Source organism: Flavobacterium sp. YO12 (genome assembly GCF_004119495.1).
Lineage (GTDB): Bacteria > Bacteroidota > Bacteroidia > Flavobacteriales > Flavobacteriaceae > Flavobacterium.
The window spans coordinates 1-57671 of sequence record NZ_NRQU01000014.1 but is presented as its reverse complement, the minus strand read 5'-3'; the positions used below and the strand labels follow the sequence as shown (position 1 = coordinate 57671).

Sequence of the window (57671 nt, the reverse complement as noted above, 5' to 3'; positions counted from 1 at the left end):
GGGATAAGACTGCAGTCAGACTTTTTTTGGTCAGATGATGCAATAGGCAGTGATTATGATGCTTGGCGCGTTAATTTATCGGCAATAGGTTATTATCCTTTAACTAAAAAATTAATTGGCGGGCTTAGGATAGAAGGAGAGCAGGCGTTTGGAAGTCCGCCTTTTTATCTTCGTCCCGGTATTAATTTAAGAGGAATTCCTGCCGCTCGATATCAAGGCAAAACCAGTATTGTAACCGAAGGAGAATTACGATGGGATTTGTACCGAAGATGGAGTTTAATGGGATTTGGCGGCGTAGCCAGCGCATTTAATGATTGGGATAAAGCTTTTGCTAAACCAGTAGTGTATAGTTACGGAACAGGATTTAGATATTTGATAGCCAGAAAGTTTAAGCTCAGAATGGGAGTTGATGTGGCAAGAGGTCCAGAAGATTGGGCCTACTATATTGTTTTTGGCAGTAATTGGTTAAGATAAAAATATATGTAAGAAGTTACTTTTTAAAAATTTAAGACAAAAGCCTCTATAGACATCTCTATAGAGGCTTTTTGTAATAAATACTTTGATAATAAGAGATATTAAGAAAAAATTAACAGTTGTGTTTCGCACAAATACTTTAATATTTAATTGTTTTGTAACAAAAATATAATACAGGCTACTAATTAGTCAACTATTTAAATCATTGATTATGTATAAAATTACGATGAAATCAGTTTTCGTTGCATCAGCATTTTTGGTTGGTGTGAGCAGCTGTTTTGCACAAGACATTTTGGTAAATTCATTAAAGCTGAATGCAAGTGATAAAAGTAAAGAGAACTTTAAATTCACTGAAGTAATTAACTTAGGTACAACTTCTGTAAAATCTCAAGGATCATCTGGAACTTGCTGGAGTTACTCAACAAACTCATTCTTAGAATCAGAAATGATTCGTTTAGGAAAACAACCAGTAGAGTTGTCACAAATTTTTTCTGCAAGAAATGTTTACGTAGAAAAAGGAGTGAATTATGTTCGTATGCATGGAGCGATTTCTTTAGGTGATGGTGGTGCTTTGCACGATGTAATCAATATGTACAAAAAATACGGAACTGTTCCTAGAGAAGTTTATACAGGATTAAACTACGGTACAGACAAAAATAAATTTGGTGAAATGGGAGCTTTAATCGAAGCAGTTCTTGCAGCGGTAGTTAAAAACCCAAATGGTGAATTAACACCAAACTGGCAAAAAGCGTATGCAGCTGTTATTGATTCTTATTTAGGAAAAGTGCCAGATAATTTTAATTATAAAGGAAAAAATTATACACCACAATCTTTCGCTAAAGAAGTAGTTGGAATTAATCCAGATGAATATATCGAAATGTCATCATTTACAACATCTCCATATTACCAAAAAACTACTATGATGGTGCCAGACAACTGGTCATTAGATCAGGTTTACAACGTAAAAGTAAATGATATGACAGATGTAATTGATAATGCCTTGAAAAAAGGATATACAGTTGCATGGGCGACAGATGTGAGCGAGAAAAGTTTCAGCTGGAAAAATGGTGTAGCTTACGTTGCAACAAAGAAATTTGATGACATGACAGCCGAAGAGAAAGCAGATATGTTTAACGGACCAAAAGCAGAACCGGAAATCACTCCAGAAATGCGTCAAACAGCGTTTGATAACTACACAACTACAGACGACCACGGAATGCACATTATTGGTCTTGCAAAAGATCAAACAGGAAAAGAATATTATATCGTAAAAAATTCTTGGGGAGAAACAAACGACTACAAAGGTTTCTTGTTTGTAACTAAGAATTTCGTAAAATATAAAACTACTGCCTTAATGGTAAATAAAGGTGGAATCCCAACTGACATTGCTAAGAAATTAGGGGTGTAAGTTTAATTCAAACTTTTGAAAAATAAGAAAGCGCTGCAATAGAATTTGCAGCGCTTTTTTTGTACTATTTTGTTGCTGCTTTTGGGCGTAATTCTGCATTTGAACGTTTTTTGACGTAGTTTGTAGTTATAATAAAGTAAAAAGATTGTAATGCGGTACCTTTATATAGTATTACGACCCTTTTAATCAAAATCAATTCATCATGAAAACAAATACAGTACTTTTTAGAGTAATTGTATGCGTTTTTTCTTTTAGTTGTTACGCTCAGTCTATAGAGCAGACTATTGCTCATGCTGGAACTGGAAAAACGCAGTCAAAAGTTGATAGCAAATCAAATGAAGATCTTGTTATTGATTCTTATTTGGTTGTCGAAGTAATAAATATGCCGTTTGGAAAAAGAACAACTAAATATGAAGTCTCAAAGCTTGATATGGTATATACAAACGATCTAGGGCCAAATAACACAAGAACTGTTACTCCAATATACAAAAAGGCAAAAGTTAGAAAAACAGAGATGATTTTGCCTTCGAAAGCTATTGTTGATACGATGTCGCAAAAAATTAAACCAATAAAAGTTGAGGTAATTACGCCAGCGTACACAGAGAACTCGGCAAACATAAATATTTTAAACACTTATGCCCATGTTTTAGATAAAGGATACAAATCTGTAGATATGCTTAAAAAAGTGGCTGATAAGTTTTATTTTGAAGATAATTACGAAGAAGCAGCTAAGTACTATTCTAAGCTCATTGATCTTGAGGCAAATTTAGAGGCAGTATTTTATTTTAGATATGCCCAGTCTTTAAAAGCAATAAGTGAAATAGAAAAAGCTGAAGAAATGATGAAGTTGTTTGAAAGCAAAAACGGAAACAGTGAACTAGCTAAAAAATAAAGCATAAAGTATTAAAACAAAAAAAAGACGATCAATTTGATCGTCTTTTTTTTAAGCTCCCCCTCTTGGGCTCGAACCAAGGACCCTCTGATTAACAGTCAGATGCTCTAACCAACTGAGCTAAGGAGGAATCACCTTAAAGGTAAATATGTTTGCTAAAAAAAGTTGCTCCCCCTCTTGGGCTCGAACCAAGGACCCTCTGATTAACAGTCAGATGCTCTAACCAACTGAGCTAAGGAGGAAGTTGTTGCTCTTTTTAGCGAGTGCAAATATAATCGATTTTTTAGTTTCTCAAAAATATTTTAACTCTTTTTCTCAATTTTTTTTTCTACTTCATAATTGCCTTGTAAATATCGTTTCCGTTTGCGAACAAAAGCAACGCTATAAGTAGTACGAAGCCAACCATTTGGGCGTTTTCAAGGAATTTATCACTCGGTTTTTTACCACTAATCATTTCGTATAATAAAAACATCACATGACCGCCATCAAGTGCCGGAATTGGCAATAAATTCATTACTCCAAGCATAATTGACAATAAAGCTGTGATTGACCAGAACGTTTCCCAGCTCCAATAACTTGGAAAAATGTTATAAATAGCCGCAAAACCACCTACTTGTTTGTAAGCTTTTGTTTCAGGATTAAAAATCATCTTCAATTGTTTTCCGTAACCTACTAATTGATCTTTTCCTTTTTCAATCCCTACAGGAATAGATTCTAAGAAACCATATTCTTTTGTACTTACTTTATAATATCCAAGTTTTTCCAATGATTTCATGTCTAAACCGCCAACCAATACGTCTAATGTTCCTTTGTCTGAAACTTTAACACTAATAGGTGTTTCTTTTAAATCTCTTAAAACAACAGCAGGAATTGTTTTTCCTTTATTTACTTCTAAAATTGCTTTTACTTCATCAAAATATTTAATTTTTTGTCCGTTAAGAGAAAGAAATAAATCTTTTGGTTTTAAATTTTGGTTAGCAGAATCCTCAGTTACTTTTCCTACTGCAAAAGGTCTTCTTATATCAACAAGGAATCCTTTTTCTGTTTTAGAAAGCTGATCTACAAAATCAGTAGGCATTGTAATTGTTTGTTGTTTTCCGTCTCTTTCAATCAAGATATGTTTTGCCATGATAATATTCATGTTCATATCCTTGTCAAAATTCTCAACAGTTTTTCCATCAATAGAAATAATTTTGTCACCAGTTTTAAAACCAGCTTTAATCATTGCAGGATTTTCAACTGCCACACCATCTTTTAAGTCTGCATTAGCAATATAAGTATCCCCATAAGCAAAAGCCATTCCTATATAGATGATAAATGCCAAGATAAAGTTTACGGTAACACCGCCAAGCATAATAATCAAACGCTGCCAAGCCGGTTTAGAACGAAATTCCCAAGGCTGTGGAGGCAAAGCCATTTGTTCCTTGTCCATACTTTCGTCGATCATACCAGAGATTTTTACGTAACCTCCAAGCGGTAACCATCCGATTCCGTATTCAGTTTCGCCAATTTTCTTTTTTAAAAGCGAATATTTAACATCAAAAAATAAGTAAAATTTTTCGACTCTTGTTTTAAACAATTTTGCAGGGATAAAATGCCCTAATTCATGAAGAATAATAAGTAAAGATAAACTCAATAGAAATTGAGAGAGTTTGATAACTATATCCATTTTTTATTTTTAGTTCGTATTTAACGCACAAAAGTAGCGTTTTCTATTTTAATTTAAGACCGCAAGATAACGTTTAAGGTTTTAAATGTTTGTTAATAAATGTTCTTCTTTTAAATTAACCAGAACTTATATGATGTCTTTATAATTAGTATATCATTCGACAACAATGTTACAAATGTCTTATTATGATACTTAAAAAACTTTTACTGGCTAGATATTGTTTTTTTTCAACATATCTTCATTTTTCTTTAAGAATTGAGTTGATTGATGTTGTATGATAAAAAAGAATCTCATATTCTTATGAAAATAGTTGATTTATTATTTTTTACACAGAGCATTATGAATTTTATTAAACAAATTGAAAGGATTAAAAAGATACATCGATTAATTTGTTCTGAAAAAACAGGTACTCCAAGTGTTTTTGCCAGAAAGTTAAGTTTAAGCAGGAGCCAGCTTTATAATGAACTAGATGTAATAAAAGAACTGGATGGTCCCATAAGATATTGTAAAAAACGACAGAGTTTTTATTATGAAACGTCTTTCGAGTTATTATTAAACTACTCGCTTAAAATCATTACAAATGATGAATCAAGAGAGATTTTTGGAGGTTCTAACTTCCGTCCAATTTTATTAGACGGAACTATGATAAGTTTGCTATAACGAAAACGTTCTCGAGAAAATGATTTTGTTAAAATTATTTACTAACATTTTAAATTTTATAATTTATGGAACTAACATTAACAAGTTTAGAGAATTATGGTTTAGTTGAACTAAACGCTAGGGAAATGCAAGATATAGAGGGAGGAATTGCTCCTTTATTAGTTTATGGTGCAGCATGGTGTGTAGGTTTTGCTGTAGGTTGTGCAATTGTGTATTGTTACTCTTAATAACTAAAAAAAATGAAAATGATAAATTTAATAGAACTAAATGTTACTCCATTATCATTCGAAGAAATGATTGATATTGATGGAGGTATCTTGATTGGGCTTGTTATTGTATGTTTTGCGGCAGGCATGGCATGCGCCTTATTGCTTTAATTAAGTAGGTGGTATCTTTTGATGCCACCTTAAAATAACTTTTATATTTATGTACTACTTACAATTTAGTTTAAGGTTTGGGGAAAATAATATTTTGCAAAAAATAATATTTAATGATTCCATTGTGCTCATATTTTTAGAAAATAAAAAGAGTATTTACATAAAAAAGTTTGATAAAATTTATTCAATAAATTCAGAAACATTTCATTTATCACCAATGGATTTTTCTCAATTACAAAAACAAAATGAAATTATTTCAAAAAAAATTGGTTTTTTTCACAAAGATGAAGAGATAAATCCTGAAAATATTTTTGAATTTAAGTCAATTCTTTATAATTACTTTAATGAAGATAATACGTTTAATTGCAAAATAAAAACGATCTACAATACAGATTTTAGCCATACAGCTTATATTGACTATTTTAATTTTAATATGAAGAATCAGTAATGAATATCTCATTAGGCGAAAATGAAATTTTAGCCTATAATAAAACGGAAATATATTTTAACTTGACGCATCAAACTGTTGAAACAGAACTAATATCCATTGAAAAAATTGAAATTCCACAAGAGTTGTTAGAAATTGAGAATTATAAAATAATTGAAAATGGATGAAATCTCTATTGATTCAAAAAAAGTACAATTTTTAGGAGTAATAATAAGCATTCCTATTATTGTAGTCTTTTTATTGATTTTGTATTTTTCATGGAATGAGAATTTTGGTGAGAATTTTAAAAATATAAAAGCATTATTTCAGATTTCTGACAACAAAAAAATCAATACTTTTTTAGTTCTAATAATACCTAATGTAATTATTTTCATTGCGATAATTTTGCATGAGCTTATACACGGTTTTTTCATGGCACTTTTTTCAAAAAAAGGATGGGAATCGGTAAAATTTGGGTTTATAAAAAAGTATTTAATGCCTTTTGCAAATTGCATAGAACCTTTGTCGTCAAAAAAAATGCTGATTGTTGCACTTGCCCCTTTTTTTATATTAGGTTTATTGCCTTCAATCTATGGGTTTCTTTATAATAATTTATTTTTTCTATTTATTGGGTTTTCAATGACTTTAGGCGCTATTGGAGATTTTATTTATTCCTATCTAATATTTAAAGTAGGTTTAAATCATAATCTTTTAGATCACAAAAGTAAAGTAGGTTTTATAATTGTTGATCAAAACATATAAAATGATAAAGCAACAAAATAGAATATCTATTCATCAGGGAAGTAAAGAACAAGCAATGATTCTAAAAGCTTTACTTGAAAGTTTCTCTATAATGGTTTTTGAAGATTCATCATTAATGTCTGTTTTTAATCCTTGGGGAGTTTTGGTTGGAGATGTTAATTCCGTAAAACTAAGGGTCAAAGAAGAAGATTATAATGAAGCAAAAAAAATAATCGATGATTTTAATATTGGTCTTTACTCTTTATCTAAATGAACGCTTAGCTCAAATTAAAAGACATCAAAATAATTCAATCTCTTTATGGATTCTAAATCATTAAAAGTTATAAGATTAATAATGTTCATAGCTATAATGTTTTATTTATTGGGCTATTTAGTTGGTTATCTTCTTAAATAATTACATTTTATCTTAAATAATGAATTTCAGCTCAGACCCCATAAACACACTCGAAAATCTTATTACAAAAAACAAAACAAAAAGTTTTTCAATCTATTTGATTATAATTATTGGCATTCTAATTTTTTTTGGATTATTGCCTATAATTAAAGTTGACATCAGCAGTCAAAGTCGTGGCATAATTCGCAGTAAAGCGGATAATGTTCCTGTTACAACAATTGTAAACGGAAGAGTAAATTGGATAACTTTAAAAAATAATGTTTTTGTAAAAAAGGGCGACACACTTTTAAGAATATCCAAAGAAAATTTAGAAAGCGACAAAAGAACCCAGGATATATTATCAAATTCTACTTCTTCCTTGCTAGAGGATATTTCAAATCTTTTACAAAATAAAACTTCGCAATTGCAGACTTCTACAGCACGTGAAGATTTATTCAAATTTCAATCGGGAAAAAACGAACTGAAAAGTAAAATTTCGCAAGCGCAAATCAATTATGATCGCAATAAAATTCTTTATGATAAAGATATTATTGCTAAGGCAGATTTTGAAAAACTTGAATATGAGTTACGCTTAACTAAACAAGCGTTACAAAGTTTTATAAGTCAACAAAAATCAACATGGGAAAATCAAAAAAGAGATTTAGAAGATCGTTTGAAGAACCTTAACGGTACAGTTGCTAAAATAAATGTAGAATCCAATAATTATGTTGTTCTGGCTCCAATTTCTGGAACTATAGAAAACTTTTCAGGAATTCAAAAAGGCTCTTTTATAAATGCTTCGCAATCTATCGCAAACATTTCTTCGGCAGATCATCTTATTGTTGAAAGTAATGTCTCTCCAAATGATATTGGTTTGATAAAGAAAAACCAAAAAGTAAAATTTCAGTTAGATGCTTTCAATTATAATCAATGGGGATTGCTAGAAGGAAAAGTTATCGATATTGATCATAATATTACGATGCAGGGTGATCAGGCATTTTTTAAAGTCCGTTGCACTCTGGATTCACAAACTTTACAATTAAAATCAGGTTATAAAACTGATGTTTCAAAAGGCATGACCTTGACAACAAGATATATAATTACCCATAGAAGTTTATTCGATTTGTTATTTGATAAAATCGATAATTGGTTGAACCCAAAACAAATATCAAATACAAAATAATATGGCTTCAATAAAAATTAAACAACATGATATTCAAGATTGTGGTGCTGCTTGTCTGGCATCTATTGGAAACCATTACAAAGTTAATCTGCCTATAGCCAGAATACGTCAATATGCTAACACAGATAAACGAGGTACAAATGTGCTGGGGATAATTGAAGCAGCAGAGAAAATGGGTTTTACAGCAAAAGGAGTGAAAGGCGGTTTAGATTCATTAGGTAAAATTCCGCTTCCTGCTATTGCTCATATTATTACAAAAGAACAATTGCATCATTATGTAGTTATTTATAAAGTAGATAAATCTAAAATCACGGTCATGGATCCGGGTTTTGGCAAAATAGAAGTTTATAGTTTTGAAGAGTTTCAGAAAATATGGTCAGGCGTATTAATTCTGTTTGCTCCAAATGATGATTTTAAAGCAGTAAATGAAAAAACTTCGTCTATAAAACGGTTTTGGAATTTAATTCAGCCGCATAAAACTATTTTAATTCAGGCTTTAGTTGGAGCCATAGTATTTACAGTTTTAGGGTTGGCAATGTCTATTTATATTCAAAAAATTACAGATTACGTATTGGTTGACGGCAATAGAAAATTACTTAATTTACTAAGTATTTCTATGATCGTAATTATCCTGCTGCAAGCTTATATTGGTTCAAAGAAAAGCATTTTTGTAATGAAAACGGGACAGTTAATCGATGCCAGATTAATCTTGGGTTATTATAAACATTTACTGCATTTGCCTCAGCGATTTTTTGATACTATGCAAATAGGAGAAATCACATCTCGAATAAATGATGCTGTAAAAATTCGATCCTTTATAAATGAAACTGCAATTGAAATGATTGTAAATGTCTTTATTGTAATTTTTTCATTTGCATTGATGTTTACGTATTATTGGAAATTAGCTTTGGTCATTATTCTTGTCATTCCATTTTATGCTATAATTTATTTTTTCCTAAATAAATTCAACAAAAAAGTCGAGCGAAACATTATGGAAAACGCTGCTGAATTGCAAACTCAGTTAGTCGAAAGTATTACACATGTTCGAACTGTAAAGGAATTTGGAATAGAAGGATTTTCCAATCTAAAAACTGAAAATAAATTTGTAAAACTTTTGTTTACAACATATAAATCAGGTTTGAATGTTGTTTTTGCTACAAGTTCAACACAATTTTTGGCTTCTGCATTTACAATAGTTTTAATGTGGATAGGTTCTGGTTATGTAATTGACAGGGCTATTACTCCGGGGGAATTATTTTCATTTTATGCTTTAATAGGATATTTTACCTCGCCGGTGGCTTCATTAATTGGGATGAATAAAACGGCACAAAATGCATTAATTGCAGCAGACAGGCTTTTTGAAATTATGGACTTGGAAAGGGAGGAAACCGAAAATAAAATAGAACTGCAAAAGGAGAGTTTGGGAGATATAAAATTTGAAAACGTTTCTTTTCGTTATGGTTCCCGTGCAGAGGTTTTTAAAAATTTCAATGCAGTATTCAAAAAGAATGAAACAACCGCTATAGTTGGCGAAAGCGGTAGTGGTAAAACAACATTAATTTCATTACTTCAAAATCTTTATCCGATAAAAGAAGGGAAAATCTGCATTGGAAGTTTTGATACACAATTTATTCATTATCAAAGTTTACGAAAAATGGTTGGCGTTATTCCGCAACAACTGAATTTATTTTCGGGAAATATTATTGAAAATATTGCTTTAGGAGATTCTTTTCCAAATGTTCAAAGGATTTTAGAATTATCGAAACAATTAGGCATTACCGATTTTGTTGAAAAACTGCCAAATGGTTTTGAAACACAAATTGGTGAAAATGGCGCAATGCTTTCTGGAGGACAAAAACAACGAATTGCAATTGCTAGAGCATTGTATAAAAATCCAGAAATTTTATTAATGGATGAAGCAACATCATCATTAGACACTAACTCAGAAAAAATTGTAAAAGATACAATTGACAGCTTCAAAGAACAAGGGAAAACTATAATTGTTATCGCACATCGTTTAAGTACAATTGCAAATGCTGATACAATACTAGTAATGAAAGAAGGGACTATAGTTGAATCTGGAAATCATTTAGATTTATTAGAAAAAAAATCGGAATATTATAATCTTTGGAGAAAACAGAATCTGCTTTAAATGTTTGTTAATAAACAAACATTTCAATTTCTCATTTTAACAAGATGCCGTAACTTTACGTTTTATGATGCTGTCATTTTAATTGGTAGCACAAAACCATTAAAAGTTACAAATATGGCATCACAATTATTTTCTCCTTTAACTATTAAAAGTATAACCTTAAAAAACAGAATTGCGATTTCGCCAATGTGCCAGTATTCTGCTGTTGATGGGTTTGCAAACGATTGGCATTTGGTTCATTTAGGAAGTCGTGCCAGCGGAGGCGCCGGATTAATTATTCAGGAAGCTACAGCAGTTTCGCCAGAAGCTAGAATTTCTCCTGCCGATCTTGGAATTTGGAAAGAGGAACATATTGGCAAACTAAAGCAAATTACCGAATTTATTACTTCTCAAAATTCGGTTCCAGGAATTCAATTGGCGCATGCAGGACGAAAAGCAAGTGTTTCGGCTCCGTGGCTTGGGAATAAAAAATTAAATTTAGATCAAGACGGATGGCAGACTGTTGCACCAAGTGCAATTCCGTATCATGATAACGAACCATTTCTTCCAGAAGCTTTAGACCAAAACGGAATTCAAAAAATAATTACCGATTTTAAGACAGCAACAAGAAGAGTAGTTGAAGCTGGATATAAAGTTTTAGAAATTCATGCAGCACACGGATATTTACTGCATCAGTTTTTATCGCCTTTAACAAATAGTAGAACTGATGAATATGGTGGAAGTTTTGAAAATAGAATCCGTTTTACGCTTGAAATTTTAGAAGCTGTTCAAACTGAATGGCCAAAAGATTTTCCTTTAATCGTTAGAATTTCAGCAACAGATTGGGCAGGTGGAGGTTGGAATGTTGAAGAGTCTATAAAACTTTCAAAAATTTTAAAAGAGAAAGGAGTAGATTTAATCGATGTTTCATCGGGAGGATTGGTTTCACATCAAAAAATTCCAGTTGGTCCAGGTTATCAAGTTCATTTTGCTGAAAAAGTTAAAAAAGAAGCAAGCATCCTTACAGGTGCTGTAGGCTTAATTACTGAAGCAAAACAAGCCGAAGAAATTCTTAATAAAAATCAAGCCGATTTAATTTTGTTTGCCAGAGCATCATTAAGAAATCCTAACTTGCCTTTAGATTTCGCTGCAGCATTAAACGACGATATTCATTGGCCAAAACAATACGAACGAGCTAAACTATAAATTTATTTAGCCACAGATTGAAAGGATTTTTTTGAGTTTTTTTGCAACGACTCGAGCAATAGCGAACAGGCGAAGCAATTTCACGAATTTGCACAAATCGGTGCGTTTAAAAGCTTAAAATAATTCGTTTAAATTCGCGAAATTAGTGGCAAAAGAAAAATCCTTTTAATCACATTAATCGGTGACAAAAAACTAAAACAACATGCAAAAAATTAAAACAGCACTATTATCATACGGAATGTCAGGGAAGGTTTTTCACGCCCCATTTTTAGATATTCACCCCGGTTTTGAATTATTGGGATCTTGGGAAAGAAGTAAAAAACTCATTCAGGCAGATTATTCTGAAGTAAAAAGTTATCCTTCAATCGAGGATTTGTTAGCAGATGATGTCGATTTGGTAATTGTAAACACACCTGTTGGAACTCATTACGAGTATGCAAAAAAAGTACTTTTAGCGGGCAAACATGCAGTCGTAGAAAAAGCATTTACGACAACTGTAGCCGAAGCCGAAGAACTTGCTGCACTTGCAAAAGAAAAAGGATTAAAACTAGCCGTTTTTCAAAACAGAAGATGGGACAGCGATTTTAAAACCGTTCAAAAAATAATCCATGACGGTGTTTTAGGAGATTTGGTAGAAGCCGAAATTCATTTTGATAGATACAATCCTTTATTAAGCCCCAAAGCGCATAAAGAAACTGCCAATGGCGGTGCTGGAGTTCTAAAAGATTTAGGCCCTCATATTATAGATCAAGCTGTTTGTTTATTTGGTTCTCCAAAGTCGGTTTTTGGAGATATTAGAATTACAAGAGAGAATTCTTTAGTAGACGACTGGATTGATTTATTATTGATTTATGAAGATTTTAGAGTGCGTTTAAAAGCAGGATTTTTTGTTAGAGAAGCTAATCCAGCATATACAATTCATGGCAAAAAAGGGAGTTTTTTAAAACCTCGCGGCGATGTTCAGGAAGATGAATTAAAAATTGGCAAGAAGCCGAATTTAGAAACATGGGGAACTGAATCTGAAGATTTACAAGGAATACTTCATACTGAAATTAACGGAAAAGTAATTCGAGAAAAAGTATCCACTCTTCAAGGAAATTATTTCTCTTTTTTCGATGGTGTTTTTAATTCAATATCAAATGATACAATAGAGCCTGTTACAGCACAAGACGGTGTAAAAGTAATGCAGATTATCGAAGCAGCAATTGCAAGTAATGCCGAGAGAAAAGCGATTAACTTATAAGATTTGATGCATTCAATATGGTTCTTTGAGTTTAGTAAAAATGAATGTTTTTATGTGTTAAAAACAATTTATGGCTTCAACTTATAAAACTACAACGTTATAACTTGTAGAACTAGTAGGGTTTGGCGGTCAATAAAATCTCTTTTTTGTACTTTTATACTGTCAAACCTAAAAAAGTATCCATTTTGATAAATTTCAATCCATTACAATTATTCCAGACAAAAGGAAAAATCAAGAAAGTTTTTAGAGAAGCAAAAGCTTCTTACCTGAACCGAATTCGTTTTGCTGTTGGAATGTTTTATTTTGGAATGGGATTAAGTTTTGCAACTTGGGCAAGCAGAATTCCAGATATTAAAACCGCTTTGCACTTAACCGAAGGTGATTTAGGATCTATTCTTTTTGCCTTACCAATGGGGCAGTTAATAATCATGCCGTTTTCTGGTAAGATGGTTACTAAATTTGGAAGCCACCGTGTTTTGGTATTCTCTTTAATTATGTATGTTTTATGTTTGGCTAATTTAGGGCTGGCGACATCAGCGCTGCAATTGTCGTTAGGTTTATTTTTGTTTGGACTATTCGGAAACTTAGCAAACATTGCTGTTAATACTCAAGGTGTTTATACCGAAGTTCTTTTTAAAAAAACAATCATGTCGTCGTTTCATGGTATGTGGAGTTTTGCGGGATTTACCGGAGCATTAGTAGGTTTAGGAATGTTAGCCTTAAATTTAACGCCTTTACATCATTTTCTTATTGTGGGAGTCGTAGTACTTTTAATGGTCGCTTTCAATTTTAAATTTTTGGTAAAAGCCAAAGAAAAAATTAAACATACTGCCGAAAAGAAAAAGCTGTTTACAAAACCAGACAGCGCATTAATTTGGCTTGGCGTAATTGGATTTTGCAGTATGGCAAGTGAAGGAGTAATGTTTGATTGGAGTGGTGTTTACTTTAAAGATATAGTAAAAGCGCCCGGACCATTAGTTATTTTAGGATATACTTCATTTATGATTATGATGGCAGGAGGAAGATTTTTAGGCGACGGATTAATCAATAAATTTGGTCGTGAACGTGTAATGCAAATTAGCGGAATCTTAATTTCTGCGGGACTTTTTACAGCAGTTTTTCTTCCTTATATTATTCCGTGTACAATTGCCTTTATGGCAGTTGGTTTAGGTGTAGCAACTATTGTTCCTACAGTTTATAGTATGGCTGGAAAAAATCCGACTGTTCCGCCTGGCGAAGCATTAACAATTGTTTCGAGCGTTAGCTTTTTGGGTTTTTTAATGGGGCCGCCAGTTATCGGACATATTGCTCAAAACTTCGGACTTCAGTTTTCTTTTGCTTTTATCGGAATCTTTGGTGTTCTTATTGCCTTCATGGTTTCTAAAATTAGAACAACAGCTTAAATATTTTTGCCGTAAGACAGCACAAATTGATATGTAGACTTTAAATTTTGTAAGAATTTATTTTCTTTTGTAATAATTTATCTATATTTGAACTCTTTGTTGTTTGTATTATCTACAAGACAAAACTCTTTTCCAAAAACCAATTTTATTTTTTGAATAGGATTAATATCCGAAAACAATTTTCAAAGTAAATTGGAATTTTAATGGTAAAAAAATACACTGTCTTTTTTATTTTATGGTCTTTTAATTTTGCTTTTGCACAAGAAACAATCTTTAGAGGTGTTGTTATTGATGCTAAAACGCAGAATCCTCTTGAGAATGTTGTAGTAAGTATTCAGAATTCTTCAATAACAAAACTTACTTCAAAAAGCGGCAAATTTGAACTGCATTCTTCTATAGAAGGAGAACAACTGCTTTTGATTCACAGTCAAGACTGCAAAGACTTACTTCTTAAAATTCACTCAAATTTTGGTCAGATTATATATCTCGGCGTATTAGAGTTAGAAGATATTTATTCAGATGAAGTTCCAGCCGCCTTGATAACTTTATTAGACAGTGATTTATCTGATGATAACAGCTCATCTGAAATGACTTCGGGGCTTTTGCAATCTTCAAAAGATGCTTTTATGCAGGCTTCAGCATTTAATTGGAGTCAGGCAAGATTTAGGATTCGTGGTCTAGACAGCGAAAATGGCACCATGATGCTGAACGGAGTGATAATGAATAAAATCTATGACGGCAGACCGCAATGGAACAATTGGGGCGGATTAAATAATGTACTTCGCAATCAGGATTTTTCGATTGGAACAGCAGCTTCAAATTATACTTTTGGAGGTATTCTAGGAACGCAGCAGATTTTTACACGAGCTTCTCTTTATCGAAAAGGATCACAGCTTATCTTTTCAGGAAGTAATACAACTTATAGTTTACGAGCAATTGCAACGTATGCTTCAGGAATGAGTGCTTCGGGCTGGGCTTATGTGGTTTCAGGAGGTAAAAGATGGGCGGACGAAGGCTATTTTGAAGGAACAAATTTTGATGCCGATTCTTTTTTTATGAGCGTCGAAAAGAAATTAAGCAATAAGCATTCTCTCAATTTTACAGGTTTTTATACGCCAAATTCCCGCGGGAAAAATTCTCCAAATACAGCCGAAGTAACTAGTTTAATGGGTGAAAAATACAATTCGTATTGGGGATTTCAGAATGGGAAAAAGCGAAATGCAAGAGTGAAAAAGGTTGAAGAACCTCTTTTTATGCTTAATCATTATTTTAAAATAGATGAAAAAACGAACCTGAATTCGAGTTTTATGTATCAATTTGGGAAAGTTGGAAATAGTTCTATTGATTATCAAAATGCAGATAGCCCTGATCCAGTTTATTATAGAAAAATGCCAAGTTATTTTAGTTCACTTTATGCAAAAGATAAAGGAGAGTTTTCAGGTGAATTTACTCCAGATTATGAAAATGCTGCCAAAAGTAAAAACATATTTTTGGCAAATTCCCAAATAGATTGGAATACCATTTATATGGCAAATCAAAAACTGGGGCAAAATAGTTATGAGCCAGCGCAAAGTCATTATATTTTATATGAAGACAGAACAGATGATAAAACTTTTGCGGCAAATTCTAACCTAAATATCCAGATTACTCCAAATATTGCTTTTGATGGAGGAGTTACGTATCGAAATTTAAAATCGCATAATTTTCAATATTTACTAGATCTTCTTGGCGGTAAATATTTTGAAGATATTGATCCATTTTACAAAGGAGATTTTTCTCAATCTGATTTACAGAACCCAAATAGGCAGGTAAAAGAAGGTGATATTTTTGGTTACAATTATAATTTTTTAGCCAATACAATCGATGCCTTTACACAGTTTAAATTTTCTTATAATAAAACCGAGTTTTATTTGGCACAATCGTATTCAGTGTCTAATTATCAAAGAGAAGGATTGTATCAAAACGGAATTTATGCCACTGCTTCTTTAGGAAAAAGTGAGAAAGTAAATTTTGAGAATTTTGGCTTCAAAGGAGGTTTCATCTATAAAATTTCGGGAAAACAATGGTTGTTTTTTAATGGAGCACATCTTACAAGAGCGCCGTCTCTTAGAAATACATTTTCAAATTCGCGCTTAAATAATAATATAGTTAACGGAATCGAAAGCGAAAACATTAGCAGTGCCGAAGCCAATTATGTATATAGTTCTCCAAAACTTAAAATGCGATTAACGGCTTATTATACTTTAATTAAAAACACGTCAAAAACGTCTTTTTTTTATGCCGAAGGAATTTTTGGTAATGGAGCAGGTTATGATGCAACAGATGCTTTTGTAAGTCAGACTTTAACACATTTAGATAAAAAAAATACTGGAGCAGAGTTGAGTTTTGAATACCAAATCTCATCAACATTAAAAACAACGTTAAGTGCTGCTTACGGTAATTACGTTTACAGCAGTAATCCATATGTATCGATTACAAATGATGCAAATGCAGCAAAAGATGGAGTACAAACTATATTTGACTTTGGCTCCGCCTATCTTAAAAACTACAAACAATCTGGAACACCTCAAAGCGCCTTTTCGGTTGGTTTAGAATATCGTGATCCTAAATTCTGGTGGATTGGAACTAATATAAACTATTTGACAGATAATTATATTGATGTTTCTCCAATTTCTCGAACTTCTCAGTTCTACATTAATCCCGCAAATGGATTTCCTTTTCCCGAAGCAACATCTGAAAGAGGAAATGAATTATTAAAACAAGAAAAGTTTGATCCTGTAAGCCTATTAAATATTAATGGAGGAAAATCTTGGAGGGTTCATAAAAAATATATCGGACTTTTTGCCAGCGTCAATAATGTTTTGAATTCAATGTATAAAACAGGCGGTTTTGAGCAGGCGCGGAATGCAAACTTTAGAGCGTTAAATCAAGATGTATCCAGCGGAACGCCTTCTTTTGGACCAAAATATTACTATGGATACGGCAGAACTTATTTCTTAAATCTCACAATCGGTTTATAAACGAAAATTTATTTATCATGAAAAATATAATTCTAAACTCATTTTTTGCGTCATTGTTGGTATTTGTTTTAGGCTGCAGTACCGAAGTTGAAGCCCCAAAACTAGTTTGTACACAGCCTGATTTTACAGTAAATAAAACAGTCGAAAAAGTGTACGAACTTTCAAGCAGTGCGGCAAAACAATATTTATATGATGATATTATTGAAGCTTATGTAGTATCGAGTGACGAAGGAGGGAACTTTTTTAAAACCATTTCACTGCAAACAAAAGCAACAGCTAACAGCCCTGCAGTGGGGTTTAGTGTTCCAGTTGATGTTTCGAATACTTATATTGATTACCGTTTGGGGAATAAAGTTTATGTGAAACTCAAAAATCAATTCACGGATTTGTATTATGGAGGTTTAAGAATAGGAAGTTTATACGTTAGCAATTCAGGAGATCCTGCAATTGGCAGAATTTCTCAGAATGACTTTAAGAATGTATTAAATGCCTCGTGTACTATAATTGATGAAAACCAATTAGTAGAGTCACTTTCTATAGAAGAAGCACTTGTTGACGGTAAATTAAATACATTAGTTGAGTTCAATGATGTAGAATTTACAGAAGCTGCACTTGATCGACATTATTTTGAAGAATCAAATAATGTGGGAGGATCAACAAACTGGAATCTGCGTGATAAAATGGGAAATCAAATTATATTTAGAACAAGCAGTTATGCAAAATTTGCAGATCATTTTGTACCAGAGGGAAGTGGAAAAGTAAGAGGGATTCTAACCAAATTTGGTTCAGATTATCAATTGATGGTACGATCTGAAAATGATGTTGTAATGAATGGAAAAAGAAATACTCCCTTTTTCTCCGAAGATTTTCAAACAGTTAAAAACAATGTCAATTTTGCACTTCCCGGTTGGAGTAATATTGTAGAAAAAGCAACAAAATTATGGAAAAGTATCGTTTATGCAGGAAATGGCTATGCCGAATTTAATACCACAAGCACAACAGCTGCAGAAAATATTGCCTGGCTGGTTTCTCCAAAAATTAATTTAACGGGATATAAGAATGCGGTATTGTCTTTTAGAAGTGCGCAACATGATTTAAAAGTTGATTCGCCTCTAAATACACTTGAAGTTTACGTTTCAACGAATTTTGACGGTTCAAATATAGCTAAAGCAAAATGGACGAAACTAGATGCAAAGGTTCCGCTGCTTTCAACTCCTGCGCGCCAGTTTATAAGTTCAGGCGGTATCGATTTATCATCTTATTCAGGAAACATTCATATCGGTTTTAGATATATAGGATCTGGAAAAGATAAAACACTTAATGGTGCTTTTATGGTTGATGATGTAAAGATTTTTGGAGAAAAGTAAAATGAAGTTCAAAATTCGGTTTTAATCTGCTGCAGAGTATTTTGACCTTTTTTAAGTTTTAAAGTGTTAAATTTTAGTAGAATTTTGTATTTTGGTCATCCCAAATCAATACAAAAACAAAATGAAAATCTACTTTATTGCCATCATAATGATGGTATTTCCATTCTTAGCACATAGCCAGGATGATACTCCTGTGAAATTAAAGCAAATAAACATTGTAAAAACAAATTACCAAAACTCAAAAGACGGTGAAATTGTAAACAAGACAGTTGTATTTAAAGACGGTAAACTTCAAACAATTACGACTTCAGACGTTATTCAGCATTTTTTTTATAATAAAAACGGTTTGCTTGATATGACAGTTAAAGACAAAGTGGGCAGCGACTGGAAAGAAGTTATTAATTACACTTATAATGCCGATAATAACATTACTAAATTTGTAAAAAAATATCAAGAAGGACCTGACTATATAACTAAAGTAGTCACTTTTGTATACGAAGGAGCTCGAGTAAAAGTAACGACTAAAAAAAGTACAAATCACCAGAATTTAGTTGATGATATTGAATATATTGTAGAAAACGGAATTATTGTAAGACGTACTTCTCGTGATAGAAATAAGGCAATCATTGGGAAAATCGAATATGTTTATGTAAACGATAATGTATCTAAACATAAAGGATTAGTTGGAGATAAAATTTCTAAATCATTCACTTATGATGATAAAAAATCTGTTGATCAGTTAATCGTTCAAAGCCTTTTTGGTGACAATTATAAAGTAATTGTTCCAATGATTTCTTATCATGAAGATGAATTTAGTTTTGAGTCAATTTCATACAACAACGAAATGAATTTTAGCCCATCGTCTACTGTATTAGTTGCTGTAAGCAGAAAATATAAATATAATAAATTAAATTTTCCGATTTCGTGTTCGCAAATTGAAGAAAACGGAATTGTAAAAACAGAGAAAACCTTTATTTACGAATAAATACGTTTAAAATCATTTTTAAGCCATTTGTAAACAAGTTTTATAAAAGAAAATCCTTTGTAAAACATAGTTTATAAATGGCTTATCTTTTTAAATACAATTTAAAAACCTAATTCTATAATTGTAAGTAGCAGGCAAATCATTAAATTTGCAACTTATTCAAAGCTATGTTAGAAAAAGAAGTTATAAATTTTGAGAGAACTGCCATTGTTGGTATTATAACTCAAAATCAAAGTGAGGAAAAACTTAACGAATATTTGGACGAATTAGAGTTTTTGACTTTTACCGCTGGAGGTGAAGTTATAAAACGTTTTTCGCAAAAAATGGAGCGTCCAAATCCCAAGACATTTGTTGGTACAGGAAAAATAGACGAAATCCATCTTTTTGTAAAAGAAAACAATATATCGACTTTAATTTTTGATGACGAATTATCGCCGTCTCAGCAAAAGAATATTTCAAGAATTATTGATTGTAAAATTCTTGACAGAACCAATTTGATTCTGGATATTTTTGCGCAGAGAGCCGAAACTTCGTATGCAAGAACTCAGGTAGAGTTGGCACAATGCCAATATTTATTACCAAGACTTTCTGGTTTATGGACGCACCTTGAGCGTCAAAAAGGAGGAATTGGAATGCGTGGTCCTGGTGAAACGGAGATTGAAACAGATAGACGTATTGTACGTGATCGAATTTCACTTTTGAAGGATAAGATCAAAACGATCGACAAACAAATGAGTATTCAAAGAAGTAATCGCGGAGCAATGGTTCGTGTGGCTTTAGTTGGATATACAAACGTTGGAAAATCGACTTTGATGAATGCCATTGGTAAAAGTGATGTTTTTGTCGAAAACAAATTGTTCGCAACATTAGATACAACAGTTCGAAAAGTGGTAATTAAAAATTTACCGTTTTTACTTTCTGATACCGTTGGTTTCATCAGAAAATTGCCAACACAATTAGTAGATTCTTTCAAAAGTACACTTGATGAGGTTCGTGAGGCTGATTTACTTTTGCATGTTGTAGATATTTCGCATCCAGATTTTGAAGATCATATCGAATCTGTAAATCAAACTTTGCAAGAAATCAAAAGCAATGATAAACCAACGATTATGGTTTTTAATAAAATCGATGCTTACAAACATTTGACTATCGATGAAGATGATTTGATTACCGAAAGAACTAGAAAACATTACACACTTGAGGAATGGAAACAAACTTGGATGAGTAATGTTGGAGAAAATAACACTTTGTTTATTTCGGCAACACAAAAGCAAAATTTTGAAGAATTTAGAGAAATGGTGTACGAAGCAGTTCGTCAGATTCATATAACGAGATTCCCATACAATAAATTTTTGTATCCAGATTATAAGGATGCAGTTGAAAAAGAAGAACAAGAATAAGTTGAATTTTTATAAACTGTCTTTTATTAAAACATAAAGTTCGAAGAGCTAATCTACATAGCTTTGCGAACTTTATGTTTTTTGAGATACTTTAGTCAGCGCTCTCTGAGGTAAAATTAAGCGGTTTGCAGTTTAAATTAAAAACCAAAATTAACTCCTAAACCAAATACTTCTCTGGTTTGAAATCCTTGAAAAGCATTGTCATCATAAATCGCTTGGAAAGATAAGTTTGCCGATAGGAATTTATTGATTTTCATAACAATATTCAGAGAGTAATTGATGTCTACATTTTGTGGATCTTCTAAATAATTAGAGTAAAGATTTAAAGTATTTTCGGCAGTTACGTTGGTCATTATTGCTAATTTATAATAAACAGAGGCATAAAAACCTAATTCGTAACGCATACTTTTGTTAGCATCTACACCAAAATAAGCACCATCAACATATGGTAATCCTGTTGCTTGATCTATTCCAGAAGTATATGCGCTGTCAACAAATGTAAATTTTGAAGTTAATGGAGCGAAGTTTATTTTAAGATTATCGTCTTTTGTCCAGTAAATTCCAGGACCTGTAGTAAGATAACCAGGAGACATAAATTTGGTATTTTCGGTTCTAATTTCTTTTCCATTTGCATCCTGTCCATAAACATAGCCAGTTGTAAATTGTGTTCTGAAATTCAGGAAATAAGAGTAGTACCATTCTCCAAAAGCTCTTTTTCCAACGATAGAATTAAACTCTAGTCGGTCATCTGTCTTTTTTCCGAAATCGGCATTTTTGGTTTGTAAGAGTCCGTAAGAAGCTAAAATTTTATTATCCCAAGTTAAGTCCTCTTTTTTGTAATTAAAATCATAATTGATTCCCAAAGTTCCAGAAAAACTGTCTTCTCCTCCGGCAATCCAATTGTTAAAGCTTGACTGATTAAGCAAAAGAGACACAGTTCCTTTTGCCTTCCAGCCATCTTCTTCAATAGTATCGTTTATTTTTTTTACCGCTTTTTCGGTATTTTGAATTAATTCTTTTTCTGAATTTTGTGCCTGAACAAAAGTAAAGTTCGCTAAAATGAAGAGTAATAACGTCAGCTTTCTCATGGTTATTTAGTTTAAGTGTATTAACAAATATACTAAAAACGCTTAAAAGGTTAAGGCATAATTGATCGAAAAAGCAAGTTATTTCTTAGATTCCTTGTACAAAGGGACTGCAGAGCAAGCTTCACCGTACATTATGCTTCGGGCGAAGGGTTGAAGGTTGTTTGCTGCTAAAATATAAGCTCGCATTGGTACTGGTTTTCTTGAGCAGCCTTTTACAATGACAGGTTTGTTCTTGTAAACCGAATAATCGATTTTACTTAAGATTTCTTCATATAAGCTAGCATCTAAATCTTCGATAGTTCCATTGACTACTTTTTTTGCAAAAGGCGCTAAATGGATGCTTACTAAAATTAAAGCCCAAGCCGGAACGATAGCGTCTGTACTGCAATGCACAGCCACATATTGATCTTGGTATTGTGACCAATCGTGATTTTTAAGGTGTTCTCTAAAGTCTTTTTCTTTCAATAAAAATCCTTCCAAAAGCCATTGCGAAATGTCAATTTGTGTACGGATTCCTTTTGGATAATAATCCTCTAAATCAAAAACTTCTAAAGCACTATTAGCAACTTTATTGATGATTTCTTCCATTCTTTAAGTCTTAAAGTCGAAGGTCGAAAGTCATAAACTCTTTTATTAGACTTTATAACTTTCAACTTTATGACTGTTTTTTAAAGCATTCCTAATTCTAATTTTGCTTCTTCGCTCATTAAATCTTTACTCCAAGGCGGATCGAAAGTAATTTCAACGTCAACATCTTTTATGTTTTCGATCGTTTTTACTTTTTCTTCTACCTCTCTTGGTAAGCTTTCTGCAACCGGACAGTTTGGAGAGGTAAGTGTCATTAAGATTTTTACTTCGTAATCTGTATTTACCATTACATCGTAAATTAATCCTAATTCATAAATATCAACAGGAATCTCAGGATCGTAAATTCCTTTTAAAACTTTTACGATTGATTCTCCTAATTCGTTTGTGTCTATTTCTTGTTCCATTTTGTTATTTGTTTTTTCGCCACGAATTTCACAAATTTCCCGAATTTAAAAATTAGTGTCAATTCGTGAAATTCGTGGCAAAAGAAATTTAATTTTTGTTTTTTGCGTCAAAAGCCAAAGCGTACATTTTGATGTTTTTGATCATCGAAACCAAACCGTTGGCACGTGTTGCTGATAAATGTTCTTTTAATCCAATTTCGTCTATAAAATCAGTATCTGCATTTATGATATCAGATGCTTTTTGATTGGAGAAAGCACGAATTAAAATCGCGATTATTCCTTTTGTCAAAATTGCATCACTATCAGCAGTAAAGACAATTTTGTCATCTTTTTGTTCGCCTTGAAGCCAAACTTTAGACTGACATCCTTTGATTAAATTCTCGTCGGTTTTGTATTCTTCTTTAATTAACGGAAGACTTTTTCCTAGTTCAATGATGTATTCATAACGCTGCATCCAGTCGTCGAACATCGAAAATTCGTCTATTATTTCGTTTTGAATTTCTTTTATTGTCATAATTATTCTTTAGCAAAATCAACCAGTAAATTAACCAGTTTTTCTATTTCCTTTGGAGGAAAACCATTGTCGAAACCTTTTGTTTCGTAGGTCTTTTGATTTTGAGTTACTTTTAAATTTCCAATTGCAGCGCCATCGTAAAAACGTTTTTCTGTTGGAGCTTTCAAATTTGGAATATTTTCTAAATTTATTTTCGAAAACTCAATTACAATTTGTTTCCATTTTGCATCATTAATTTTCGCTTCTACAGCTTCCTCATTTCTGGCATTGGTAACTGTTGCTGTTTTATTTTGAACAATTATCTTTTTGTAAATACCTCTTGAAACGGCAGTGTATTCCAATTGTGTTTTGGTCATATCTGCTTTTTTTTGACTGGAGCAGCTCGTTCCAATAAAAAGAGTTAAGAGTAACAAAGATAAAATTCTCATATAAAAGGTTTTTAGCTCAGCATTGTTTGGGCTTTCTTAACTGCATCAACCATTAGATCAATTTCCTCTTTAGTGTTATAAAAAGAGAAAGAAGCACGAATTGTTCCCGGAATACAGAAGAAATTCATAATTGGCTGCGCACAGTGATGTCCAGTTCTAACCGCAATTCCTAATTTGTCAATTATTGAACCAATATCATAGGGATGAATTCCATCAATATTAAATGAAACCACAGAAGCTTTATTCTTTCCCGTTCCGTAGATTCTCAAACCTTCAATTTCTAGTAGACGTTTTGTAGCGTACTCTAAAAGTTCGTGTTCATATTCCTGAATATTGTCGAAACCTATATTGTTTAAATAATCAATTGCAGTTCCCAAAACAATTCCACCCGCAATATTTGGAGTTCCAGCTTCAAATTTATGAGGAAGATCTGCGTAAGTAGTTTTTTCGAAAGTCACTTCTTTGATCATCTCGCCGCCGCCCTGATAAGGAGGAAGTTTATTTAACCATTCTTCTTTTCCATATAAAATTCCTGTTCCAGTTGGACCGCACATTTTATGTCCTGAAAAAGCATAAAAATCACAATCTAATTCCTGAACATCTGGTTTTAAATGTGGAACAGCCTGAGCGCCGTCAATTAAAACAGCAGAACCTACAGCGTGTGCCTTATCAATAATATATTTAATTGGGTTAATGATTCCCAGTGCATTCGAAATATGATTTACCGTAACCACTTTTGTTTTTTCAGAAAGTAAAGCATCAAATTCTTCGATGATTAATTCTCCATTTTCATTCATCGGAATTACTTTCAAAACAGCTCCCGTTTTTTCACATAACATTTGCCAAGGCACAATATTACTGTGATGTTCCAGTGAAGAAACAATTACTTCGTCGCCAGGTTTCAAGATTGAAGCAAAACCATTTGTAACTAAGTTAATACCGTGTGTAGTTCCCGAAGTAAAAAGGACTTCGTGAGCATGTTTTGCATTAATATGATTTTTCACTTTGCCACGAGAAATCTCGTAAGCATCAGTGGCTAATTGGCTTAAAGTGTGAACGCCACGGTGAATATTGGCATTAATTTCCTGATAATATTTTACTTCTTCATCAATCACAATTTGTGGTTTTTGCGAAGTAGCTCCGTTGTCGAAATATACTAAAGGTTTTCCGTTTACAGTTTGTGAAAGTATCGGAAAATCAGCTCTTATTTTTTGGATATCTAGCATGTCTTATTTAGAAAAAATCTATTTACAAAAGTACTAAAACTAAATTTGTTTATACAGCAATTCTATAATTTCCTTTTATGGTGCCATTGTTAGATGCTGTAAATATTGATTCCGTAAAAAATAATTCTGTTTTTTGAATTATCCGAAATAGATTTGTGAATTGAGTTCTAAAATCGTGAGCATAAATTATTTATATTGCAGTAAAAATATCTAAATCGTCATGAAAAAGTTTCTCAAAGTATTTCTGCTTGTTTTGGTTCTTGCCTTTTTGTATTTCGGATTTACAACTTATCCGAAGCTGGATTTGATTTCTGGTTTCTCAGCAAAAAGTGTCGCGTCAGGACATTTTATCGATAATCGTCCATTGGATCTAATTGAAAAAACAGACAATGATATTGATATGATTGATTTGGCTAAAAATTCAATTGATGATGCTGGAAAATTTGCAGTTTCATCTGTTTATGGATTGAAAGAAAGAAAAGCAATCTATAGAGAAGGTTTGGGAGCTTTATTAATTAATGATGATTTTGATATTTCGAAACCATACCTGCTTCCAAAAAGAACAAAATTGGTTAATAATCTTCCTTTTCCTTATGGCAATAATGAACCAAAAGATTCTGCTTTCGCAAATGTCGACTATGCAAAATTAAAAAAAGCCGTTGACGATTCTTTTGATAAAGATGGCGGAAAAAAGAAAAGAACACGTGCCGTTGTTGTTTTATATAAAGACAAATTAATTGCCGAAAAATACGATACAGGTTTCAATAAAGACAGTAAAATTTTAGGCTGGTCGATGACAAAAAGTATCACAAGTTCTGCTTTTGGAGTTTTGGCAAAACAAGGGAAAATTGATATTTATAAACCAGCGCCAATCAAAGAATGGCAAAATGACGAACGCAAAAATATTACCGTAAACGATTTGCTTCACATGAATTCTGGTTTAGAATGGGAAGAGAATTACAGCACAATCTGCGATGCTACACAAATGCTTTTTCAATCTGAAGATATGGGAAAAGTACAAATGGATAAGCCGGCAAAATATAAACCAAACACACATTGGTATTATTCTTCAGGAACGACAAACTTATTATCGAGAATTTTAAGAAGTCAATTTAAAACACAACAAGAATACTTAGATTTTTGGTATAGCGCCGTAATCGACAAAATCGGAATGAATTCGATGATTGTGGAGCAAGATATGTCAGGAACTTTTGTAGGTTCGTCTTACGGATGGGCAACACCAAGAGATTGGTCAAAATTTGGATTATTATACTTGCACAAAGGAAACTGGAACGGCGAACAAATCCTTGACGAAAGCTGGGTAAAGTACACAGCAACACCAACCAATACTTCTGAAGGAAAATATGGAGCACAATTTTGGTTAAACGCCGGAGGAAAATTCCCAGATGTTCCTCGTGATATGTTTTATTGCAGTGGGTATCAAGGACAAATGGTGGCGATTATTCCTTCTTTGGATATGGTTATCGTGAGAATGGGAGTGAAGGAAGAAGAACCTGGATTTGATTTTAATGGGTTTTTGAAGGGGATAATTTCTTCTGTAAAAAAGTAATTGTATGAATCCAGTTTTGAAATCAATTCTAATTGGAATTGTAGGGTTTGTTGTTTTGATTTTGTCGTTTTCATTACTAATTAGAATCATTCCTTTTTTTGGCAAATTATTTTTATTCGTAGGATTTGGAATGATTTTATTTGGATTCTTTTCCTTCTTATTTAATGTCTTTAAGAGATAATTTAATGAAAAACGAAATTAAAGTGCCAATTTTTATGATGCTTTCTGGTTGGCTTCTTGGAGGATTTGGATTTACGACAACATTGGGACATCCAATAAGTACAATTTCTTTTTGTCTCGGATTAAGTTTGGCTTTTTTTGGATTTATATTATTTGTTCTTAGAGTGAAAAAATAAAATTTAACCGCAAAGACGCCAAGTAAAAAGCGCAAAGTTCGCAAAGTTTTGTAATAAACCTTTGCGAACTTTGCGTAATTCTTTGCGAACCTTGCGGTTAAACAATACTATAAATCAAATCCTAAATTCACGCCCAATTTCATGGCGATGATTTTAGTAATTCTTTGTTTTAATTCTGGTATTTTGATGCTTTCGATAACGGCATTTGAAAATGCGTACATTAATAAAGCTTTAGCTTCTTTTTGTGGAATTCCACGAGATTGCATGTAGAACATTGCTGTTTCATCCAATTGTCCAACGGTACAACCGTGAGAACATTTTACGTCATCAGCGAAAATCTCTAATTGTGGTTTTGCGTTGATAGTAGCTTTGTCGCTCAATAAAATGTTATTACTTTTTTGGAAAGCATTTGTTTTTTGAGCTTCTTTTTCTACCAAAACTTTTCCGTTGAAAACTCCTGTTGAACGATCAGAGAAAATTCCCTTATAATCCTGGAAACTTTCGCAGTTTGGCGTTGCGTGGTTTACCAAAGTATAATGGTCAACGTGTTGTTTGTCATTTAAGATTGAAATTCCGTTCAACGTACTTGTCAATCTTTCTCCAAAGTGATAGAAGTTTAAGTTGTTACGAGTTAAATTTCCACCAAAAGAGAAAGTGTGCACATAAGCATGACTTTCCTGTTGTTGTGAAACGTAAGTGTTGTCAATTAAATTGGCTTCACTATTATCGTTTTGAATTTTGTAATAATCAACAATCGCACGTTTTTGAGCAAAAATCTCTGTAACCGAATTGGTTAAAACTGGGTTTTCATTCAAGCTTTGGTGACGCTCGATAATTTGAACATGTGAATTTTCTCCCACAATAATCAAATTTCTTGGCTGAACCATTAAAGCTGCTTCGCTTCCAGTTGAGAAATACATAATCTCAATTGGTTTATCTGCTACTTTTTTCTTCGGAATATTGATAAACGCACCTTCCATTGCAAATGCAGTATTCAATGAAGTCAAGCTGTCATCTTTACTTGCAATTTGATTAAAGTAGGTGTCAATAATCATTTTATATTTTGGTTTGGTTAATGCTGATGACATCAAGCAAACATCGATTCCGTCATGCGTTGTAGAAGACAAATGCGAACTAAATACGCCATCGACAAATACTAATTTATAAGTGTCAATTTCGTGTAAAAAGTATTTTTTTACCTGACTGAATTCGATTGCATTTTCCTGTTTTGGAAAACCGAAAAGTCATTTTTTAAGATGGCATTTAGCGATGTATATTTCCAAGCTTCTTCTTTTTTGGTTGGGAAACCTTTATTTTCGAAGTTTTTTAAAGCATTTGTGCGTATGTCATGTAAATCTGAATGTACATCGACACGCTCTTCAAAAGCCATAAAAGACGATACTAATTTTTCTTTTAAATCCATTTTGTGTTTTAGTCTTAAAGTCGAAAGTCGAAAGTCGAAAGACTCTGGATTGTCGACTATTTTTGTGAAAAAATCATAAATTAAGTTGAGTCTGAAAAAGACTTTACAACTTTTGACTTTATGACTTTTGACTCAAATATTTAATGAAACCGCCTAATAATTTCGATATTTCTGTTATCGATTCCAAAAGCATTTCAAATTCTTCTTTTATAATATATTCTAAATCAAAAGCTAAATATAATTGAGATCTAACTTCTCCTGCTGATGCTTTGGCTACATATAAAAAGTAAATAAACTCTTTGTCTGTATTTCTCTCAAAACCCTCTGCTATATTTGATGATATAGAAAGGGATGCACGTCTTATTTGTCTAACAAAATCAAAGTCTTTTTTGAAATTAGAATTTTCGGTAATCAAATATATTTTCTTATTGAAGATTCGAGATTTTTGCCAAGAATTTATTTCCTCAAAAGATTTAAACTTACTCATGCTTTATTTCAACTTTATGACTTTTGACTTTAAGACTTATTAATTCTCTGCTTTGATCCAATCGTAACCCTTTTCCTCTAGCTCATATGCTAATTCTTTTCCTCCAGATTTTACAATTCTTCCGTTGTACAAAACGTGAACGAAATCAGGAACGATATAATCTAACAAACGTTGGTAGTGCGTGATAACGATAATTGCATTTTTCTCGCTTTTTAATTTGTTTACACCATTTGCAACAATTCTTAAAGCATCGATATCAAGACCAGAATCGGTTTCGTCAAGGATAGCTAATTTTGGCTCCAACATCGCCATTTGGAAAATTTCGTTTCTTTTTTTCTCTCCTCCAGAAAAACCTTCGTTTAAAGAACGAGATAAAAATTTACGATCGATTTCTAATAATTCAGATTTCTCACGAATCACTTTCAGCATTTCGTTTGCCGGCATTTCTTCTTGACCGTTTGCTTTACGAGTTTCGTTGATTGCAGTTTTCATAAAGTTAGTTACACTAACTCCAGGAATTTCTACAGGATATTGAAACGAAAGGAAAACTCCTTTGTGTGCTCTTTCTTCTGGAGCTAAATCTGCAAGATCTTCTCCGTCAAGGAAAACTTCTCCGTCAGTAACTTCGTAGTTTTCGTTTCCTGCAATAACAGCAGAAAGTGTACTTTTTCCAGAACCGTTTGGTCCCATGATAGCGTGTACTTCGCCAGCTTTAACTTCTATATTAATTCCTTTTAGGATTTCTTTATCACCAATTGAGGCGTGAAGGTTTTTTATTGATAACATTGTTTTTTATTTTATATAAATGTCAATTCTATTTTTGTTGTTTGGTTTAGGATATTGGCATTAAAATGCGCATGTCCTAAATATTCCATGCCTAAATAATCGGCTGTTTTTTTAAACGGAATGTAAAAACTTTCTTCGATTTCATTGTCGTGTGAATTTGAGATCACGCCAATTTTTTTTCCTCTAAGTTTTCTTCCAGTTTCTTTTTCAATTCGGATTAAATCTGAAAACCGATCAAAAAAGACCTTCATAATTCCGCTCATATTATACCAATAAATGGGCGTTGCAAAAATGAAAGTATCATGATTTTCGATAATCTTTTTAATCAAAGGCAAAAAATCATCTTCTATATTTTTGCTTTCGTAATCATAATATGAAATATTATAATCACTTAGATTTACTACATCAATATGGTATTCTTTCACAATTTCGTCCACAATTTTTGTTGTGTTGCCGTTTTTTCTGGAAGAACCTAAAATGATGACTTTTTTATTTTCCATCTTCAAATTATCCAACAGAACCTTCTAAAGAAATCTCTAATAATTTTTGCGCTTCAACCGCAAATTCCATTGGAAGTTTATTCAATACATCTTTACTGAAACCGTTTACAATTAAGGCAATCGCTTTTTCAGTCGGGATACCTCTTTGGTTGCAATAAAAAACCTGATCTTCTCCAATTTTACTTGTAGTTGCTTCGTGCTCAATTTTAGCCGATGGATTTTTACTTTCGATATACGGGAAAGTATGTGCTCCACAATTATTCCCCATTAACAATGAGTCACATTGTGAAAAGTTTCTTGCATTCTCTGCTCTGGGAGAGATTTGCACTAAACCACGGTAGCTGTTTTGTGATTTACCAGCCGAAATACCTTTAGAAATAATAGTCGATTTAGTGTTTTTTCCTAAATGGATCATTTTAGTTCCAGTATCTGCTTGTTGGTAATTATTGGTAACAGCAATCGAATAAAATTCTCCTACCGAATTATCTCCTTTTAATACGCAAGATGGATATTTCCAAGTTACAGCAGAACCTGTTTCTACTTGTGTCCAAGAAATTTTAGCATTTGTTTCGCATAAACCTCTTTTGGTTACGAAGTTGTAAACTCCACCTTTTCCTTCTTTGTTTCCAGGAAACCAGTTTTGAACGGTAGAATACTTAATTTCAGCATCATCCAAAGCGATTAATTCAACTACAGCAGCGTGTAATTGATTTTCATCGCGACTTGGAGCAGTACATCCTTCTAAATAAGAAACATAACTTCCTGCATCAGCAATCACCAAAGTTCTTTCGAATTGTCCTGTTCCTGCCTGATTAATTCTGAAATAAGTTGAAAGTTCCATTGGGCAACGAACACCTTTTGGAATATAACAGAAACTTCCGTCAGAGAAAACTGCTGAGTTTAATGCTGCGTAGAAGTTGTCTTTTTGAGGTACAACCGTTCCTAAATATTTTTTTACTAATTCTGGATGTTCTTTAATAGCTTCAGAAATTGGACAGAAAATAATTCCTTTTTCGGCCAAAGTTTTCTTGAAAGTTGTAGCTACTGAAACAGAATCGACAACAATATCCATAGCGACATTGTTCATCATTTTTTGTTCATCAACAGAAATTCCAAGTTTTTTGTACATCTCTAATAATTCCGGATCTACATCGTCCAAAGTTTTGTTAGGATCTACTTGTTTTGGAGCTGAGTAATAAGAAATCGCCTGAAAATCTGGTTTTTCATAATGAACATTTGCCCATTCTGGCTCAATCATTTCTTTCCATGCGCGGAAAGCCTCGATGCGCCATTCGGTCATCCATTCAGGTTCTTCTTTTTTAAGAGAAATAGCTCTCACGATGTCTTCGTTTAAGCCAATAGGGAAAGTCTCAGATTCTATATTAGTATAAAATCCGTACTCATATTCTTTAGTTTCCAGTTCGATTTTTAAATCGTCTTCGGTGTATTTGCTCATTGTTTTTTTATTGAAAGATTTAAAAATTGAAGGATTTAAATATTAAAATCACTTCCGTAATTTTTAAATCTTTAAATTTTGCAATTATTTAATTTTTAAAGAGAGAATGATTCTCCGCATCCGCAAGTTCTGCTTGCATTTGGATTGTTGAAAACAAATCCTTTTCCGTTTAATCCGCCTGAAAATTCAAGAATTGTTCCGGCTAAATATAGGAATGATTTTTTTTCAACTGCTATTTGTATGTCATTATCTACGAATACTTTATCATCGTCGCCTTTGGTTTTGTCAAATTTTAAATCATAAGACAAACCAGAGCATCCACCACTTTTTACGCCTACTCTTACATAGTCGTTTGCGGCGTCAAAACCATCATCAGTCATCAAATCGATGATTTTCTTTTTGGCTGTATCAGAAACCTTTATCATTGTTTATGGTATTTGTTTTTAAAAGATCATTTAAAATCGCATCTAAATAGTAATCAAAATATTACATTAAATAAAATGCCAATTTCTCAGTTCAAATGAAATTGTCTGCAAAGATACGACTTAAAAACCTTTTTCCATAGCGGTTCACATTATTATAACAAATGTTAAAATAGATAGAATTTATTTTGCTGAAAACAGGGCAAAAATGTATCTCTTTTTTTTTACAGTGATCTTGTTTGTTGAGCGAAAAGTTTGATGATTTTTGTAAATTTTTGCGATTCTCGTATTTTAATGGCAAATAAAATTAAAAACCGTATTTGTACTTATTATAACTGTTGTTATATTGTTATTTTTGTAATAAATTGTGAGTAATTATGAAAAAACAGTATATGAATAAGTGGGTAAAAGCACTTTTTGCAGTATTTTTTGTTTTTGGAATAGGAGCTACATTCTTTATTTTTAGCAGTGAATTAAAGGAAAGTACCAAAGATAATGCGACTCCTTCGATTAAAAATAATCTTGCAGAGCCAAGCAAGGAATCTACAGCACAAAAAAATATTATAGATTCTTTGAATGTTTTAAAGCAGCAATATGATTTGGCTATTCTAGAAAAGACTTCGTTATCGCAGCAATTGGAGCTTGAACGAAAAAATGTCGAAAACTTGATGGAGATTATTAAAGCTTCAAAAAATCCTTCGATTACTCAGATTCAAATTTATAGAAAACAACTTTTAGATTTAAAAACGACATTAGAATCTAAAGGTTTAGAAATTAAAAGTCTCAAATCTCAAAACCAAAATTTACTTACCGAAATTGAGTCCCAGAATGTTGTGATGTATCAGCAAAAGGCGCAAAATGACACTTTAATTTTGAAACAAAAAAAACTGGAATCGACGATAAAAGACGCTTCAAGGTTATCACTGAATAATTTTAAAGTAGTTGCATTGCGCGAGAAAAACTCTGGAAAAGAGCTAGAAACGGATAAAGCCAAGCATACACAAAAGCTTAAAGTGAGCTTTTCTATCAATGGAAATTCGGTAGCTAAAACAGGAAAAAAGATTTTTTATATTCAAGTTTTAGATCAAAAAAACACAGTTTTAGGAGAAGATAAATTAATTGAATTCGGAAATGATAAAGCTTTGGTTTACAGTTTTATTGTAGCAGTAGATTTTCAAGGAAAACCTGTCAATGTTTACGGCATTTTAAATGCTGATGAAAATGATTTTAAAAAAGGAACTTATTTTGTTAACTTTTTTGATAAGCAAGAAATCATAGGAAGTACTTCGATTACTTTAGAATAAAGAGTAGGGAGTTTTTAAATAGAATTTGTAGTATAAAGGAAATTGATTTCCTAGCTTTGTTTTCTTATTAGAAATTTATACTCATGAAACTTTATCCAATAGAATCAGGAAATTTTAAGTTAGACGGCGGTGCAATGTTTGGTGTTGTACCTAAAACAATTTGGAACAAAACCAATCCTGCAGATGATAATAATCTTATCGATATAGCCGCACGTTGTTTGTTGATTGAAGATGGAAATCGTTTGATTTTAATTGATACCGGAATGGGAGATAAACAATCAGAAAAGTTTTTTGGTTATTACTCGCTTTGGGGATCTCATTCGATTGATAAATCTTTGGCAAAATATGGTTTTCATAGAGATGATATTACGGATGTTTTTATGACGCATTTGCATTTTGACCATTGCGGAGGAAGTGTTCAGTGGAATTCTGATAAAACTTTTTATGAGCCGGCTTTTAAAAATGCGAAGTTTTGGACAAATGAAAATCATTGGGAATGGGCTACAAAACCAAATGCGCGTGAAAAAGCTTCTTTTCTTTCGGAAAATATTTTACCAATGCAGGAAAGCGGTCAGTTGAATTTTATAAAACGTTCTGAAAGTGATTTTGCATTTTCTGAAGAAATGAATTTTGGGATTTATTACGTTGATGGGCATACCGAAAAACAGATGATTCCGCACATTCAATATCAAGATAAAACCATCGTTTTTTGCGCAGATTTATTGGCTACTGCTGGACATATTCCGTTACCGTATGTAATGGGGTACGATACGCGTCCATTATTGACAATGCCTGAAAAATCAAAATTTTTGAATGCCGCTGCTGACAATAATTATTATTTGTTTTTAGAACACGATGCACATAATCAAATTATAACGGTTGAACATACTGAGAAAGGCGTGCGACTGAAAGATGTTTTTACCTGCGAAGAGATTCTTTAAGATAAACTTTAAAATATGAAAAAATCCCGTTTTCAACTGAATGAAAACGGGATTTTTGATTTAACTAATTGTGATTATTTAAGAGCTAGTTGGTTTTAAATTTCCAAACCTGTCCAACAGTTTCACCTCCTTTGTTGTCTTTTACGACAACTTTCCAGAAGTACTCTTTTGTGGCGTCAAGCGTAACATCAAATGAAGAAGCGCTTATATTTTCGGCAACTTTTGCTGTTGGAGGATTAGTTGTTCCAAAATACACATCGTAAGTTAGAATATCATTTGCGTCAACATCAGATGCCTTCCATTTTAAAGTGGCCGTTGCTGTGCTTAAAGTAGAATTTATTGCTGGCTGAACTAACTCTGGAGCAAATGGTAAATGATTTACAACACCTGTTCCTGCAGTATAAAATTTGAAAGTTGCAGAGTAAGCACTTGATAAACCTTTGCTGTCTGCTGCTTGTACTCTCCAATAATATGCTGTATTTTTCTCTAACGAAAGAGAGGAGCTAACGGTTGAGTTGTTAAGTGTATTAACAATTTGAGTAAATCCGTTATCTTTTGCAACTTGAATTTGGTAGACAATTGGATCTTTTTCAGTATCAGTAGATTGATTCCATTGTAAAGAAACAGTATTGTCTAAACATAATTTACCATCGGTAGGAGATACTAATACTGGAACTGTAGGTGCCGTATTTGTAACTGGAGGAGTAACAGGATCGTCTCCGCCCCCGCCTCCGCATGCAGCAAACAAAAAACTAATGATTGATAGGTATATAAAATTCTTCATTTTTATTTTTTTATAATTTTAATGTATTCTGGAGTTTCGAAATAGATTTTTGCGGCATAAATTCCCGAAGCTTGGTTTTCAAGACTTAACTGCGCTTTTCCATTTTCGATAGAATATGTTTTAGTCGAAACTAATTGACCAGCAAAATTGTACAATACGATTTTAACTTCTTTTTGACCAGTTGGAATTTCAATTTCAAAACTTCCAGAAGTTGGATTTGGGTAAGCAGATAATGTTCCTAAAAGATCCATTGTGGCTACTTTTTTAGAAAAAATACCTTCGCAAGCTTTAGCAGTTGCTACTTCAATTAAACCACCTTTTTCTAAACTTAAATTAAAGTTAGAATCTGTTGTTTGAAATTGTTGAGTTCCGTCAACAAACACGGTAAAAGGAGCCGTTCCTGCAGTAATTTCTACTGCTACATTTTTAGAAGTTACGCTTGATTTTCCTGCAACGTTAGAAGCTTTTGGAATAGTTACGGTAAAGTTTTGTTCGAAAATCATTTCCGGAATAGTGATCTTGATTTTGTAAGTTCCCGGAGTTAAACTAGTAACTTTTAAACTGTTGTTAGTAAAGTTGTACGATTTATCGTTTATTGTTGCGGCATATGCAAATGAATTTTTACCAACAATACTAATCTCGCCATTATTTTCTCCTGTACAAGATTCTCCTTTAGTTTCAACAGTAAAATTGTTTGCAGGTAAATTTAGTTCTCCTGTACATTCTGTATTGTAAGTTGCAATTGCATCTTTTTTAGAAGGCCAATTTGTAGTTGCATAGTTAACATCATCAACTTGAATACAATATAGTTTTGGGTTTGAAGAAAATGAAACATAATTGTTATTTAGTAACGTATTTTTTCCATTTTTAAGGTTTAAGCTCGTTAATTGATTTGAGTTTACCATCAAACTGCTTAATAGAGGATTTTTTGAGACATCGATTGTTACAATTTTATTCTCGTTAACTTCAAGACCATATAGTAAAACATTATTTGAAACATCAATAGTTGTTAATTGACATTTTTTAGCATTTAAATAAGTTAGCGCTTTATTCTGAGAAACATCTAAAGTTGTTAATTCATTTGAAAAAGCACTTAAACTAGTTAAAGCAATGTTTTTAGAAGTATTTAAAGTTGTTATTTTATTTCCGTAAACACCTAGTTCTTTTAAGGCTAAATTAGCAGTTATATCAATAGTTGTAATTTGATTTGAGCCAACATCTAATCGAGTTAATACTGTGTTTTTAGATACATTAATAGTTGTTAGTTTGTTGTTGTCAGAAATTAAATTTTGTAAAGCTAAGTTGTTTGAAATATTTAATTCCGTCAATTTATTACTACCGCAATTTAGAGATTCTAAAGCAGTGTTTTTAGTAAGATCTAATGTAGCAACCTGATTACTAGATAAATCTAAAGTTTTTAGTTTTAGGTTTTTAGAAACATCGATTTTAGTAATTGCTCCTTTAGAGCAGTACAGTTTTTCTAATGATTTAAAATCTTCAATACCTTGTAAATCTGTAATTTTATTGGTTGCATCAATTGCATTTAATTCGATAAGATTTTCAATGCTAGAGGTTAGAACTTTTCCATTTTCACCATCTTTATCAATGCCATTTTTGATTAAAAGTTTTTCAAAATTTATATCAGGAATTAGTGTGTATTGATAGTTTGGCGCACAAGCCTCAGATGAATAAATTACTTTTTCGTCTTTTGCGATCCATTTTTCGGTAGAAAAAGCTACGTTATCAACTTGAATGCAAAGTAAATTTGGATTTTTCGTAAAATTTCCAAGAGTCATGTTTTGCATGTTTGCATTATTTCCGTTTTTCAAATTCAAACTATACAAGTTGTTATCAGTACAGTCGAATTCCTTTAGAATAGTGTTTTTTGAAACATCTAAATTTCTTAATTTATTGAAACTAGCACTTAGAGTAATAAGCTTCGTGTTTTTAGAAACATCTAAGTCAGAAATTTCATTATTACTTATGTTTAAATCAATTAATGATAAGTTTGCAGAGACAGAAAAAGTGTTTAATTTATTATGACTAATATTTAGTTTTGCTAACAAAGGTTGTCTTGAGATGTTTATCGTTGTTAATTGGTTGTTATTACATTCCAATGAAGTCAACATAGAAAAATCTTCTATTCCTGTTAAGTCTGTAATATTGCTATTTGCAACATTTAGACTTGTTAGATCGGCAATACTTGTTGTTGCAACTTTTCCGTTTTTCCCGTCTTTATCTATATTAAGTTCAATTAGTTTATCTTCAAATTTAGAGTCAGGTATTAAAGTGTATGGTACAACAAATGGACAAGGATCTGATGAGAAAGTAGCTGTTAAATCTTTTTTAGCTCCCCAATTTGCATTAGAATAGTCAACATTATCAACTTGTATACATTTTAGATCAGGATTTTGAGCAAATCTTACACCATCATTATTGGAAGAAGAAACAGATATTGAGCTATTAGATCCATTTTTAATATTCAGGTTTAATAACTTATTGTTATTAGCAAGTACTTGAGACAGTTTAGGATTTTTTGAAAAATCTAATGTTTTTATTTCGTTGTTATTACACCAAATTTGATTCAATTCTGGATTGTTTGAAACGTTTAATGATGTTAGCATGTTTCCATTTACAAATAAGGTAGATAGTTTTGTGTTTTTAGTAACATTTAAACTAGATAATTTATTAAAGTAGATTTGTACTGATTTTAAATTTATATTGTTTGTAAGGTCAATATTCGAAAGACTATTAAAACTTAGATCCAAAGAAGTTAATGCGATATTTTTGGAAACATTAATATAAGTTAATTTATTAGCAAATAAATTGACACTTGTCAATGCTTGATTTTGTGAAAAATCTACTGTAGTTATATTGTTATTATTAGCTGTTATCTGCTGTAAAGAAGTAAAATCTTGGATACCCGTTAAGTCAGATATGCCTTTTCCTGACAAGCCTAAATTGGTAACTTTAGCAATACTTTCTGTTTTAACTTTTCCATTTTTTCCATCTCTATCAATGTTAAGAAGTATAAGTTGATCTTCAAAACTAGAATCAGGAATAAGGGTATACACATTACAATCTAAACTAAAACTTGCTATTGCATCTTTAGTTACCGTCCAGTTTGCTGTGGCAGCAACATCTGGAACTTGAATGCATGTTAGTGAAGGGTTGTTAGCTGCATTTAAATTATTTAAAGCAGTGTTTTTAGAAAGATCCAGTTTCTGTAATAAATTACCAGAAGCATTTAAATTTGTCAAGGAGGTAAAACCTTGTATTCCTGTTAAATTGGTAATTGAACTATTTGATATATCTAATGCTGTAATGGTGTTAATACTCGAATTTAGAACAGCTCCATTTTTTCCGTCATTATCAATTTTAAGTGCTATTAATTTGTCTTCAAAATTTGGATCTGCAATGTTGGTAGAAAGAGAGCAATCTAGTGAAGCAAAATACGTTTCGTCGTCTTTCAATTTAGACCAATTAGCTTTAGAATAATCAACATTATCAACCTGAAGACAAGTCAGGTCTATATTGTTTATGAAAGAAGAAGAATAACCTAAACCTGAGCTTCCGGACATACTTTGGAAATATACGCCCATTTCTTTTGAAAAATTGGAATTATTTCCATTTTTCAGATTCAGACTGTTTAGTTTATTAAAACTACAGTTTAGAAAAACTAAAGATTTATTATCGCTAAGATTCAATGAAGTTATTTGGTTATAACTACAGTATAAAAATTTTAATTGTTTGTTTTTACTAACATCTATAGTTGATAATTTATTTGAATTACAAAGCATATACTCTAATGCTGTATTCGCTGATAAGTCTAAAGAAGATAGATTACTGCTGCCGCAATCTAGTTGTTTTAGTGCTGTGTTTTTGGCTAAATTAAGTTCTGACAATTTTGCAAGTCCACTAGCATTTAATTCGATAAGATTGATGTTGTTGGAAACATTTAGAGTTGAAAACTTATTATTACCAACGTCCAAATATTGAAGCGATGTGTTTGAGCTTACATCAAAAGTTTCTAGTAAGTTAGAGCTGCAGTCTAAAAAGGTTAAATTGGTATTTTTGTTTAAATCTAAATTTTTTAAACTATTAGCTGAACAATTTAATTTTATTAAAGCGACGTTGCTGCTTAGATTTAATAGCGTAAGTTGTTGATAACTACAGTCTAAAAACATTAAAGCAGTGTTTTTAGAAACATTTAAAGCTTGGATTTTGTTAGAAGAACAATTTAGAGTAGTCAAGTTTGTATTTTCCGAAACATCTAATATTGTCATTAAATTTGAGTGACAGTTCAAATTTTGCAGAGCCTTATTAGTTGATAGATCTATAGAGCTTAGCTTGTTAGCAGATATATTAAGATTTTCTAACAAAGTGTTTTTGGATAAGTTTAGCTCGTTAATATTGTTATATTGAGTAGATAAATCTACTAATAAAGTGTTTTGAGTCACGTCTAACTTTGTTAAAAGATTGTTGCTGCAATCTAAAGAAGTCAAAGCTTTAAAGTCTTGAATTCCTGTTAAGTCAGTTATTTTGCGTTCGCTTCCTAAATTTAGCGATTTTATGGTGTTGATTTTTGACGTTAATACTTTGCCATCAGTTGCACCAGAGTCAAGTCCTAAATAAATTAATCTTTTTTCAAACTCGATGTCAGGAATCTTGGTGTATTGTGCAGGAATATCGGCAATGTCTACAACAGAAACATTATCAACCAAAATTTCAGAATTCAGAGTTCCATAAGTCCAAATATCAACTTCAATACTTTCAGAAACAGTAGGAGTATATTCGAATTCTATTTTTCTCCACTCGGTAGTAGAAAAAGTTACATCTGATTTTTTAATTATTTCCGACTTAAAAGTACTGGGTTTATGATACAAACTAAGATCAATAGAAGAAAATGTTCCTTTTGCAAGTTTGTGATACAAAGTCACCTTATATGTTTTACCTGCAGTTACAGGGAAATATTCGCTATTGATAAAATTAGATGTTCCGCTGGCAATCATCATGTTGGTACTCGATGTGCCGTTTTGCGCTATACTGCTTTGAGAAGCGAAGCCGCTAAAAAAGCGAAACCAATTGTCAGGCTGCGACGAAGAAGTCCAAGTTTCAAAGTTCCCATTCGGAACTAAGTTGGTTTGTGCATAAATAGAAAAATTTGCCAGTAACAGCAATAAGAGTAGTTTTGTTTTCATAGATTTGGTTTACAATTCAGTCGCGCAAGAATAACTATTTTAAACGGACTTTCCTTACGGGAAGACGTAAAGAAAAAAAGTTTTTTTTAAATCTAAAGAAAGAGCATACAAACTAGAATATTTTTTCTGAATCAAATTGGGTAAAATCATTTGAAACGAAGTAGGTTAGCATGTGTTTTTATGTTTTCAAAAAATCATAACACAGTGTTAATGGTTAGTTTTTTGTAACAAAAAATCATAATTTAGTCCCATCTTTTAACTATACATTATTTTTAGATACATGAGTCATATAAAACCTCTTAAATTATCTGCTTTTGCATTACTTGTTTTAGCAGGCTGTAGTGCTACTTTGCAAGCGCAAGTTTCAACTTCAAAAGAATTCATTAAAGCGCCATTAACAGTTGTTAAAAAAGCACCAGTCAGCGAGAACGAACTAAAAAGATGGAGTCATCTTGATTTAATCAAAGATTCTATTCCGGGTATGAGTGTTGATAAGGCTTACGCTGAACTATTACAAGGAAAAAAAGGTCAAAAAGTTATTGTAGGAATTGTAGATTCTGGTGTTGATATTGAACACGAAGATTTGCAAGGAATGATCTGGACAAACACTAAAGAAATTCCAGGAAACGGAATCGACGATGATAAAAACGGTTTTATCGACGACGTTCACGGATGGAATTTCCTTGGAAACGCTGTTCATGAAAATCTTGAAATGACACGTATCGTTAAAAAAGGCGATGATGGTTCTGCTCAATACAAAGAAGCTTTAGCACAGTATACGGAGAAATATGAAAAAGCTTTAAAAGACAAAGAACAAGTAGACATGTTGTTAGGCTTTCATAATACAATTCAAAAAGAACTTAACAAAACAACATATAAAATAGAGGATCTAAGTACAATTACTTCAGCAAATCCAGATGTTTTGAAAAGTAAAAGGGTCATGACGCAAATATTTACAAATGCAGGTCCAACATTTGATCCAGAAGCTGATTTTGGAGAATATAAAGAGCAAGTTTACGATCAATTAAATTATAATTTGAATAAAGATTATGATGGAAGAAAAATCGTAGGTGATAATCCTGAAGATATCAAAAACAAGTATTACGGAAATAACATTGTTTTTGGTCCAGACAAAGAAAAAGCATTACACGGAACTCACGTAGCGGGAATCGTTGCACAAGTTCGTGGTAATAATTTAGGCGGAGACGGTGTCGCTGCAAATGTTGAAATCTTAACAGTAAGAGCCGTTCCTGATGGAGATGAGTACGATAAAGATATTGCTTTAGCAATTCGTTATGCTGTTGATAATGGTGCAAAAATAATTAACGGAAGTTTTGGTAAAAGCTTCTCTCCGCATAAAAATTGGGTTTACGATGCTATTAAGTACGCAGCAAAAAAAGACGTTTTAATCGTTCATGCGGCAGGTAACGACGGTTACAATATCGATGAAAACAAAAACATCAATTATCCAAACGATTCTCAAGATAACATTAAAGAGTTTGCAGACAACGTAATAACAATTGGAGCAATTAATAAAGAATACGGAGAAACTGTTGTTGCACCATTTTCAAATTTCGGAAAAATAAACGTTGACGTTTTTGCTCCGGGTGAAGAAATTTACGCAACAGTTCCAAACAATAAATACAAATATTTACAAGGAACTTCAATGGCGGCTCCAAATGCAGCAGGAGTTGCGGCATTAATTCGTTCGTATTATCCAAAACTAAAAGCATCTCAGGTAAAACATATTTTAATGGACTCTGGAGTTGCACTTCCTTCAAAGATTATTTTAGGTGAAAATCCAAATCCAGATGAAAAACCTGTAGCGGTTTCTTCTGTAGAATCATCAAAAACGGCTAAAATGGTAAACGCCTATAATGCTTTATTGATGGCTGAAAAGATGTCGAAGAAATAAAAAATAAATAAAACCTAATCCAATGGAAGAACGGCAGCTCTTCCATTTTTATTGTAATTATCATGCGAAAAATTATTTTACTTTCCTTTCTGAGCCTAGGTTTAAGTCCAGCTTTTGCACAAAACACTTCATATTGGCAGCAACACGCCGATTATAAAATGGAGGTTGCGATGGATGTTAAAAACTACCAATACAAAGGAAAACAAGAATTGGTTTATACCAATAATTCATCAGATACCTTAAAAAAGGTATTTTATCATTTATTTTTAAATGCTTTTCAACCAGGAAGTGAGATGGATGCTCGTTTGCATTTTATCAAAGATCCAGACGGAAGAATGGTAAACAAAGTAAAAGGAGCTGATGGAAAAGAAGTAAAACAAAGCCGTATTGAAACTTTAAAACCAAATGAAATAGGGTATTTAAAAATCGCAAATTTCAAACAAGATGGTGTTGCTGCGCAAACAAGAGTTTCAGGAACTATTATGGAAGTGACTTTGCCTAAACCAATTTTGCCAAATTCTAAAACTACTTTTACTTTAGATTTTGAAGGACAAGTTCCGGTGCAGGTTCGTCGTGCAGGAAGAAATAATTCTGAAGGAGTTGAACTTTCAATGTCACAATGGTACCCAAAATTAGCCGAATTTGATTTCGAAGGATGGCACGCAGATCCATACATAGCGAGAGAATTTCACGGAGTTTGGGGTAATTTTGATGTTAAAATTACAATCGACAAAGAATATACTCTTGGAGCTTCAGGATATTTGCAAGACAAAAATACAATTGGTCACGGTTACGAAGATGCTGGCGTAACAGTTGTTTATCCTAAAAAAACAAAAACATTAACATGGCATTTTATCGCACCAAATGTTCACGATTTTACATGGGCTGCTGATAAAGAATATACTCATGATATTGTAAAAGGACCAAACGATGTCGATTTGCATTTCTTTTACAAAAATAATCCAAAAACAGTTGCAAACTGGAAACAGCTAGAGCCATTAATGGTAAAAGTTATGGATTATTACAATCATAGAGTTGGACAATATCCGTACAAACAATACTCGTTTATTCAAGGCGGCGATGGCGGAATGGAGTATGCAATGTGTACTTTAATGCTTGGAAATGGAACTCTTGAAGGAATTTTAGGAACAGCAACTCACGAATTAGGACATTCATGGTTTCAACATATTTTAGCTTCAAATGAGTCAAAACATCCTTGGATGGACGAGGGTTTTACAACTTACATTGAAGACAGTGCTTTGAACGAATTAAAAGGAGATAAAAAAGAAGTAAATCCTTTTGTAGGAAATTACAAAGCGTATTACAGTTTAGTAAATTCTGGAAAAGAACAATCGCAGACAACTCACGGAGATCGTTATGACGAAAACAGACCTTACAGCATTTCATCTTATGTAAAGGGAAGTATCTTTTTATCGCAGTTAGAATATGTAATAGGGAAAGATAATGTTGATGAAACTTTAAAAAGATATTTCAACGATTTCAAATTCAAGCACCCAACTCCAAATGATATTAAAAGAACAGCTGAAAGAGTTTCTGGAGCTGAGTTAGACTGGTATTTAATAGATTGGGCACAAACAACGAATACAATTGATTACGGAATTAAAGACGTTGCAGATAATGCAGGTAAAACAACAGTTTCATTAGAAAGAATAGGAAGAATGCCAATGCCAATTGATTTGAAAGTAGAATATACTGATGGAACTTCTGAGAATTTCTACATTCCGTTGAGAATGATGAATTTTATCAAACCAAATCCAAATCCAAACGAAAAAAGAACAGTTTTAGAAGACTGGGCTTGGGCACAGCAAAACTATAGTTTTACAATTGACAAAAACAAAACCGCAATCAAAAAAATCACTATTGATCCAAGCGGATTAATGGCTGATGTGAAACAGACAAATAATGTTTTTGAAGTGAAGTAAAGATTCAAAAATTTACAAATAAAAAAATCCAAAGCTGGTTTCTGGCTTTGGATTTTTTTTGCTTAACCGGTAATGTTTCAAAGTTAGTGATGAAGTTTTCTAGGCAATATAAATAATGAAAACGTTAGTTTGGATGAGATGAAATAATAACAGAGTAGAACAACATTGTTCTACTCTGTTAGTTTTAAAAAGGTTTAAAATGTATAAAATGATGGAAAGTTATACTTCGTGTTTCAAAGTTAGTGATCAAAATTTATGTCCTCATTGTAAAGAAAATAAAGTCATAAAAAATGGGACAACTAAAAATAAAAAGCAACAGTATTTTTGTAAAAATTGCCATAAAAGATTTATACATAATTACACATATAATGCTTATCAGAATTACATTGACAATTATATTGTTATTTTTATTAAAGAAGGATTAGGAATTAGAAGTACTGCAAGGGTTTTAAAGATTTCGACAACAACATTGCTTAAACGCATAATTTTGATTGCGAGAAATATAAAAAAGCCAAGTATAAGTTTGGGAAAGATTTATGAAGTAGATGAATTGCGAACTTTTATAAAGCGAAAAAATAAATTAATCTGGATTGTTTATGCTTTGGAGAGAGAAACAGGAAAAGTTGTTAGTCTAAATATAGGAAATAGAAGCAATCGTACTTTGAATGTTGTTTTAGATACAGTTAAATTGTCAAATCCAAAAATGATTTTTACAGATAAATTAAAACAATATCAATATCTTATTGAAAAATCAATTCATAAAACAACTAGGTTTGGTACTAATGCTATCGAACGTAGAAATCTTTCATTGCGCACTCATTTAAAGAGACTAAATCGAAAAACGATTTGTTTTAGCAGAAATAAGAGCATTTTATTGGCTGTTTTGCAGATTTATTTTTGGTCGTAATCTGCAAAATCAGCACAACTAATATTAGGAGTTAAAAAGTCTTTTTTAACTCAAATGCTCAATCATATCTTTTGTCATTGATTCAAGATCAAAAGTATGTTTCCAGTTCCAATCTTCTCTTGCAGAACTGTCGTCAATACTTGCCGGCCAGCTGTCCGCAATTTTTTGACGGAAGTCAGGATTGTAAGTGATTTCAAAATCAGGAATATGCTTTTTAATTTCAGCCGCAATTTCAGTTGGAGTAAAACTCATAGCTGCTAAATTGTATGACGAATGTATTTTTATTTCTTCAACAGGCGCTTTCATAATGTTGATAGTAGCATCGATAGCGTCATCCATGTACATCATTGGCATTTTAGTTTCTGATGATAAAAAGCATTCGTATTTTTTATCGGCAATAGCCTTATAGAAAATATCAACAGCATAATCAGTAGTTCCGCCGCCCGGAGGAGTAGACCAGCTGATTAAACCAGGATAACGTATACTGCGAACATCAACGCCGTAAATATTATGGTAATATTCACACCATCTTTCACCAGCCTGTTTACTAATTCCGTAAACCGTCGAAGGTTCCATTACGGTATATTGAGGAGTATTTTCTTTTGGAGTTGTAGGGCCAAAAACAGCGATACTCGAAGGCCAGAAAATCTTCTGAATCTTTTTTGCTTTCGCTAAATTCAAAACATGAAAAAGAGAATTCATATTCAAATCCCATGCAAATGCTGGATTTTTTTCGGCAGTTGCAGATAAAAGCGCAGCCATCAAATAAACATCAGTGATTTTATGAACTTCAACAAGATGTTCAATTTGATTAAAATCTAAAGCATTGACTACTTCAAAAGGACCTGAATTAACAACATCCGTATTTAATTTTCGAATATCAGAAGCGATTACATTTTCGGTTCCGTAAAGTTTGCGCAATTTTTGAGTCAGCTCAGTCCCAATTTGACCGCAAGCGCCAATGATTAATATTTTTGGATTCATTTTTAGATGGTTTTTTTTAGAGACACAAATATAACGTTTTCGTAATTACGTACGTTTTTTAGAATCATAATTTATAAATTCAATAACAAAAAAGTTTGTTTGTTGGATAATTCTCTGTTTAAGAAATGTGTCTTTGTGCTTTTTGAGTGTTTTTTTAAAGGCTTTTTTGGGATAATAAATCCTGTAGAAAATGAGTTTATCACTTAAAATCGATGATAAAAAAATAACCTTGATTTATAGAATCTTTAGCAAAAATCAGAATTCGTAATTGTAAATTTACTTTGTAACTTTGCGATCTAACATTTTATGAAATGAAATATAAAATAGCAGTATTTCTGCTTTTGATTTTAGTGCTTCAATCTTGCCAAAACCAAGACGAAAAGCGTCAAGCTGAAAATGCAAAAGAAGCTAAAAAGAATGAAAAAATTTTTAATAACATCAATAAAGCATGGATTTTTATTGATGAGCCAATCAATGAAATTTCGGAACAAAATGTAAGAGCCTGGACAGAATGGCGTGATTTTATGAAAGAGATCGGAGATAAGCCAAGAAAAACTATTGGTGCATTTCAGAAAAAATCTACTGCCATTTCAAAAAAAGCAATGGCTTTAAACAATAATATTCCTGCTGAATTTAATCTGCCTCAAATAAGAAGCCGAATCTCAATTTTAATTACAAAAGTTAGAATGTTGGATTTGTTTATTCATTTGAGTAAAATACCAGATGATAAAGTCGCTTTTTTAATTGGAGAAATTAATAAAGAATTAGTTTCTTTAGAAAGACAAATGGATAAAATTGTTGAGAAAAATAAAATTCCAAAAGAAGAAGGAGAAGAGGATTTTTTAAAAATGTTAGATACGACGCGTGCCATTCCAAGTTCAAGCGCACCTCTGTCACCAATACAAAACATAGATCAAAACGCACCAAAAGTTGAGTAAAAACGCTTTATATACTACCTATGACAATTTGCCAAAAGCACAGCAGATTGCCACAAGTTTACTGGAGGGAAATCAGGTAAAAATGAATCTTAGCGGATTGTTAGGATCTGCGGTTTCATTTATAGTTCGCTCTGTCTTTAAGAAAACAGAATTGCCTTTTTTGATTGTTTTAGACAACAAAGAAGAAGCTGCTTATTATTTGAATGATTTAGAGCAGATGATTGGCGAGCAAGATGTTTTATTTTATCCCGCTTCATTTCGTCGTCCGTACCATATTGAGGAAACAGATAATGCGAATGTTTTACTTCGTGCTGAGGTTTTAAACCGAATCAATTCTCGAAAAAAACCAGCTGTAATTGTTACGTATCCAGAAGCACTTTTTGAAAAAGTGGTTACGAGAAGAGAACTTGATAAAAACACTTTAAAAGTAGCTTTAAATGATAAAATTTCAATTGATTTCATCAATGAAGTTTTGTTTGAATACGAATTTAAAAGAGTCGATTTTATTACAGAACCCGGAGAATTTTCGGTTCGTGGAGGAATTGTAGATGTCTTCTCTTTCTCAAACGATCATCCGTACAGAATAGAGTTTTTTGGAAACGAAGTAGACAGTATCAGAAGTTTTGATGTTGAAACCCAATTGTCTGTAGAAACGCATAAAAAAATCACTATTATCCCGAATGTCGAAAACAAGATTTTTCAGGAAAATCGCGAAAGTTTCTTGGATTATATTGCCGAAAAAACAGTTCTTTTCATTCAAAATACAGACGGACTTTTTAGTCAGTTAGACAAACAATTTGCAAGAGCAGAAGAAGCTTTTGAGAAATTGTCCAAAGAAATAAAACACGCCGAACCAGAAAAGCTATTCTTAAACCAAGCTTCGTTTATTAAGCGAGCTTTAGATTTTTCGATTGTCGAATTGGCTTCAAAACCAATTTTCAAGACAACTAAAAAGTTCGAATTTCATTTTCAGCCGCAGCCATCTTTCAACAAACAATTTGATTTATTGCTGAATAATCTGAGCGACAATCATTTTAACGGGTATAAAAATTATTTATTCTGTTCAAACGAAACACAGGCAAAACGTTTTCACGATATTTTTGAATCATTAGATGAAGCCAATTCAGAGAATATCCGAAAGCAATATAATACAATTGTACTTCCTTTATATCAAGGTTTTATTGACGAAGAAAATCAAATAACCGCTTACACAGATCACCAGATTTTTGAGCGTTATCATAAATTCAACATTAAAAACGGCTATTCGAAAAAGCAGAATATTACGCTAAAAGAATTAACAGCACTTTCTGTTGGCGATTATGTTACGCATATTGATCACGGAATTGGAAAGTTTGGTGGATTGCAGAAAATTCAAGTCGAAGGTAAAACGCAGGAAGCCATAAAATTGGTTTATGCCGATAATGATATTGTTTACGTAAGCATTCACTCGCTTCATAAAATTTCTAAATACAACGGAAAAGACGGAACGCCTCCAAAAATCTATAAACTTGGATCGAACGCTTGGAAAGTTTTAAAACAAAAAACCAAAGCGCGAGTTAAGCATATTGCCTTCAATTTAATTCAGTTGTATGCAAAACGAAGATTAGAAAAAGGTTTTCAGTTTGCACCGGATAGTTATTTGCAAAACGAATTAGAAAGTTCGTTTATTTATGAAGATACTCCAGATCAAACTAAATCGACAGCAGAAGTAAAAGCCGATATGGAAAGCGATCGCCCAATGGATCGTTTGGTTTGTGGCGATGTTGGTTTCGGAAAAACGGAAGTTGCAATTCGTGCTGCTTTTAAAGCTGTCGATAACAGTAAGCAAGTGGCAGTTTTAGTTCCGACCACTATTTTGGCTTATCAGCATTATAGAACTTTTACAGAACGATTAAAAGATATGCCAGTTACAATTGGCTATTTGAATAGATTTAGAACCGCAAAACAAAAAACACAGACGTTAAAAGATTTAGCCGAAGGGAAACTTGATATTGTTATTGGAACGCATCAATTAGTAAACAAAAATGTCGTTTTTAAAGACTTAGGTTTATTGATTGTCGATGAGGAACAAAAGTTTGGAGTTAACGTAAAAGACAAACTCAAAACCATCGCTGCCAATGTTGATACGTTGACATTAACAGCAACGCCAATTCCGAGAACGCTTCAGTTTTCATTAATGGCAGCGCGTGATTTATCGGTAATTACAACGCCTCCGCCTAATAGATATCCTATTGAAACAAATGTAGTTGGTTTTAATGAAGAAATTATTCGTGATGCAATTTCGTATGAAATTCAGCGAAACGGACAGGTTTTCTTCATCAATAATAGAATTGAAAATATAAAAGAAGTCGCAGGAATGATCCAGCGTTTGGTTCCAAATGCGAGAGTTGGAATTGGTCACGGACAAATGGACGGTGCTAAACTCGAGGAATTGATGTTAGGTTTCATGAACGGTGATTTTGATGTTTTGGTTGCAACTACAATTATCGAAAGTGGATTGGACGTACCAAATGCCAATACAATTTTTATCAATAATGCCAACAATTTCGGATTATCAGATTTGCACCAAATGCGCGGCCGTGTTGGTCGAAGCAATAAAAAAGCATTCTGTTATTTCATTTGTCCGCCGTATTCATCCATGACCGAAGACGCTAGAAAACGTATTCAGGCTTTGGAACAGTTCAGCGAATTGGGAAGTGGTTTTAATATCGCAATGAAAGATCTTGAAATTCGTGGAGCGGGAGATTTATTAGGCGGTGAACAAAGCGGTTTCATCAACGAGATAGGTTTTGACACGTACCAAAAAATCATGAACGAAGCCATTGAAGAATTGAAGGAAAACGAATTTAAAGATTTATATCCTGAAGAGAACGATATTGAAACGAAAGAATATGTAAAAGATTTACAAATCGATACGGATTTTGAGTTGTTATTTTCTGATGAATATATCAATAATGTTACCGAACGTTTGAGTTTGTATAACGAATTGGGTTCTGTGAAAAACGAAGAAGAATTAATTGTTTTTCAAAATAAATTAATTGACCGTTTTGGTCCAATGCCTCCGCGTGCGAATGCATTGATGAATAGTATTCGCATCAAATGGATTGCTACTGCAGTAGGAATTGAAAAATTGGTAATGAAAAAAGGTAAAATGATTGGCTATTTTGTTTCTGATCAACAATCAGATTATTATCAATCAAAGCGTTTTCATAAAGTAATAAAGTTTGTGCAAACCCACAGTAATCTTTGTACGATGAAAGAAAAACAAACACCTAACGGCTTACGACTTTTATTGACTTTTGACAATGTAAAATCGACTAAAAGAGCTTTGGAGTTGATGGAGATGTTGGGAGAGTAATTTTAATTTTCAGAAGCAGAAAGATCTTGTTTCAAAAGACGATCAGTCCGGCTATCCCTTGCAATCTTTTGTTCCGAACCCCGGAACAAAAGGATTTCCAGTCCTATCGGGGCTAAACAAGAAATTTAGTAATTTATTTCACCATTTTTAAAGTTGCTCATGATTTTATGAATACTGATAAGAAAACATTTTTTGATAAAATCAGTTCACAAAAACTATATCGTTTAGGTTTTACTGGATTATTTCCAAATTTAGGATTGGTTACAGGCGGAATTCTGTTATTTCATGGTTTTAAAAGAAAAGATTTAAAGATGAAAATAATAGGATTAGCTAGTGTTCTTTTTACTCCATTATTTTGGTTTCTTTTAGAACATAGTGATTTACATAAAAAACAACTTGTAGAACTTACAAAGCATCAGTTAAACGAAGTTGTAAAAGAGTTAGAATTTTATAAAAGTAAAAACAGTCAATATCCAGATAGCCTCGGACAATTAAAATCGCAAAATAAGTTTTTTAACGATCAGGAGCTTTTCAATAATGAGTTTAATTTTAAAAAATCTAAATCGGCAAAATTCTACTATAAAAAAACAGAAAGTGATTATGTTTTGAAGTCATTTGGACCAGATTTAATTTTAAATACTAAGGATGATATTTATCCTGAATTAAAAATTGAAAAATAAAAATTCGTGCTAATTCGTGGTAAAAATTATTAAGTTTTCTTTATCTTTTATTTAAGAAAAATCTTAGAACTAAAAAGGTTTCTTTGAAAATCAATTCAGAGAAACCTTTTATATGAACTATCAATTTATTATTCTGTTTTTATTTTTTGGATTAACCTCAATATCCGCTCAGAAAAAAAATAAAACTATTGAAAACGATTCTTTACAAGCAGAAGCAATCGATCCTCTTCGTCCTGCCAAAGCGGCATTTTATTCGGCTATTTTGCCTGGTTTAGGACAGATTTACAATCAAAAATACTGGAAGCTTCCGTTGGTATATGGAGCAATTGGTGCCAGCGCCTATTTTTATTTAGATAGTCAAAAAAATTACAACATTTACAGAGACGAATATAAAAACAGACTTGCTGGAAACAAAAGTGATTCAGATTATTTGGGGAACTTAAGTGACAGTCAGCTACTTTCGGCTCAAAAACAATTTCAAAGAAACAGAGATTTATCAGCGCTTTTCATGGTCGGGTTTTATGTTTTAAACATTATTGATGCAAATATTGATGCTGCCTTGTCGCAGTTTAATGTAAGCGAAAAATTGGCACTTAAACCGGTATTAACTAATAATGATTTGGTATTAAAAAATGATTTTGGAATTGCTCTCAATTATTCATTTTAAAAATATTTAACATAAAAAATGGCGCATGAATTTTCATGCGCCATTTTTTAATGAAATAAAAATCTAATTATTATTCAAATTTTACGTAATGTAAACCTTTGTTTCCAGAAACTATAATCTTAGTTTTAGAAAAAGCAATGTCATTAACAACAGAACCAGCAGGCAACTCTAATTCTACTTGCCATGTTGCACCAGAATCTTTTGTAACAAATAATTTATCTCCCGACTGGATATACCATTGTGTATCAGTTCTAAGAAAGAAAGCTGTTACATTCGTTTTTACAACGTTCCATGTTTGCAGCATATCAGTAGATGCCATTAAAGTATTGTCCGTTTTGTTTATTCCAAATATTCTATTGATGTTTGCAAACTTATAAGTGTTTGGATATATTTTTGAGTCGACTTGTTTAGAAATGGTGTCTTTTACAATCCAGTTGTTGTAACCCGTTTCAGACTGTAGGATTGCATTTTTTAGATTATTTGAACCATATTTTTTTGGATCGTAAAGCACACCCAATTGATAGAATTTGTTATCAGATACAGATTTTCCATAGGCAGAGATTCCTAATCTAGCACTGATACTAGTACCACCAGTACCCACTTTTGCCGCCCAAATAGGAGGGTCATTTTTAATAATTGTTGATCCTTTGTCTGTCGTGTAGATTTGACCGCTTATTGAAGTAGTAAGAATACAGATTTTGCTGTCTAGATAACCTACTTTTAAACCGTTAATAGCTGGACTAAAGGATAGATCAACATTGACTTTTTTGTGTGTTTCAAAAACATTATCAGTAAAAAATGCGGCACCAGTATTTGTTAAAACACCTGTTTTTTCGTCAACCATTTTAAAATCACCGTAATTTCCTGACTGATTGATTCTAACTAGTTCATAGCCTCTAGGTGTTACAGCTAATTTTGCTGCTGCTCCAGAAAAACTTCCATCATTAGATGTAATACTATTTATATATGAGAATATAGTGTTACTGCTTTCAAGAGCGCTGGAGGATTGGATGTCTACATTCCCAAGAATAGTTAATTTATTCCATCCTTTCGTCATAGTAAAAAAACTGATAGGACTACTGTTTAAAGAGTTAATTTGTAGTTTTAAAGTATTTGTTCCTGTTGTTAAGTCAGTTGGGACTGTTAAAGTGATTTTAGTATTTGAAATTTCTTTTGGAGTTATTTCTGTATTATTAATAAAGATTTTGGTTGGATAGTCTTTATTAACAAAATTGGTCCCAGTAATTTCTAGATTTTCTCCTGGAATAAGAAATTCAGAAGAAGCAGCTGAAATTGTAATAGGTAACGGTTGCGCTACAACTGGAGGCGGGGTATCTCCGGAATTATCACTTGAGCAGGAAACAAAAAACACTGCGGTTAATAGGGTTGATAATAGGAGTAGTTTTTTTTTCATGGTTTTTTTAGGATTAATTTTCTGATGTAAATAAATGAAATTCCCAAGCAATATCAAAATTCGGGATGTCACTCAGATTTTTTCCTAATAAAAAAGGGCGCATCATCATGCGCCCCTTTTGTGTTTGTATAGTTTTTAATTAGTTTTTTAAGTCTTTAATTACTTTAAAAGCAACATCAACTTGATCTTCACCAACTAAAATAGTAAATTCATTTGAAGTCGAAATTACCTCGTTTATGATTATTCCTTCCCAAGCCAAACGCTGAAAGATGAAATAATAAATACCAGGAACCACGATGTTTTCTTTTGGTAATTTTACCGTAATAGAAGCCAGATTGTCTAATTTCTGAATTAATTTTTCGCGCATAAAGTGTTTTTCAACTAAATGATTTACACTGCTGCTCACCACAATATTAGTTTCATTTACACCACGAGACGAAGTATAAAAAATATCAGATAAGGCATTAATATCAGAAATTAAATCAGCCTGTTTGTTTAAAACAGTTTCTGAAGCCGCAAAAGTGTAATCTGTCAATTCAGATCTTACAGTAATTTCGCCTATGTTTTTAATGACCTTATTGATCTTATGATTTAATTTAAAATCCAATTCTTCAGTCAGTCGTTTCAGAGACATTACAACAGCACCTTGTTTTACTTCCTTACCAAATTCACTTTCTAGTTCCGTCATTATGTTCCGAGAAAGAGATGTTAAATTGATAATTCCAAGCGATAACGCGTTCAATAAAAAGGGTTTTGTTTTAATGTAATTTTCGACGATTGAAGAAACGGTTTTCATAATTTTTTTTCTTTTTTTTGTAACTTAATTGGGTTGGTTTAGTTAATTTATGTTATAAATCTCTACAAAGATAAATAAAAAAACAATTTGTTAGAATTATAACAATAAAAAATTATGTTAAAAGTGATAAAAAGCATCTGTAAAATGTTCAATTGCAAATGTTTCCTGCGTTTTATGGATCGCGGCGATGTCAAAACGAATGTTTAAATCACTTCCAAAATCCTTTTCCCTATCGTTTATGTAGGCATTTACTGCTTTTACTAATAGTTGAATTTTTTTTGGCTTAACAAAATCTTGCGGAGATCCAAAATCTAAGCTTGATCTTGTCTTCACTTCAACAACGGCTAAAATATTTTCTTTTTGGGCAATAATATCTATTTCTGCTTTTTGAAAAGTCCAGTTTCGTTCTAAGATTTTATAGCCATTTTCCTCAAGATATGCAGCAGCCAGATCTTCTCCTATTTTGCCAAGTTCATTGTGTTCTGCCATAGTTTAGTTTTTAGTTTCAAGTTCGAAGTTTCAGGTTTCAAGTTTTTTGCACGCAAAGACGCGAAGTCGCAAAGTTTTAATTATCCTTTGCAACTTCGCGTCTTTGCGAGATTTTAATGTGGTATTTATTAAATATTAAATAGTGCTATTTCTGAAAAGTAACGGTACTTCCAGCTGCATTGACATCAATAGAAATTGTACTTCCCATTATCAAAGCTCTATTGTCCTGAATGTGTCCTGCAGGAAAATTGAAGATTACTGGGATATTATATTTCTTAGTAACGTCGTCAATAATTTCTAATGCATTTTTACCCCATGGCACTTCATTGTCTTTCATTTTAGTCATTCCGCCAATCATAATGCCCTTTAGATTTTCGATGCAGCCATTACGACGTAAATTCATCATCATTCGGTCAATATGGTATAAGTATTCATCTAGATCTTCAATAAATAAAATTTTATCCCTACAATCAATTGCTGATTGGGAACCTAATAAACTGTAAAGAATAGATAAATTACCACCAACCAATTCGCCTGTAGCTTTACCAAAACGATTCATTTTATCTGGACCAATTGTATAAGAAAGCGGCTCACCAAACAAACTGGCTTTCATCGAACTGACTGCTGCCGGAGTTGCGCGAGCTACTGTAACCGGCATAATACCATGTATTGATTTGTAACCCATTGTATTTAAATGGTTATGCAAAACAGTAACATCACTAAAGCCAATAACCCATTTTGGATGTTGTTTGAATTTTGTAAAATCTAACAAATCAAGCATTCGAACCGTTCCATAACCACCGCGCACGCACCAAATTGCTTTAATATTTGGATTGTCTAATTGTTTTTGAAAATCAGCAGCACGCTGCTCGTCTGTACCCGCAAGCTGATTAAAATCAAGCCCGATTGTTGAGCCTATTACGGCTTCTAAACCCCAGCTGCGCAATAAATCTATAGTTGGTTTTAAATTGTCATCGATGTTTTTTCGGGCTGTTGCCAAAAGTGCGACAGTATCTCCTTTTTGTAAATAAGGCGGTGTTATCATGTTTTGTTGAGATTGACAGGTAAATGATTGTAAAGCAAAAATAAGAAATGCCAGTTTAGTGTAGTTAAAATATTTTAAGATTGTGGGCTGGCTTTTCATAATTCTTCTGCGGTTTTTTAGTTATAGAATTAACAAATATAATAATTATTCAAAATAAAAATATTGAATTTTCTTACATTTTATTTAAATTGGCACTTTAATTTTTAAAGTTATGCAAATTATTAAACTTCACTTTTTTTTACTTGCCTTTTTTGTAATTTTTATTTCAAAAGCTCAATCAAAAAAATATAATATACATACAGTTGCTTTTTACAATTTTGAAAATCTTTTTGATATTTATGATGATATAAGTACAAATGATGATGAGTGGACACCAACTGGCGCTCAACATTGGACAAAAGAAAAGTACGATCAAAAACTAAAAAACCTTTCACGAGTTATTTCAGAAATTGGAACACCAGAAAATTCTAATGCACCTGTTTTATTAGGATGCTCCGAAGTTGAAAATAGAGGTGTGCTCGAAGATTTGATAAAACAAGAAAAGATAGCTGGATTTGATTACGGAATTATTCATTTTGATTCGCCCGACCAACGTGGTATTGATGTTGCGCTTTTGTATCAAAAGAAATATTTTAGACCAACATCGTTTGCTAACATTCCGTTGCTTATCTATAAAAAGAAAGCCGCTATTCAGGAAGATAAAAATGAAGATTTAGGAGATATCGAAACTAAAACGGAAGTTAAAAACAGGATTTTCACAAGAGATCAGCTTTTAATTACTGGTTTTCTTGAAGAGGAAGAGATTCATATTATTGTCAATCATTGGCCTTCGAGATCAGGAGGAGAAAAAGCAAGCAGTACATTTCGTGAAGCAGCGGGAAGATTAAATCGTAAGATTATAGATTCATTGCAACAAATAAATCCAAATGCGAAAGTAATTACAATGGGAGATTTAAATGATGGTCCTTTCAATAAAAGTATTAAAACAGCTTTAGGAGCAAAGGCAAAAAAAGCGGAAGTTCGAGAACTTGATATTTTTAATCCATTTGAAGAAATGGCTGAGAAAGGAATGGGAACTTTGGCTTTTAGAGATTCATGGGATATTTTTGATCAAATTATGATGACAGGATCTCTGATAAGTTCAGATTTTTCTACATTTAAATTTTGGAAAGCAGGAATTTTTAATAAACCGTATTTAATTCAAACCTCTGGGAAGTATAAAGGATATCCGTTGCGAAATACACTAGAGCAAGCAGGTTTTAGTGATCATTTTCCAGTTTATATTTATTTGATACGGGAGAAATAGTAGAGGCGCACAGCAGTGCGTCTACATTCCTATGATTAAAACCTATGAGACGTACTGCAGTGTGTCTTTACAAATTTAGTATCTTAGCCTATTATAAATTCTGAAAAAAATGGCGATAGCAAAACCGTTCAATCTTACTAAATGGATTGAAGAAAACAGACAATTATTAAAGCCGCCAGTTGGAAATAAAAACCTTTACGTAGATTCAGGTGACTATATCGTAATGATAGTTGCAGGGCCAAATGCAAGAAAAGATTATCATTATAATGAAACCGAAGAGCTTTTTTATCAATTAGAAGGCAGTATAAAAGTGGTAATTCAAGAAGATGGCGAGCGCAAGGAAATGGAGCTGAATGCTGGCGATATGTATCTTCATCCCGCTAAAATTCCGCATTCTCCAGTTCGTTCCGAAGGTTCAATAGGTTTGGTAATTGAACGTAAACGAGCAGGAAAAGGATACACTGATGGATTGTTATGGCATTGTGATAACTGCAATCATAAACTATACGAAGTGTTTTTTGAACTGCATAATATAGAGAAAGACTTTCTTCCGCACTTCGAGCATTTTTACAATTCTGAAGAATTAAGAACTTGTGATAAATGCGGCACTGTAATGGAAACCGATCCTAGATTTACGGCAAAAAAATAACGGATTGATATTAAGTATGAAAGCCGACAAATTTTTAAATTTGTCGGCTTTTTTTGGTGAATTTTCATTCAAAAAAAGTGTTTCATGTTGTTTTTGATGTATATTTGTATCATAAATGATAT

General features: G+C 32.3%; 51 protein-coding genes, 2 tRNA genes and 1 pseudogene (1 of these 54 running past the window's edge). 32 read left to right on the top strand and 22 right to left on the bottom strand.

Annotated features, from left to right (window positions below; translation table 11 throughout):
• From BOW55_RS06605 to BOW55_RS06595, 3 genes are all read left to right on the top strand, one after another.
• Positions 1-474, top strand: the final stretch of a protein-coding gene (locus BOW55_RS06605; RefSeq protein ID WP_129023494.1) for a BamA/TamA family outer membrane protein. The gene continues 714 nt to the left of window position 1, outside the view; only the last 474 of its 1188 coding nucleotides appear in the window; the start codon falls outside the window, past its left edge; its stop codon occupies positions 472-474.
• A 211-nt stretch (positions 475-685) separates the two neighbouring features.
• Entirely contained in the window at positions 686-1882 is a 1197-nt protein-coding gene (locus tag BOW55_RS06600; protein WP_089053638.1) for an aminopeptidase C, read from the top strand.
• A 202-nt stretch (positions 1883-2084) separates the two neighbouring features.
• Positions 2085-2774, top strand: coding sequence for a tol-pal system YbgF family protein (locus BOW55_RS06595; RefSeq protein ID WP_129023493.1), 690 nt, complete (start codon positions 2085-2087; stop codon positions 2772-2774).
• 56 nt (positions 2775-2830) lie between these two features.
• Here BOW55_RS06595 and BOW55_RS06590 read toward each other — a convergent pair.
• The 3 genes from BOW55_RS06590 to rseP all read right to left on the bottom strand — a co-directional run bounded on the left by BOW55_RS06590 (position 2831) and on the right by rseP (position 4443).
• A tRNA-Asn gene (locus BOW55_RS06590) sits at positions 2831-2904 on the bottom strand.
• A gap of 38 nt (positions 2905-2942) precedes the next feature.
• A tRNA-Asn gene (locus BOW55_RS06585) sits at positions 2943-3016 on the bottom strand.
• Positions 3017-3102: 86 nt separating this feature from the next.
• A complete protein-coding gene (gene rseP / locus BOW55_RS06580; protein WP_129023492.1) occupies positions 3103-4443 on the bottom strand; it encodes an RIP metalloprotease RseP in 1341 nt (446 codons plus the stop codon).
• Positions 4444-4782: 339 nt separating this feature from the next.
• On the opposite strand from rseP, the gene BOW55_RS06575 reads away from it, so the two are divergent.
• The 16 genes from BOW55_RS06575 (at position 4783) to hflX (ending at position 20980) form a co-directional block, all read left to right on the top strand.
• Complete coding sequence (locus BOW55_RS06575) at positions 4783-5103, top strand: hypothetical protein (RefSeq protein WP_129023491.1); 321 nt, start codon at positions 4783-4785, stop codon at positions 5101-5103.
• Between the two features lie 65 nt (positions 5104-5168).
• Complete coding sequence (locus BOW55_RS06570; RefSeq protein ID WP_129023490.1) at positions 5169-5330, top strand: class IIb bacteriocin, lactobin A/cerein 7B family; 162 nt, start codon at positions 5169-5171, stop codon at positions 5328-5330.
• Positions 5331-5348: 18 nt separating this feature from the next.
• A complete protein-coding gene (locus BOW55_RS21535; RefSeq protein ID WP_256371691.1) occupies positions 5349-5480 on the top strand; it encodes a hypothetical protein in 132 nt (43 codons plus the stop codon).
• A 49-nt stretch (positions 5481-5529) separates the two neighbouring features.
• A complete protein-coding gene (locus tag BOW55_RS06565) occupies positions 5530-5928 on the top strand; it encodes a hypothetical protein (RefSeq protein ID WP_129023489.1) in 399 nt (132 codons plus the stop codon).
• A complete protein-coding gene (locus BOW55_RS20785) occupies positions 5928-6095 on the top strand; it encodes a hypothetical protein (RefSeq protein ID WP_164975009.1) in 168 nt (55 codons plus the stop codon). The genes BOW55_RS06565 and BOW55_RS20785 overlap by 1 nt, the downstream gene beginning before the upstream one ends.
• Positions 6088-6669, top strand: a complete 582-nt coding sequence (locus BOW55_RS06560) for a DUF3267 domain-containing protein (RefSeq protein WP_129023488.1) — start codon at positions 6088-6090, stop codon at positions 6667-6669. The genes BOW55_RS20785 and BOW55_RS06560 overlap by 8 nt, the downstream gene beginning before the upstream one ends.
• Before the next feature lies 1 nt (position 6670).
• Positions 6671-6922 carry a hypothetical protein gene (locus BOW55_RS06555; protein WP_129023487.1) on the top strand — a complete coding sequence of 84 codons (252 nt, stop codon included), beginning with the start codon at positions 6671-6673 and terminating at the stop codon, positions 6920-6922.
• A gap of 160 nt (positions 6923-7082) precedes the next feature.
• Positions 7083-8225, top strand: coding sequence for an HlyD family secretion protein (locus tag BOW55_RS06550; RefSeq protein WP_129023486.1), 1143 nt, complete (start codon positions 7083-7085; stop codon positions 8223-8225).
• A gap of 1 nt (position 8226) precedes the next feature.
• Positions 8227-10377, top strand: a complete 2151-nt coding sequence (locus BOW55_RS06545; protein ID WP_129023485.1) for a peptidase domain-containing ABC transporter — start codon at positions 8227-8229, stop codon at positions 10375-10377.
• 114 nt (positions 10378-10491) lie between these two features.
• Positions 10492-11562, top strand: a complete 1071-nt coding sequence (locus BOW55_RS06540; protein ID WP_129023484.1) for an NADH:flavin oxidoreductase/NADH oxidase — start codon at positions 10492-10494, stop codon at positions 11560-11562.
• A gap of 202 nt (positions 11563-11764) precedes the next feature.
• Positions 11765-12805 (top strand): Gfo/Idh/MocA family oxidoreductase, encoded by a 1041-nt coding sequence (locus BOW55_RS06535; RefSeq protein WP_129023483.1) that lies wholly within the window; start codon positions 11765-11767, stop codon positions 12803-12805.
• Positions 12806-12990: 185 nt separating this feature from the next.
• Positions 12991-14208: an MFS transporter gene (locus tag BOW55_RS06530; RefSeq protein WP_129023482.1), complete on the top strand. Its 1218-nt coding sequence runs from the start codon at positions 12991-12993 to the stop codon at positions 14206-14208.
• A 203-nt stretch (positions 14209-14411) separates the two neighbouring features.
• Positions 14412-17228 (top strand): TonB-dependent receptor, encoded by a 2817-nt coding sequence (locus BOW55_RS06525; protein ID WP_129023481.1) that lies wholly within the window; start codon positions 14412-14414, stop codon positions 17226-17228.
• Positions 17229-17245: 17 nt separating this feature from the next.
• Positions 17246-18595, top strand: coding sequence for a DUF5689 domain-containing protein (locus BOW55_RS06520; RefSeq protein WP_129023480.1), 1350 nt, complete (start codon positions 17246-17248; stop codon positions 18593-18595).
• Positions 18596-18716: 121 nt separating this feature from the next.
• The gene (locus BOW55_RS06515) at positions 18717-19580 is read left to right on the top strand and encodes a hypothetical protein (RefSeq protein ID WP_129023479.1); all 864 of its coding nucleotides are present in this window, start codon (positions 18717-18719) and stop codon (positions 19578-19580) included.
• Between the two features lie 167 nt (positions 19581-19747).
• Positions 19748-20980 (top strand): GTPase HflX, encoded by a 1233-nt coding sequence (gene hflX, locus BOW55_RS06510; protein ID WP_129023478.1) that lies wholly within the window; start codon positions 19748-19750, stop codon positions 20978-20980.
• Positions 20981-21117: 137 nt separating this feature from the next.
• Here the strand turns inward: hflX and BOW55_RS06505 are convergent, their stop codons facing one another.
• The 6 genes from BOW55_RS06505 to BOW55_RS06480 form a co-directional block, all read right to left on the bottom strand.
• A complete protein-coding gene (locus BOW55_RS06505) occupies positions 21118-22068 on the bottom strand; it encodes a DUF3078 domain-containing protein (protein WP_129023477.1) in 951 nt (316 codons plus the stop codon).
• A gap of 78 nt (positions 22069-22146) precedes the next feature.
• Positions 22147-22656, bottom strand: a complete 510-nt coding sequence (locus BOW55_RS06500; protein ID WP_129023476.1) for a DUF2480 family protein — start codon at positions 22654-22656, stop codon at positions 22147-22149.
• An 80-nt stretch (positions 22657-22736) separates the two neighbouring features.
• Entirely contained in the window at positions 22737-23060 is a 324-nt protein-coding gene (locus BOW55_RS06495; protein ID WP_017494560.1) for an SUF system Fe-S cluster assembly protein, read from the bottom strand.
• Positions 23061-23148: 88 nt separating this feature from the next.
• On the bottom strand, positions 23149-23574 hold the full coding sequence (locus BOW55_RS06490; RefSeq protein WP_129023475.1) for a SufE family protein: 426 nt from the start codon (positions 23572-23574) through the stop codon (positions 23149-23151).
• 2 nt (positions 23575-23576) lie between these two features.
• Complete coding sequence (locus BOW55_RS06485; RefSeq protein WP_129023474.1) at positions 23577-24002, bottom strand: hypothetical protein; 426 nt, start codon at positions 24000-24002, stop codon at positions 23577-23579.
• Positions 24003-24013: 11 nt separating this feature from the next.
• Entirely contained in the window at positions 24014-25228 is a 1215-nt protein-coding gene (locus BOW55_RS06480; RefSeq protein WP_129023473.1) for an aminotransferase class V-fold PLP-dependent enzyme, read from the bottom strand.
• Between the two features lie 220 nt (positions 25229-25448).
• Here BOW55_RS06480 and BOW55_RS06475 point away from each other — a divergent pair, with 220 nt between their 5' ends.
• Positions 25449-26798: a serine hydrolase gene (locus tag BOW55_RS06475; protein ID WP_129023472.1), complete on the top strand. Its 1350-nt coding sequence runs from the start codon at positions 25449-25451 to the stop codon at positions 26796-26798.
• 185 nt (positions 26799-26983) lie between these two features.
• Entirely contained in the window at positions 26984-27154 is a 171-nt protein-coding gene (locus BOW55_RS20780; protein ID WP_164975008.1) for a hypothetical protein, read from the top strand.
• 107 nt (positions 27155-27261) lie between these two features.
• On the opposite strand, the pseudogene sufD reads toward BOW55_RS20780, so the two are convergent.
• The 6 genes and pseudogenes from sufD to BOW55_RS06445 form a co-directional block, all read right to left on the bottom strand.
• Positions 27262-28577 (bottom strand): annotated as a pseudogene (gene sufD / locus BOW55_RS06470) (Fe-S cluster assembly protein SufD).
• A gap of 118 nt (positions 28578-28695) precedes the next feature.
• Positions 28696-29064, bottom strand: a complete 369-nt coding sequence (locus BOW55_RS06465; RefSeq protein WP_129023471.1) for a four helix bundle protein — start codon at positions 29062-29064, stop codon at positions 28696-28698.
• 39 nt (positions 29065-29103) lie between these two features.
• Positions 29104-29850 (bottom strand): Fe-S cluster assembly ATPase SufC, encoded by a 747-nt coding sequence (gene sufC / locus BOW55_RS06460; RefSeq protein WP_017494567.1) that lies wholly within the window; start codon positions 29848-29850, stop codon positions 29104-29106.
• 11 nt (positions 29851-29861) lie between these two features.
• Positions 29862-30350 (bottom strand): flavodoxin family protein, encoded by a 489-nt coding sequence (locus BOW55_RS06455; protein ID WP_129023470.1) that lies wholly within the window; start codon positions 30348-30350, stop codon positions 29862-29864.
• Positions 30351-30357: 7 nt separating this feature from the next.
• The gene (gene sufB, locus BOW55_RS06450; RefSeq protein ID WP_129023469.1) at positions 30358-31806 is read right to left on the bottom strand and encodes a Fe-S cluster assembly protein SufB; all 1449 of its coding nucleotides are present in this window, start codon (positions 31804-31806) and stop codon (positions 30358-30360) included.
• 95 nt (positions 31807-31901) lie between these two features.
• Complete coding sequence (locus BOW55_RS06445; protein ID WP_073483816.1) at positions 31902-32231, bottom strand: iron-sulfur cluster assembly accessory protein; 330 nt, start codon at positions 32229-32231, stop codon at positions 31902-31904.
• A gap of 374 nt (positions 32232-32605) precedes the next feature.
• On the opposite strand from BOW55_RS06445, the gene BOW55_RS06440 reads away from it, so the two are divergent.
• Together BOW55_RS06440 and BOW55_RS06435 are read left to right on the top strand one after the other, a co-directional pair.
• Positions 32606-33532 carry a hypothetical protein gene (locus BOW55_RS06440; RefSeq protein WP_129023468.1) on the top strand — a complete coding sequence of 309 codons (927 nt, stop codon included), beginning with the start codon at positions 32606-32608 and terminating at the stop codon, positions 33530-33532.
• An 83-nt stretch (positions 33533-33615) separates the two neighbouring features.
• Positions 33616-34473, top strand: coding sequence for an MBL fold metallo-hydrolase (locus BOW55_RS06435; protein WP_129023467.1), 858 nt, complete (start codon positions 33616-33618; stop codon positions 34471-34473).
• 85 nt (positions 34474-34558) lie between these two features.
• Here BOW55_RS06435 and BOW55_RS06430 read toward each other — a convergent pair whose 3' ends face one another.
• On the bottom strand, positions 34559-35257 hold the full coding sequence (locus tag BOW55_RS06430; RefSeq protein WP_129023466.1) for a hypothetical protein: 699 nt from the start codon (positions 35255-35257) through the stop codon (positions 34559-34561).
• Between the two features lie 2 nt (positions 35258-35259).
• A complete protein-coding gene (locus BOW55_RS06425) occupies positions 35260-40458 on the bottom strand; it encodes a T9SS type A sorting domain-containing protein (RefSeq protein ID WP_129023465.1) in 5199 nt (1732 codons plus the stop codon).
• A 280-nt stretch (positions 40459-40738) separates the two neighbouring features.
• Here BOW55_RS06425 and BOW55_RS06420 point away from each other — a divergent pair, with 280 nt between their 5' ends.
• From BOW55_RS06420 to BOW55_RS06410, 3 genes are all read left to right on the top strand, one after another.
• Positions 40739-42373 (top strand): S8 family peptidase, encoded by a 1635-nt coding sequence (locus BOW55_RS06420; protein ID WP_129023464.1) that lies wholly within the window; start codon positions 40739-40741, stop codon positions 42371-42373.
• 62 nt (positions 42374-42435) lie between these two features.
• Positions 42436-44316 carry a M1 family metallopeptidase gene (locus BOW55_RS06415; protein ID WP_129023463.1) on the top strand — a complete coding sequence of 627 codons (1881 nt, stop codon included), beginning with the start codon at positions 42436-42438 and terminating at the stop codon, positions 44314-44316.
• Between the two features lie 208 nt (positions 44317-44524).
• Positions 44525-45223 (top strand): IS1 family transposase, encoded by a 699-nt coding sequence (locus BOW55_RS06410; protein ID WP_129023462.1) that lies wholly within the window; start codon positions 44525-44527, stop codon positions 45221-45223.
• A 45-nt stretch (positions 45224-45268) separates the two neighbouring features.
• On the opposite strand, the gene BOW55_RS06405 is transcribed toward BOW55_RS06410, so the two are convergent.
• On the bottom strand, positions 45269-46207 hold the full coding sequence (locus tag BOW55_RS06405; RefSeq protein ID WP_089053669.1) for an L-threonine 3-dehydrogenase: 939 nt from the start codon (positions 46205-46207) through the stop codon (positions 45269-45271).
• Between the two features lie 311 nt (positions 46208-46518).
• Between BOW55_RS06405 and BOW55_RS06400 the strand changes: the two genes are divergently transcribed.
• The 4 genes from BOW55_RS06400 (at position 46519) to BOW55_RS06385 (ending at position 51850) form a co-directional block, all read left to right on the top strand.
• Entirely contained in the window at positions 46519-47145 is a 627-nt protein-coding gene (locus BOW55_RS06400) for a hypothetical protein (RefSeq protein ID WP_089053670.1), read from the top strand.
• A complete protein-coding gene (gene mfd / locus BOW55_RS06395) occupies positions 47138-50503 on the top strand; it encodes a transcription-repair coupling factor (protein WP_129023461.1) in 3366 nt (1121 codons plus the stop codon). The genes BOW55_RS06400 and mfd overlap by 8 nt, the downstream gene beginning before the upstream one ends.
• A 167-nt stretch (positions 50504-50670) precedes the next feature.
• Positions 50671-51183 (top strand): hypothetical protein, encoded by a 513-nt coding sequence (locus BOW55_RS06390; protein WP_129023460.1) that lies wholly within the window; start codon positions 50671-50673, stop codon positions 51181-51183.
• Positions 51184-51295: 112 nt separating this feature from the next.
• Entirely contained in the window at positions 51296-51850 is a 555-nt protein-coding gene (locus BOW55_RS06385) for a DUF5683 domain-containing protein (RefSeq protein ID WP_129023459.1), read from the top strand.
• A gap of 70 nt (positions 51851-51920) precedes the next feature.
• Here the strand turns inward: BOW55_RS06385 and BOW55_RS06380 are convergent, their stop codons facing one another.
• From BOW55_RS06380 to BOW55_RS06365, 4 genes are all read right to left on the bottom strand, one after another.
• Positions 51921-53264 (bottom strand): IPT/TIG domain-containing protein, encoded by a 1344-nt coding sequence (locus BOW55_RS06380; RefSeq protein WP_129023458.1) that lies wholly within the window; start codon positions 53262-53264, stop codon positions 51921-51923.
• 139 nt (positions 53265-53403) lie between these two features.
• Positions 53404-54060, bottom strand: coding sequence for a hypothetical protein (locus BOW55_RS06375; RefSeq protein ID WP_008466087.1), 657 nt, complete (start codon positions 54058-54060; stop codon positions 53404-53406).
• Between the two features lie 117 nt (positions 54061-54177).
• The gene (locus BOW55_RS06370; protein WP_129023457.1) at positions 54178-54549 is read right to left on the bottom strand and encodes a YraN family protein; all 372 of its coding nucleotides are present in this window, start codon (positions 54547-54549) and stop codon (positions 54178-54180) included.
• 145 nt (positions 54550-54694) lie between these two features.
• Entirely contained in the window at positions 54695-55594 is a 900-nt protein-coding gene (locus BOW55_RS06365; RefSeq protein WP_129023514.1) for an LD-carboxypeptidase, read from the bottom strand.
• 211 nt (positions 55595-55805) lie between these two features.
• Between BOW55_RS06365 and BOW55_RS06360 the strand changes: the two genes are divergently transcribed.
• Together BOW55_RS06360 and BOW55_RS06355 are read left to right on the top strand one after the other, a co-directional pair.
• Positions 55806-56900, top strand: coding sequence for an endonuclease/exonuclease/phosphatase family protein (locus BOW55_RS06360; protein WP_129023456.1), 1095 nt, complete (start codon positions 55806-55808; stop codon positions 56898-56900).
• 109 nt (positions 56901-57009) lie between these two features.
• Complete coding sequence (locus BOW55_RS06355) at positions 57010-57549, top strand: 3-hydroxyanthranilate 3,4-dioxygenase (protein WP_129023455.1); 540 nt, start codon at positions 57010-57012, stop codon at positions 57547-57549.
• The last annotated feature ends 122 nt before the right edge of the window (positions 57550-57671 follow it).

Coding starts and splice junctions, on each gene's coding strand:
- BOW55_RS06490 (WP_129023475.1), bottom strand. CDS start 23,574: ATGACAATAAAAGAAATTCAAAACGAAATAATAGACGAATTTTCGATG.
- BOW55_RS20780 (WP_164975008.1), top strand. CDS start 26,984: ATGAAAAACGAAATTAAAGTGCCAATTTTTATGATGCTTTCTGGTTGG.
- BOW55_RS06445 (WP_073483816.1), bottom strand. CDS start 32,231: ATGATAAAGGTTTCTGATACAGCCAAAAAGAAAATCATCGATTTGATG.
- BOW55_RS06440 (WP_129023468.1), top strand. CDS start 32,606: ATGAAAAAACAGTATATGAATAAGTGGGTAAAAGCACTTTTTGCAGTA.
- BOW55_RS06425 (WP_129023465.1), bottom strand. CDS start 40,458: ATGAAAACAAAACTACTCTTATTGCTGTTACTGGCAAATTTTTCTATT.
- BOW55_RS06435 (WP_129023467.1), top strand. CDS start 33,616: ATGAAACTTTATCCAATAGAATCAGGAAATTTTAAGTTAGACGGCGGT.
- BOW55_RS21535 (WP_256371691.1), top strand. CDS start 5,349: ATGATAAATTTAATAGAACTAAATGTTACTCCATTATCATTCGAAGAA.
- BOW55_RS06390 (WP_129023460.1), top strand. CDS start 50,671: ATGAATACTGATAAGAAAACATTTTTTGATAAAATCAGTTCACAAAAA.
- BOW55_RS06370 (WP_129023457.1), bottom strand. CDS start 54,549: ATGGCAGAACACAATGAACTTGGCAAAATAGGAGAAGATCTGGCTGCT.
- BOW55_RS06385 (WP_129023459.1), top strand. CDS start 51,296: ATGAACTATCAATTTATTATTCTGTTTTTATTTTTTGGATTAACCTCA.
- BOW55_RS06545 (WP_129023485.1), top strand. CDS start 8,227: ATGGCTTCAATAAAAATTAAACAACATGATATTCAAGATTGTGGTGCT.
- BOW55_RS06525 (WP_129023481.1), top strand. CDS start 14,412: ATGGTAAAAAAATACACTGTCTTTTTTATTTTATGGTCTTTTAATTTT.
- BOW55_RS06505 (WP_129023477.1), bottom strand. CDS start 22,068: ATGAGAAAGCTGACGTTATTACTCTTCATTTTAGCGAACTTTACTTTT.
- sufC (WP_017494567.1), bottom strand. CDS start 29,850: ATGTTATCAATAAAAAACCTTCACGCCTCAATTGGTGATAAAGAAATC.
- BOW55_RS06570 (WP_129023490.1), top strand. CDS start 5,169: ATGGAACTAACATTAACAAGTTTAGAGAATTATGGTTTAGTTGAACTA.
- BOW55_RS06455 (WP_129023470.1), bottom strand. CDS start 30,350: ATGGAAAATAAAAAAGTCATCATTTTAGGTTCTTCCAGAAAAAACGGC.
- BOW55_RS06465 (WP_129023471.1), bottom strand. CDS start 29,064: ATGAGTAAGTTTAAATCTTTTGAGGAAATAAATTCTTGGCAAAAATCT.
- BOW55_RS06430 (WP_129023466.1), bottom strand. CDS start 35,257: ATGAAGAATTTTATATACCTATCAATCATTAGTTTTTTGTTTGCTGCA.
- BOW55_RS06500 (WP_129023476.1), bottom strand. CDS start 22,656: ATGGAAGAAATCATCAATAAAGTTGCTAATAGTGCTTTAGAAGTTTTT.
- BOW55_RS06540 (WP_129023484.1), top strand. CDS start 10,492: ATGGCATCACAATTATTTTCTCCTTTAACTATTAAAAGTATAACCTTA.
- BOW55_RS06355 (WP_129023455.1), top strand. CDS start 57,010: ATGGCGATAGCAAAACCGTTCAATCTTACTAAATGGATTGAAGAAAAC.
- hflX (WP_129023478.1), top strand. CDS start 19,748: ATGTTAGAAAAAGAAGTTATAAATTTTGAGAGAACTGCCATTGTTGGT.
- BOW55_RS06550 (WP_129023486.1), top strand. CDS start 7,083: ATGAATTTCAGCTCAGACCCCATAAACACACTCGAAAATCTTATTACA.
- BOW55_RS06535 (WP_129023483.1), top strand. CDS start 11,765: ATGCAAAAAATTAAAACAGCACTATTATCATACGGAATGTCAGGGAAG.
- BOW55_RS06410 (WP_129023462.1), top strand. CDS start 44,525: ATGATGGAAAGTTATACTTCGTGTTTCAAAGTTAGTGATCAAAATTTA.
- BOW55_RS20785 (WP_164975009.1), top strand. CDS start 5,928: ATGAATATCTCATTAGGCGAAAATGAAATTTTAGCCTATAATAAAACG.
- BOW55_RS06415 (WP_129023463.1), top strand. CDS start 42,436: ATGCGAAAAATTATTTTACTTTCCTTTCTGAGCCTAGGTTTAAGTCCA.
- BOW55_RS06515 (WP_129023479.1), top strand. CDS start 18,717: ATGAAAATCTACTTTATTGCCATCATAATGATGGTATTTCCATTCTTA.
- BOW55_RS06600 (WP_089053638.1), top strand. CDS start 686: ATGTATAAAATTACGATGAAATCAGTTTTCGTTGCATCAGCATTTTTG.
- BOW55_RS06485 (WP_129023474.1), bottom strand. CDS start 24,002: ATGAGAATTTTATCTTTGTTACTCTTAACTCTTTTTATTGGAACGAGC.
- BOW55_RS06400 (WP_089053670.1), top strand. CDS start 46,519: ATGAAATATAAAATAGCAGTATTTCTGCTTTTGATTTTAGTGCTTCAA.
- BOW55_RS06555 (WP_129023487.1), top strand. CDS start 6,671: ATGATAAAGCAACAAAATAGAATATCTATTCATCAGGGAAGTAAAGAA.
- BOW55_RS06405 (WP_089053669.1), bottom strand. CDS start 46,207: ATGAATCCAAAAATATTAATCATTGGCGCTTGCGGTCAAATTGGGACT.
- sufB (WP_129023469.1), bottom strand. CDS start 31,806: ATGAGCAAATACACCGAAGACGATTTAAAAATCGAACTGGAAACTAAA.
- BOW55_RS06495 (WP_017494560.1), bottom strand. CDS start 23,060: ATGGAACAAGAAATAGACACAAACGAATTAGGAGAATCAATCGTAAAA.
- BOW55_RS06565 (WP_129023489.1), top strand. CDS start 5,530: ATGTACTACTTACAATTTAGTTTAAGGTTTGGGGAAAATAATATTTTG.
- BOW55_RS06595 (WP_129023493.1), top strand. CDS start 2,085: ATGAAAACAAATACAGTACTTTTTAGAGTAATTGTATGCGTTTTTTCT.
- BOW55_RS06575 (WP_129023491.1), top strand. CDS start 4,783: ATGAATTTTATTAAACAAATTGAAAGGATTAAAAAGATACATCGATTA.
- BOW55_RS06420 (WP_129023464.1), top strand. CDS start 40,739: ATGAGTCATATAAAACCTCTTAAATTATCTGCTTTTGCATTACTTGTT.
- BOW55_RS06375 (WP_008466087.1), bottom strand. CDS start 54,060: ATGAAAACCGTTTCTTCAATCGTCGAAAATTACATTAAAACAAAACCC.
- BOW55_RS06480 (WP_129023473.1), bottom strand. CDS start 25,228: ATGCTAGATATCCAAAAAATAAGAGCTGATTTTCCGATACTTTCACAA.
- BOW55_RS06365 (WP_129023514.1), bottom strand. CDS start 55,594: ATGATAACACCGCCTTATTTACAAAAAGGAGATACTGTCGCACTTTTG.
- BOW55_RS06360 (WP_129023456.1), top strand. CDS start 55,806: ATGCAAATTATTAAACTTCACTTTTTTTTACTTGCCTTTTTTGTAATT.
- BOW55_RS06560 (WP_129023488.1), top strand. CDS start 6,088: ATGGATGAAATCTCTATTGATTCAAAAAAAGTACAATTTTTAGGAGTA.
- BOW55_RS06520 (WP_129023480.1), top strand. CDS start 17,246: ATGAAAAATATAATTCTAAACTCATTTTTTGCGTCATTGTTGGTATTT.
- rseP (WP_129023492.1), bottom strand. CDS start 4,443: ATGGATATAGTTATCAAACTCTCTCAATTTCTATTGAGTTTATCTTTA.
- BOW55_RS06475 (WP_129023472.1), top strand. CDS start 25,449: ATGAAAAAGTTTCTCAAAGTATTTCTGCTTGTTTTGGTTCTTGCCTTT.
- BOW55_RS06380 (WP_129023458.1), bottom strand. CDS start 53,264: ATGAAAAAAAAACTACTCCTATTATCAACCCTATTAACCGCAGTGTTT.